Source organism: Streptomyces sp. HSS9-12 (assembly GCF_054963655.1).
Genome location: NZ_JBUEGC010000013.1, coordinates 1 through 57671, shown reverse-complemented (window position 1 = coordinate 57671; position 57671 = coordinate 1). Strand labels below are relative to the sequence as shown.

Genomic DNA, 57671 nt, shown 5'->3' with positions numbered 1-57671 from the left:
GTGCTGCTCGCGCTGTGCGGCCTGTTCGTGTGCGGTGCGGTGGTGGCCAGGGTCACGGCCCGCTCCTGGTGGTACAGCGGGCTCCGGCAGCTGATACTGGGGGGAGCTGCTGCCGCGGTCACCTTCGGACTCGGAGCGCTCTTCGGCACCGCGGTGGGATAAGTCGCTGTTACTCAGCCGTTTCATAGCGGTAATGAGCGGGCATGAGCCCGGAGCGCTGCAGGCAATGTCGCCTGCCGCGTTTCTGGGTACGGCGGTCGATCCGTCCGGTTGACACCCCACTCCAGTAACCAGCAGCTGTCCGCATGTTGGAATGCGGTATCCGCTTCTCGAGAAGCGGGCCATCATGTAACCTGCACGAAAATTCAGACGCAGAGGGCCAACGTCGTCCCTCGGTATAGACCATGCCTCGACGACGACGGGAGAGCTGATGCGTTCCGCGTCCACGCAGCCCGTGACCGGCGGTAGCACCGCTTGGTCGCCCATGGACGGGCGCCCCGCCCAGCAGGGGATGTACGACCCGCGCAACGAGCACGACGCCTGCGGTGTCGGCTTCGTTGCCACCCTCAGTGGCGAGGCGAGCCACGAGCTCGTGGAACAGGCCCTCACCGTCCTGCGGAACCTCGAACACCGCGGCGCCACCGGCTCCGAGCCCGACTCCGGTGACGGTGCGGGCATCCTCGCCCAGGTTCCGGACGCGTTCCTTCGCGAGAACGTCTCCTTCGAACTCCCCGAGGCCGGCCACTACGCCGTCGGCATCGCCTTCCTCCCCGCCGAGGACGCGGCGGCCGGTGCGGCCGCCGGGCACATCGAGCGGATCGCCGTCGAGGAAGGCCTGACCGTTCTCGGCTGGCGCCAGGTCCCGGTCGCCCCCGAGCTGTTGGGCAATGGCGCCCGCGCCACCATGCCGTCCTTCTCCCAGCTCTTCGTGACCGACAGCAACGGCGGCAAGAGCGGCCTGGAGCTGGACCGGCTGGCCTTCGTGCTGCGCAAGCGCGCCGAGCGCGAGGCCGGGGTGTACTTCCCGTCGCTGTCCGCGCGGACGATTGTCTACAAGGGCATGCTGACGACGGGTCAGCTGGAGCCGTTCTTCCCGGACCTGTCCGACCGCCGGTTCGCCACCGCCATCGCGCTGGTCCACTCGCGCTTCTCGACGAACACCTTCCCCAGCTGGCCGCTGGCACACCCGTACCGCTTCGTCGCCCACAACGGCGAGATCAACACCGTCCAGGGCAACCGCAACTGGATGCGGGCCCGTGAGTCTCAGCTGATCAGCGACAAGTTCGGGGACAAGGGCCTGGAGCGGATCTTCCCGATCTGCACCCCCGACGCCTCGGACTCCGCCTCCTTCGACGAGGTGCTGGAGCTGCTGCACCTCGGTGGGCGCTCGCTGCCGCACGCGGTGCTGATGATGGTCCCCGAGGCGTGGGAGAACCACCCCTCCATGGACCCGGCCCGCCGCGCCTTCTACCAGTACCACTCCACGATGATGGAGCCCTGGGACGGCCCCGCCTGCGTCACCTTCACCGACGGCACCCAGGTCGGCGCCGTGCTCGACCGCAACGGCCTGCGCCCCGGCCGCTACTGGGTCACCGAGGACGGCCTTGTCGTGCTCTCCTCCGAGGTCGGCGTCCTGGACATCGACCCGGCGAAGGTCGTCCGCAAGGGCCGCCTGCAGCCGGGCCGGATGTTCCTCGTCGACACCGCCGAGCACCGCATCATCGAGGACGACGAGATCAAGGCCCAGCTCGCCGCCGAGCAGCCGTACCAGGAGTGGCTCGAGACCGGCCTGATCGACCTTCCCGACCTGCCCGAGCGCGAGCACATCGTGCACACCCACGCCTCGGTCACCCGCCGTCAGCAGACCTTCGGCTACACCGAGGAAGAGCTGCGCGTCATCCTCGCGCCCATGGCCAGGACCGGCGCCGAGCCGATCGGCTCCATGGGTACGGACTCGCCGATCGCCGCCCTCTCCGCTCGGCCGCGGCTGCTGTTCGACTACTTCACCCAGCTGTTCGCGCAGGTCACCAACCCGCCGCTGGACGCCATCCGCGAGGAGCTCGTCACCTCGCTGATCTCCTCGCTCGGCCCGCAGGGCAACCTGCTGGAGCCGACGGCCGCGTCCTGCCGCAGCGTCACCCTGCCGTTCCCGGTGATCGACAACGATGAGCTGGCCAAGCTCATCCACATCAACGCCGACGGCGACCTGCCCGGCTTCAAGGCGGTCACCCTCTCCGGCCTCTACCGCGTCAGCGGCGGCGGCGAGGCGCTGGCCGCGCGGCTGGCCGAGATCTGCGCCGAGGCCGACTCGGCCATCGCCGACGGCGCCCGGCTGATCGTGCTCTCCGACCGGCACTCGGACGCCGAGCACGCGCCGATCCCGTCGCTGCTGCTCACCTCCGCCGTCCACCACCACCTCATCCGTACCAAGCAGCGCACCCAGGTGGGCCTGCTGGTCGAGGCCGGTGACGTGCGCGAGGTGCACCATGTCGCGCTGCTCATCGGATACGGCGCCGCGGCGGTCAACCCGTACCTGGCCATGGAGTCGGTCGAGGACCTGCTGCGCGCAGGAACGTTCATCGAAGGTCTGGAGCCCGAGGTCGCGATCAAGAACCTGATCAAGGCGCTCGGCAAGGGCGTGCTGAAGGTGATGTCCAAGATGGGCATCTCCACCGTCGCCTCCTACCGCGGCGCGCAGGTCTTCGAAGCGGTGGGTCTGGACCAGGAGTTCGTCGACACCTACTTCCACGGCACCGCCACCAAGATCGGCGGCGCGGGCCTGGACGTCATCGCCAAGGAGGTCGCGGCCCGGCACGCCAAGGCCTACCCCGCCTCCGGCATCGCCCCGGCCCACCGTGCCCTGGAGATCGGCGGCGAGTACCAGTGGCGCCGTGAGGGCGAGCCGCACCTGTTCGACCCGGAGACGGTCTTCCGGCTGCAGCACTCCACCCGGGCGCGCCGTTACGACATCTTCAAGCAGTACACCCAGCGCGTGGACGAGCAGTCCGAGCGGCTGATGACGCTGCGCGGCCTGTTCTCCTTCAAGAGCGGCCGGGGGCCGATCCCGATCGAGGAGGTCGAGCCGGTCAGCGAGATCGTCAAGCGGTTCTCCACCGGCGCCATGTCGTACGGCTCCATCTCCCGGGAGGCGCACGAGACCCTCGCCATCGCCATGAACCAGCTGGGCGGCAAGTCCAACACCGGTGAGGGCGGCGAGGACCCGGAGCGGCTGTACGACCCGGCCCGCCGGTCGGCGATCAAGCAGGTCGCCTCCGGCCGCTTCGGCGTGACCAGTGAGTACCTGGTCAACTCCGATGACATCCAGATCAAGATGGCGCAGGGTGCCAAGCCCGGCGAGGGCGGCCAGCTGCCCGGCCACAAGGTGTACCCGTGGGTGGCCAGGACCCGGCACTCCACCCCGGGCGTGGGCCTGATCTCCCCGCCGCCGCACCACGACATCTACTCCATCGAGGACCTGGCTCAGCTGATCCACGACCTCAAGAACGCCAACCCGGCGGCCCGTATCCACGTGAAGCTGGTCTCCGAGGTCGGCGTCGGTACGGTCGCGGCCGGTGTGTCCAAGGCGCACGCGGACGTGGTGCTGATCTCCGGCCACGACGGCGGTACGGGTGCCTCCCCGCTGACCTCGCTGAAGCACGCGGGCGGACCCTGGGAGCTCGGTCTCGCCGAGACCCAGCAGACCCTGCTGCTCAACGGCCTGCGCGACCGCATCGTCGTGCAGACCGACGGTCAGCTGAAGACCGGCCGCGACGTCGTCATCGCCGCGCTGCTGGGCGCCGAGGAGTTCGGTTTCGCGACCGCTCCGCTGGTTGTCTCCGGCTGCGTGATGATGCGCGTGTGCCACCTGGACACCTGCCCCGTCGGCATCGCGACCCAGAACCCGGTGCTGCGCGAGCGGTACAACGGCAAGGCCGAATTCGTCGTGAACTTCTTCGAGTTCATCGCCGAGGAGGTCCGCGAGCTGCTGGCCGAACTGGGCTTCCGTACGCTGCAGGAGGCCGTCGGCCACGCCGAGCTGCTGGACACCTCCCGCGCGGTGGACCACTGGAAGGCACAGGGCCTGGACCTGGAGCCGCTGCTGCACGTGCCGGACCTGCCGGCCGGCGCCGTACGGCACCAGGTCGTCCCGCAGGACCACGGCCTGGAGAAGGCGCTCGACAACGAGCTCATCGAGCTCGCCGCCGACGCGCTGGCGGCGCCCTCCGCGGAAGAGGCCCAGCCCGTACGGGCCCAGGTCGCGATCCGCAACATCAACCGGACCGTCGGCACCATGCTGGGCCACGAGGTGACCAAGAAGTTCGGCGGCGCCGGCCTGCCGGACGACACCATCGACATCACCTTCACCGGCTCCGCGGGCCAGTCCTTCGGTGCCTTCGTGCCGCGCGGTATCACCCTGCGGCTCGAGGGCGACGCCAACGACTATGTCGGCAAGGGCCTGTCGGGCGGCCGCATCATCGTCCGCCCGGACCGCGCGGCCTCCCACCTGGCCGAGTACTCCACCATCGCGGGCAACACCCTCGCCTACGGCGCGACCAGCGGCGAGATGTTCCTGCGCGGCAGGGTCGGCGAGCGCTTCTGCGTCCGCAACTCGGGCGCGACGGTGGTGTCCGAGGGCGTGGGCGACCACGGCTGCGAGTACATGACCGGTGGCCGGGCGGTCGTCCTCGGCGAGACCGGCCGCAACTTCGCGGCGGGCATGTCGGGCGGCATCGCGTACGTCATCGACCTGGACATCGACAACGTCAACCGCGACCTGGTCTCCGCCGTCGAGACGCTGGACGCGGACGACCGGCAGTGGCTGCACGATGTGGTGCGCCGCCACCACGAGGAGACCGGCTCCACCGTCGCGGAGCGGCTCCTGGCCGACTGGGACGCGGCCGTGACGCGCTTCAGCAAGGTCCTGCCGCCCACGTACAAGGCCGTGCTCGCCGCCAAGGACGCCGCCGAGCGAGCCGGACTCTCCGAGTCCGAGACCCACGAGAAGATGATGGAGGCGGCGACCAATGGCTGACCCCAAGGGCTTCCTGACCACCGGGCGCGAGGTCGCCAAGACCCGCCCCGTCGAAGAGCGCGTCAAGGACTGGAACGAGGTCTACGTCCCCGGCTCCCTGCTGCCGATCATCAGCAAGCAGGCCGGCCGCTGCATGGACTGCGGCATTCCGTTCTGTCACAACGGCTGCCCGCTGGGGAACCTCATCCCCGAGTGGAACGACTACGCCTACCGCGAGGACTGGCAGGCGGCCAGCGAGCGGCTGCACGCCACGAACAACTTCCCGGAGTTCACCGGGCGGCTGTGCCCGGCTCCGTGTGAGTCGGCGTGCGTGCTGGGCATCAACCAGCCCGCGGTGACCATCAAGAACGTCGAGGTCACCATCATCGACAAGGCGTGGGACAGCGGTAATGTCACGCCGCAGCCCCCGGAGCGGCTGTCCGGCAAGACGGTCGCCGTCATCGGCTCGGGCCCGGCGGGCCTGGCCGCCGCCCAGCAGCTGACGCGGGCCGGTCACACGGTCGCGGTGTACGAGCGCGCCGACCGCATCGGCGGCCTGCTGCGCTACGGCATCCCCGAGTTCAAGATGGAAAAGCGCCACATCAACCGCCGCATCGAGCAGATGCGCGCGGAGGGCACCAAGTTCCGTACGGGCGTGGAGGTCGGCCGGGACATCGACGCGAAGCAGCTGCGCAAGCGCTACGACGCCGTCGTGCTCGCGGTCGGCGCCACGACCGCCCGCGACCTGCCGGTGCCGGGGCGCGAACTGAACGGCATCCACCAGGCGATGGAGTACCTGCCGCTCTCCAACAAGGTGCAGGAGGGCGACTACGTCACCGCGCCGATCTCGGCAGAGGGCAAGCACGTCGTCGTCATCGGCGGCGGTGACACGGGCGCCGACTGCGTGGGCACCGCCCACCGCCAGGGCGCGGCGTCGGTGACCCAGCTGGAGATCATGCCGAAGCCGGGCGAGACGCGGGCCCCGCACCAGCCCTGGCCGACCTTCCCGATGCTCTACAAGGTCACCTCGGCGCACGAGGAGGGCGGCGAGCGGGTCTACTCCGTCTCCACCACCCACTTCGAGGGCGACGAGGACGGGAACGTCCAGTTCCTGCACCTGGTCGAGGTCGAGTTCAAGGACGGCAAGCTGGAGCGGAAGCCGGGCACCGAGCGGAAGATCCCGGCCCAGCTGGTCACGCTGGCGATGGGCTTCACCGGCACCGACCAGGAGAACGGCCTGGTCCAGCAGTTCGGGCTGGAGCTGGACGACCGCGGCAACATCGCGCGCGACGCGGACTTCGCCACCAACGTGGACGGCGTCTTCGTGGCGGGCGACGCGGGCCGTGGCCAGTCGCTGATCGTGTGGGCGATCGCCGAGGGCCGCTCGGCCGCCCGCGCGGTGGACCGCTACCTGACGGGCGCGAGCGCCCTCCCGGCTCCGATCCGCCCGACGGACCGCGCCCTGACCGTCTGATCCGTTCCGTACGGTCCTTGAGCTCCGCCGTACAACGGCGTACGGACCGGAAACCGCGGCGCCTGCCCCTCCCCGACCGCACACCGTGAGGGCAGGCGCCGCGGCATGTCCTGGCGCCCTGTGCTGTCGCATCACTCGATGCTCCCTTGTCCTCCCGGCGTGACCCGGTCAGGTGGTCGCATCGTCCAGGCAGGCGTGTTGGCGGAGATGAGACCCATTGGTGATCAGCATCCCTGGCGGGGAACCCGGCTCGGCTCCTACGATTTCCCTAGTCGGGGGAGGAGTTGGGCTCAGTGGCGCGCAGCAACGCACCGTCAGGACAGGTGCCGGGACAGTCCTCGGGGAATCGGATCGAGGCCGCCGTCGCCTGGACGTTCAGGCATCTCGACGGGGTCGTCGCCATCGTCGCGGCCTTGGTCATCGGTCTGCTGGACATTCTCGGCAACACAATCTCGGACCATGTCACTTCCGGTGCGACCCTGCTGGTGCTGGCCGCGCTGGTCTTCGGGTCGCTGACCGAGCGTCGGCGCCGGGTCGCCGACATCCGGGAGGCGACGACGGGGACGCAGCGGGCGCTGGAGGACCTCGCCATGGTCCGGTCGCTGTCCGGGACCGAGGTCAGACGGGCGCTGGACGATGCGCGGCAGAACACCGACCGGTGGGTGTTCAAAGGCGGCACCGGGACGTATCTGCGCGCCGTCACGCTCCCCGAGTGCGTACGCAAGGCGCAGGAGCAGCGCCGCTCCCTCACGATGAAGATCGACATCGTCAACCCGGCGAACCCCCAGGCCTGCGAGGCGTACGCACGCTTCCGGCGGACCTTCGACGGCGGGCAGGGGGACGAGGCGGAGCGGCGCGGCTGGAGCGCCGAGCGTACGCGCAAGGAGTCGTACGCCACCGTGCTCGCCGCCTGCTGGCACAAGCAGCGGCTGGACATCCTGGAGATCGACGTCCACCTCTCGTCGGTGGTTCCCACCCTCCGCTTCGACCTGACCGACTCGTGCCTGATCATCACCCAGGACGATCTGCGCCGGGTCAACCTCCTGGTGGAGCGGGGGCGTCCGCTCTACGACTACTACCTGACCGAGCTGCACCAGGCCCGCGAACAGGCGCTCGCCCTCAATCTGCACGGCGCCGCGCCGCTCAGCGACGAGCCCACGGTGGACGAGGCGCGCCGCCTGTTCGAGAGCCTGGACCTGGCGCTTCCCGCCGCCATCACCGACAGAGACGTCGGCGAGATCATCGACAAGGCGCTGCACGCGGAGAACCCGTACCGGAGATGAGCCGCCGCTGGGGGACCCGGCGCCGAAGGAGACATCCCATGGACTATCGAGTACTCGAACGGACCATTGGGCTGGGCGGGGGGACCGACTCGCTCTTCGACGCGGCATCGACCGCACTGGAGGACGTCGCCTCCGGGCGGCGTGAGCTGCGCGCCGTACGTCACCCGCTCGGTTTTCTCTGCCTGCCGGTGTTACGTGACGGCGACCGGGGCGTCTGCGTGCACGTCTTCGAGCCCGGCGCGAGCGACTCCGTCGAACTCACCACATCGCCCATGCACTGTCACAGCTGGGAGCTGACCAGCTTGGTGCTCTACGGCCGGGTCGGCAATCTGCGGATCTGCGTGGACCGGGATACCGTGCGGCCCACCCACCGCGTCTTCCAGGTGCACAGCAGTCCCTCCGGGGTGGACGAGATCCGGCCGACTTCACGCCTGGTCCGCTGCGAGCCCGGCCCCGAGCAGACCAGCACCCGAGGCCAGATTTACCGGCTGCCGGCAGGGGCGTTCCACACCACCGTCGTACCGAGTGGGAGCGCCGCCGCCACCCTGGTGCTCGGCCGCTCCCTGCCACGGCACAGCGACCTCTCCCTCGGGCCGGTGCATGGCAACGCCCACCAGGTGGTACGACAGACATGCGACGCCGTGCTGACCGCCCGGACGGCGCTGACCGCCCTCAGGAGGATCCATGGGCATCACGAAGACTGACCCAGCCGGCACCGTGGACGCGGGAGAGCCGTTCGCGGCAGCGGAGTTCGCGGCCGAGCGGGAGCTGGCCGTCGCCGCCGTCCGCGAGGCGGGCGCTCTGGTGCTCTCCGGATTCCAGGGCCAGTACGGCATCCGCCCGAAGGGCGACCGCGGCGATGTGGTCACCGATCTGGACCTGATGGCGGAGCGGCTCGTCGTACAGCGGATCCGGGAGCGCTACCCGCACGACCGCATCCTCGCCGAGGAGGCGGGGAGCTTAGAGGGCGACGCGGCCGACGCGCCGGGGCCGCGCAGAACGTGGCTGGTCGACCCGCTCGACGGGAGCAACAACGTCGTCATCGGGCTGCCGGCGTACGTCGTCGGTGTCGCTCTGTGCGTCGACGACGAACCGGTGGTCGGCGTCGTCCACGACCCCGTCACCGACCAGACCTGGTCGGCGCTGAACGGCTGCGGGGCATACGGGCCGCACGGCCGGATGACCGGCCCCGCCGGACCGCTCTCGCCCTCCGGGCCGCTGCTGGCCTGGACCCAGGGGCATTCCGTCGCCCGCGAGGACCCGGCCGCGTGCACGCTCAAGTCGGCCCTGGAAGCCCGCTCCAGGCGCCTGCTCCAGCTGTGGGCGCCGCTGCTGACCTGGTCGATGCTCGCCCGCGGCGACATCGACGGCTTCGTCGGCTACCGGGCCGGGGTCATCGACTTCCCCGCCGGTGCGCTGCTCGCCGCGGAGGCCGGCCTGGAGATCCGCGCCCTGGACGGCGGCGCGTTCCAGAGCTCCATCGCACGGCCGGACTCCGACCGGAGTTTTGTCGCCGGGCGGCCGGAGGACATTCCGTACCTGCTCGAACTCGTCAGCCAGAGCGCGGTGCTCGACCTCGTCCGCTAGGGCCTTGGCCGCTGCGGCAGGTGGCGGGACCACCGGCAGGTGATCGACGGGATCCTGCACCGGGTGTCCGGCGTTCCGCTTGGTATCCGGCCGCGGGCCGCCTGCTCGGCCATCCGCCGGACGGAGGAGCACCGGGCTTCCGCTCAACGCCGGCGGGTGTCAGCGCGGGGGATCTATCCCGTACTCGCGGATCTTGCGGTAAATGGTGGCGCGGGAGACTCCCAGTGCTCGGGCGGCTTCGTTCTTGTTGCCCTTGGCGTCGATCAGGCTGCGTACGATCGCATCGCGTTCGAGGGACTCCAGGGGGCTGAGCACCCGGCGGCCCACCGTCTGGCATTCCGGAGGCAGGTCGCCCGGCTCGATCACCCCGGATCTGCGGTGCTGCGCCACGGTGCTCAGGGCCTGCCGGAGTTGCGCGGTGTTCCCGGGCCAGGTGGCGCGCATCAGCAGCCGCATCGCGGCAGGGGAGCAGGTCAAGGTGGCGGTCGAGTTCAGGTTCGTGAGCAGGAAGGGCACGAGTTCGCCGACATCCTCGATGCGGTGGCGCAGCGGCGAGACCTCCACCGCTGCGGGGAAGGCGCGCAGCAGGCAGGCGAGGTCGTGGTCGTGGTCGAGTGGGTGGTGGGTCGCCGTCACCCACAGGCGCTCTCCGGCCCGGTCGGCGGCCCGGTGCTGCCGGTGGAGGAGAGCGGCAAGTGACTGAGTGGTCTCGCGGGGCAGCCGGTCGATGTGCCGGAGTACCAGCGTGCCGCTGCTCTGCTGCAATTCCTGCCGCACGTAGCTGAGGAATGCGGTGGAGTCGGTCGCCTCGGCGGCGTCCAGTACGTGGAAGCGGCCGGCGGGATCGTGGTGGCGGTGCACGGCGCGCAGCAGGGCGAGCTTGCCGGTGCCCGCCTCGCCGTGCACGGTGATCCATTCGCCGGTCTGGTAGCGCGCGCGCACTTGGTCGCAGGCGCGCTGCCACACGGCAGACGAGCCGGCGAGGCCGGGCAGCACGGGGCGGCAGGCCGGTGTGCCGGGCGGCAGCCCCGGGGCCGTCCCGGTGAGCCGGACTCGGACCACGCCACCGGCGGGACCTGATTCGGCGTGCACCGGAGCGCAGGACATCCTGGCCGTTGCGCCACTGGGCAGATCCACATCGATCGTGACGCGTTTGCTGCCCATCATCGCCTCGGCCGCGCTGGCCAGCAGCGCGGCCTGGTCGGTGGCCGTGAGCACCTGACGGGCATGGTCGTTCATCATGACGACGTCGTTGTTGAGCGCGAATACGATGCCGCGGCTATGGCGGCAGGCCCGCAGGTACTCCTGGAACAGCGCGAATTCCCGCAGTCCGGTCAGCGTCGTCAGTTCCCGCTCGATGTGCTCGGCCGTGGTCTTGGCCAGCGCCAGCAGCAGGGGTGAGACGTCGTGGCTCCAGCAGGTCAGGTCCAGCACACCGAGCACGCGTCCGGAGACGGGGTGGCGTACCGGCACCCCGACACAGCCGAGGTCCTCGAGGTCCTCGGCGTAGTGCTCGTGTCCGACCACCCCGGTGGCCTGGCGGCCCTCCAGGGCCGTGCCGATGCCGTTGGTCCCCACGAACTTTTCGGCATAGCTGAAGCCGGGGGCGAGCTGGACCCGGTCCAGGTGGCGTTCGAGCTGAGGGTCCCCGGTGCGCCGGTCGAGGACGACGCCCGCCGCATCGGTGAGGATGATGCTCACCGCCTCATCGCTCACCTGCTCCCGTAGCCGCTTGAGGACCGGTGCGGCGCTGTGCACCAGCGGGGTCTCGAGATTCGGGTCCTTGGCGTACGGCTGCTGGACATGGTCGGCGGCGACCTTCCAGCTCTTCGACCTCCACCACGAGGCGGCGATCGTCTCGCGTACCTGGTCGCAGTCGACGGCCCCGGCCGTGATGAACCGCTCCCGCGCCGCCGCGAGCACCCGTCCGCGAGGCGGGCGCGGAGCGTCGGAGTGTGTCGAGCGCATCACGTCTCCCTTTCCGGCTCGTGAGATTTCAGAGGCGCTTCGGGGATGTGTTACGGCCATGCAACCAGGCCCCGCACATCGCAGGAAGACCGCGGGACCGTCTCATATTGAGACCGCGCCCGGCCGCCGGGTGCCGTGTGATTGCTCATGCCAGGACGTCATCGACGGGGCCCCTGCGACCGCCAGGGGCGCCCCGGGTGACACGCGGGTGACCAGCGTGGCGACGGTGCGGTCGCGGGCGCCGAAGCCGTGCACCACCCATTCCCAGGAGGCATGGAGTGAGCCGACAAAGTCTGAGCAAGGCGCACAAGAAGATCACCGAGCTGTCATGGGAGCCGACCTTCGCCACCCCGGCGAAGCGGTTCGGCACCGACTACAAGTTCGACAAGGCGCCGAAGAAGGACCCCCTCAAGCAGATCCTGCGTTCCTACTTCCCGATGGAGGAGGAGAAGGACAACCGCGTCTACGGCGCGATGGACGGTGCCATCCGCGGGAACATGTTCCGGCAGGTGCAAGAGCGCTGGATGGAGTGGCAGAAGCTGTTCCTGTCCATCATCCCGTTCCCGGAGATCTCGGCCGCCCGGGCCATGCCGATGGCCATCGACGCGGTCCCCAACCCCGAGATCCACAACGGCCTGGCCGTGCAGATGATCGACGAGGTCAGGCACTCGACGATCCAGATGAACCTCAAGCGCCTGTACATGAACCACTACATCGACCCGGCCGGGTTCGACATCACCGAGAAGGCCTTCTCCAACAGCTACTGCGGCACCATTGGCCGGCAGTTCGGCGAGGGCTTCATCACCGGCGACGCGATCACCGCCGCCAACATCTACCTGACCGTGGTCGCCGAGACCGCCTTCACCAACACCCTGTTCGTGGCCATGCCGTCGGAGGCGTCCGCCAACGGCGACTACCTGCTGCCAACGGTGTTCCACTCGGTGCAGTCGGACGAGTCCCGGCACATCTCCAACGGCTACTCCATCCTGCTGATGGCGCTGGCCGACGAGGACAACCGCAAGCTGCTTGAGCGCGACCTGCGCTACGCGTGGTGGAACAACCACTGCGTGGTGGACGCCGCGATCGGCACCTTCATCGAGTACGGCACCAAGGACCGCCGCAAGGACCGGGACAGCTACGCGGAGATGTGGCGTCGGTGGATCTACGACGACTACTACCGCAGCTACCTCATCCCGCTGGAGAAGTACGGCCTGGTCATCCCGCACGACCTGGTCGAGGAGTCGTGGAACCGGATCTACAACCAGCACTACGTGCACCGCGTCGCCCAGTTCTTCGCCACCGGATGGCCGGTCAACTACTGGCGCATCGATCCGATGACCGACGAGGACTTCGAGTGGTTCGAGTCGAAGTACCCCGGCTGGTACAACCAGTTCGGCCGCTGGTGGGAGGAGTACAACCGGCTGCGCTACCCGGGCCGCAACAAGCCGATCGCGTTCGAGGACGTCGGCTACGAGTACCCGCACCGCTGCTGGACCTGCATGGTGCCGTGCCTCGTCCGCGAGGACATGGTGGTCGACAAGGTCGACGACCAGTGGCGGACCTACTGCTCCGAGCCCTGCCACTGGACCGACAAGGTGGCCTTCCGCCCGGAGTACGAGGGCACCCCGACCCCGAACATGGGCCGACTGACCGGCAAGCGCGAGTGGGAGACGCTCTACCACGGGCAGGACCTGGCCGACATCATCACCGACCTCGGCTACGTCCGCGACGACGGCAAGACGCTGGTCCCGCAGCCGCACCTGGACCTGGACGACCCGAAGAAGCTGTGGACCCTCGACGACGTGCGCGGCACCCCGTTCTACAGCCCCAACGTGCTGCTCAACGAGATGTCCGACAGCGAGCGTGAAGCGCACATCGCGGCCTACAAGGCGAACCCGAACGTCACCCCCGCGGCGGCCTGACGCCGACCCGACCGGCTCTCGCCGCGGCGCGCAGCCGCGACGCGCCGCGGCGAGAGCCCCCACCCGAGGAGCGGCATCATGGCCGACACGCACAAGGTCCGATTCGAACCGGTAGGCATGGAGATCGAGGCCGACGAGGACGAAACGGTGCTCGATGCCGCTTTCCGGCAGGGCGTCATGCTGATCCACGGCTGCAAGGAAGGCCAGTGCTCGGCATGCAAGTCCTTCCTGCTCGACGGCGATGTCCAGATGGGCCAGTACTCCACGTTCGCCCTGCCCGACTTCGAAAGGGACGAGGGGTACGTCCTGTTGTGCCGGTCGCACGCCTACAGCGACGTGGAGATCGAACTCGACAACTACGACGAGGACATGATCAGGTCCGGTCTGCCGGTGGTCACCGAACAGACCGAGGTGGCCTCGCTGAGGGAGCTCACGCACGACATCTCCCTGCTGCGGCTGAAGCTGCCCGAGGAGTCCACCTTCCGCTTCCACCCCGGCCAGTACGTCGACATCACCGTCCCCGGAACCGGTGAACACCGCTCGTTCTCCATGGCCAACCTCGCCGCGGCCGAAGGCCAGTTGGAGTTCATCATCAAGCGCTACCCCGGAGGCAAGTTCTCCGGCCTGCTCGAAGACGGCCTCGCGACCGGCGACCCGCTGCAGGTGACCGGCCCGTACGGCACCTTCACCCTGCGAGTCGGCTCCGACCGCCGGCTGGTCTTCGTCGGAGGCGGCGCCGGGATGGCCCCCATCCTGTCGCTGCTGCGGCAGATGGCCGAGAGCGGGAACGAGCGCGAGGCGGTCTACTACTACGGTGCCCGCACCGAAGGCGACCTGATCCAACTCGACGAGCTGACACACCTCGCCGAGCAGCTGCCCGCCTTCCGCTTTGTGCCCTGCCTGTCCGACAGCTGGCCGCACGACTGGCCCGGGGAGACCGGTCTGGTCACCGATGTCCTGGAACGTCGGGAGGACAACCTCGCCGACTGCGACATCTACCTCTGTGGGCCGCCGCCGATGATCGACGCGGCCCTGCCGCTGCTGGAGGGCATGGGCGTGCCCGAAGAGCAGATCTTCTTCGACAAGTTCACCATCACCGCTGCCGCCGAGGACTGACGGATCCCCGACGGATGCCACTTTCACCCATCAGCCAGACACAGAAAGGTGCGCGCCCATGGCCCCAGCGGAAAAGACCGCGCCAAGGAGCTTTCCCCGCATCGAATTCACCGGCGCGGAAGCGGGTCTGAAAGAATTCCCCAGCTCGAAGAGCCGCTCGTACAACTACTTCACGCCCCAGAAGAAGCGGGCCACGATGTACGAGGACGTCACGCTCGATGTGCAGCCGGACCCGGAACGTCACCTGAGCCAGGGCTGGATCTACGGGTTCGCGGACGGCAAGGGCGGCTACCCCAAGGACTGGACCGTGCTTCGGTCCGGCGACTGGCACCGCTTCCTCGACCCGAATGAGGAGTGGGAACAGACGATCTACCGGAACAACTCCAACGTCGTCCGGCAGATCCAGCTCAACCTGGAGAACGCGAAGAAGGCCGACGCCTACCGAGGCTGGTCCTCGGCCTGGGTGACGTTCCTGGAGCGGCACCTGGGCGCGTGGATGCACGCCGAGCACGGACTGGGCATGCACGTGTTCACCTCCGAGCAGCGTTCCGCACCCACCAACATGATCAACACGGCGATCGCAGTGAACAGCGCCCACAAGCTGCGCTTCGCCCAGGACCTGGCCCTGTTCAACCTGGATCTCTCCGAGGCGGAGATCGGTTTCGACGGGGCGGCCCACAGGAAGACCTGGCACACCGACCCGGCCTGGCAGGGGGTGCGGGAGAACGTCGAGAAGCTCACCGCCATCGGGGACTGGGCCGAGTCTCTGTTCGCCACCAACGTGGTGTTCGAGTCGCTGGTCGGTGTTCTGTTCCGCAGCCACCTGGTGATGCAGGTCGCCGCGCGCAATGGCGACTACGTGACCCCGACGCTGGTCGGCACCGGGGAGAACGACTACGACCGCGATCTGCGCTACACCCGGGCGCTGTTCCGCATGCTCACCACGGACGAGACCCACGGCCGGCACAACCGGGACGTACTGCAGGGCTGGCTGGAGGCGTGGGTACCGCTGAGCGTCAGGGCGGCGCACGAACTGCAGCCGATCTGGTCGCAGCCGCAGGAGAAGGTGGTCACCTTCGCCGACTCCTTCGACGCCGCGGCGGCGGGTTTCCGCAGCCTGCTGTCCGACCTGCACCTCTCCGAACCGAAGGGACTGTCGCAGTGACTGCCGGCAAGAATCAGAACTTCGACACCAACCGCACGTTCTCGAACATGTGCGGTGTGACCCTGATGAACAACCAGAACGGCCATGTCGTGGCCGAGGTGATGCGCGGCAAGGCCGGCGTGTCCGTCGAGGAGTACCCGTCGATGATCCGGGTCGACGGCGAAGGGAAGCTGCTGTTCGACTTCGACGAGATCACCGAGGCGATCGGCTTCGAGTTCGACCAGTCCGACTTCGAAGAGATCATGTCGACGCACTACGGGCGCATGGTCCACTTCGACGACAAGACGATGCTCTTCGCCAGCCCGGAGGAAGCCGCGGAGTACATCGACTTCGACCTCAAGCCGGTCCAGTAGCACCGGCTGCCCAGGAGGGAGAACGGTCGGGGGAGTGCGTTTCCACGGGCCGCATCCGCCCCCGCACTCCCCCACCGCACACCCCCTCCGCCCCCCAACCCACGCGAATCGAGGCAGGCACATGTACACCAAGGACGGCGAGTCGTACTACATCGTCGACGCCCACGTGGCCCTGTGGGACGGCAGCCCGGAAAACCAGGCCAACCGGCACGGCAAGGGCTTCATCGAGTGCTTCTACGACTACCACCGCAACCTCAGCCCCGCTGAGTGGCTGTGGCCGCTGGACAAGTTCTGCAAGTACTCCGAGGCCGACTTCGTCCACGACCTGTTCGACATCGGCCATGTGGACACCGCGATCTTCCAGCCCGCGTACCTGAGTGACTTCTACACCCGCGGCTTCCACCAACGGGACAGGGCACTCGCGCTGTGCGCGGAGCACCCCGACAAGCTCGTGCTCAACGACGCCTGGGACCCGCGGGACGGTGAGGCCGGGCTGGACAGGCTCGAAGCGCTGGCCGAGGGCGGAGGCCTCAAGGGCGTCAAGCTGTACACCGCCGAGTGGCGGGGCGACTCCAGGGGGTGGAAGCTCACCGACGACTGGTCCTACCGGTACCTGGCCAAGTGCGAACAGCTGGGCATCACCAACATCCACATCCACAAGGGCCCGACGGTCTACCCGCTGGACCGCGACGCCTTCGACGTGTCCGATGTCGACGCCGCAGCGACCGACTTCCCCGGCCTGAACTTCGTCATCGAGCACGTCGGCCTTCCCCGGCTGGAGGACTTCTGCTGGATCGGCACGCAGGAGCCCAACGTCTACGGCGGACTCGCCGTAGCGATGCCCTTCATCCACAGCCGGCCGCGCTACTTCGCCCAGATCATCGGCGAGCTGCTGTACTGGCTGGACGAGGACCGGATCCTGTTCGGCAGCGACTACGCCATCTGGCACCCCAAGTGGCTGGTCGAGAGGTTCGTCGACTTCCAGATCCCCCAGGACATGCAGTCCGAGTACGGCGTGCTGACCCCGGACGTCAAGCGCAAGATCCTTGGCCTGAACGCCGCCAGGCTCTACGACCTCAAGGTTCCCGCCGAGGTGCCGGCACCGCAGTCGCACGCGGGGGCGACGGCATGACCACCACCCGGACCCCGCTCGAGGCACAGGTGTGGGACGCGCTGGGCACAGTGCACGACCCGGAACTGGATCGGGCGATCACCGATCTGGGCTTCGTGACCGAGGCGAGCGTGCGCGAGGACGCCTCATCGGCGTGCACCGCCTTGGTACGGCTCCGGCTGCCGACGTACTTCTGCGCACCGAACTTCGCCTACCTGATGGTGGCCGACGCGTACGAGGCGGTGCGCGCGGTTCCCGGAGTCCAGGGGGCCGAGGTCAGGCTGGAAGACCATTTCGCCGCCGACGAGATCAACTCCGGGGTCGCGGCGAAGGCCGGGTTCTCGGGATCGTTTCCGCAGCACGCCGAGAAGGAGCCGGCCGAGCTGCGAATGATCTTCCGGCGCAAGGGCTATCTGGCCGCGCAGGGACGGCTGGGCAAGCGGCTGACCGAACTGGGCTGGACCACCCGGCAGATGGCCGAGGCCCGGCTGCGCGACCTGTCCGACCAGCTGACGGCCCCCCTGGTCCGCCGGCGCAGGGCCCTGGGCCTGCCGACCGGCGGCGACGAGCCGGTCTTCACCGACGAGCACGGACGGCGGGTCCTCCCCACCGGCATGGAAACCCACCTGAGGCGGGGCCGCACCACCGCCGTGGGCATCGACGCGAACACCCAGATGTGCACAGGGCTGCTCGCCACCCGCTACGGCACCCCCGAGCCCACGACCGACACCCCGGCGGGCGGCCGAACCGGCGGCCTCGGGGACCGCATCACGACAAGCATGGCAGGAGGCGCCGCATGAAAGCTGTGCGACTGCACGAGTACCACCGCACACCTGCGATCGAGGAGGTACCCGAACCGACGATTACCGGGCCGCTGGATGTGATCGTCCGCGTTGGCGGAGCCGGGTTGTGCCGGACCGATCTGCACATCGTCGAGGGCCAGTGGGCGGAGAAGTCCGGTGTTGCGCTGCCCTACATCCAAGGCCACGAGAACGCCGGGTGGGTGCACGAGATCGGCAGCGCGGTGACCGGACTGGCCGTCGGCGACCCGGTGATCCTGCACCCCCTGGTCACCTGCGGACTGTGTCCCGCCTGCCGCCGCGGCGACGATGTGCACTGCGAGAACTCCGCCTTCCCGGGCATCGACGCCGACGGCGGATTCGCCGAACTGATCAAGACCAACGCACGCGCCGTGGTCAAGCTCGAGGGCGGGCTCGCCCCGGCGGATGTCGCGGCGCTCGCCGACGCCGGCCTGACGGCGTATCACGCAGTGAAGAAGGCGGTGCGGCGGCTGGCGCCGGGCGAGAAGGCGGTGATCATCGGCGCCGGCGGACTCGGTCACATCGGCATCCAGGCCCTGCGCGCGCTGAGTCCCGCCGAGCTGATCGTCGTCGACCGCTCGCCGGAGGCGCTCAAGCTCGCCGAGGCCATCGGCAGCCACCACACCGTCGTCGCCGACGGCACCCAGGTGGAGCACGTACGGGAGCTCACCGGCGGACACGGTGCCGAAGCGGTCATCGACTTCGTCGGCGAGGGCGGCGCCCTCGAGGACGGTGTGGCCATGCTGCGCCGGGCGGGCGACTACCACGTGGTCGGCTACGGCGGGGTCCTGACGGTGCCCACCATCGACATCATCTCCACCGAGATCAATTTCGTCGGCAACCTGGTCGGCTCCTACACCGATCTGGCCGAACTGATGGTCCTGGCCGCCCAGGGCAAGGTCGCCCTGCACACTGCCCGCTACCCCCTGACCGACTTCGCCAAGGCCCTGCAGGACCTGGACGAGGGCAAGGTCCGCGGCCGGGCCATCCTCGTCCCCTGACCCCGTAATCCTGCCTCCCCGCGCAGGACACGGCCGTTCGTTCGCGGCAACCGCTGCACCCCCTGACCACCGGCTCGAAAGGCGGTTACGAAAGATGGCAAAGGATCTGCGCTTCAACCTCGAGGCGCGACGGCTCCTCGAGGGGGGCGTGAACGCCCTGGCCGACGCGGTCAAGGTGACGCTGGGCCCCAAGGGACGCAATGCCGTCATCGAGAAGCTGACCGGCCCGCCCACGATCACCAACGACGGCGTCACCATCGCTCGGGAGATCCAGCTGCGCGACCCGTTCGCCAACATGGGCGCCCAACTGGTCAAGGAAGTCGCCAACAAGACCAACGGCGTCGCCGGAGACGGCACCACCACCGCAACGGTGCTGGCCCAGGCACTCGTACGCGAAGGGCTGCGCGCGGTGGACGCCGGCGCGAACCCGATGCTGCTCAAGGCGGGCATCAACCAGGCGGTCGCCGCGGTGGTCGACGCCCTGCAGGAGAACACCCGGCAGGTCGCCGGCCAGGCGGACCTCGCCCACGTGGCCACGCTCTCGGCCAACAACGACACCGAGATCGGCGAGACGATCGCGACCGCGATGGTCCGCGTCGGCCGCAGCGGGGTCGTGACGGTGGAGGAATCCCCGTCCTTCGGGCTCGATGTGAGTTTCGCCGACGGCGTGGAGTTCGACCACGGTTACGTCTCGCCCTACATGGTGACCGACAAGGACCGGATGGAAACCGTCTTCGAGAACCCCTACATCCTGCTCACCAACGAGAAGATCTCCACGGTCCAGACACTGATGCCGCTGCTGGAACAGGTCACCCGCAGCGGCAGTCCGCTGGTGATCCTGGCCGAGACCGTGGAGGGCCCGGCCCTGGGCATGCTCGTGACCAACAACGTGCACGACACCTTCAAGTCAGTGGTGGTGCGGGCGCCGGGCTTCGGCCACCGGCGCATCGCCGAGCTCGAGGACCTCGCCGCTTTCACTGGGGGACGAGTCGTCACCGGGGACGCGGGCCTGAGCCTGGACTCGGTGCGGCTGGACCAGCTTGGCCGCTGCCGCAAGATCACCGTTACCGAGTCCAGCACCACACTGGTCGGCGGCGCGGGTTCGCAGGAGGTCGTCTCGGGCCGCATCGAACAGATCAAGCGCGAGCTCGAGCGGGCCGAGAACGAGCACGACCAGGACAACCTCCAGCTGCGTATCGCCCGCCTGTCCGGCAGCGTCGCCGTCATCCACGTCGGCGCAGCCACCGGCGTGGAGCTCAAGGAGACGCAGCACCGCGTCGAAGACTCGCTGTCCGCCACCCGGGCGGCCATCGAGGAGGGGATCGTCGCCGGCGGTGGAACGGCACTGGCACAGTGCGAGCCCGCGCTGAACCGGCTGGAGCTGACCGGTGACACCTCCGCCGGGCGGGACATCGTCCGCAGCGCGCTCGGCGAGCCGCTGCGCTGGATCGCGATCAACGCAGGCTACGACGGCCAGGAGGTCTTCGACCGTGTCGCTGCGCTGCCCGCGGGACACGGGTTCAACGCGCTCACCGGGGAGTACGGCGACATGTTCTCCCTCGGCGTGATCGATCCGCTGAAGGTGACCCGCTCGGCGCTGCAGAGTGCGGCCTCCATCGCGGCGCTGCTGCTCACCACTGAGACGCTGGTGGTCGAGGAGATCGTCCAGAACCCGGGCGCGATCGTGGCACCCGGCTTCGGCGACCTGGCCGAGGGCATGGTCCGGCCTTCGAACATCTACTGACCGCCGGAGAAGCGGAAGCCAGGGAGGCAGCCGCCGTGTTCATGACCCACCCGAGACCAACCCGGCCGTGGGCCAGTCACCGGGGCGGCTGCCTCCCGGCACACCGGATGGTGCAGTTCGTCGGGCCCGCGTGCGTGACCGCCGTCGCCTACGCCGGCCCGGGCAACTTCGCCACCAACGTCACGGCCGCAGCCAGTGAGGCATCGCGCCGCTGTCCCCGGCGGCGTCGCGGTCCAACCCCATCCGCGTGATGTCCTCCACCGCATTGAGGGAGGCCGGTCCATGAACTCCAGCGTCGAGGGACGCATCGTGCGGGTGATGCCGAGGACGACGTTCACGACATCGGACCCATTGTCCCGGTTACCTCGGACGCGATCACCACGTGCATGGGCTTCGCCGTTCGCACGATCGAGGGGGCAGACCATGCCTGAGGGATACGCCGCTTGGGGGCCGGCCGCCGGCGAGCAGGCGTGCGGCAAACCGCGGGCCGAAAGGGCACAAAGGAAAGGGCCATAAAGCCTATGTACACCACCGGATCCACATTGGCCGCAGGGGCAGACCTCCAAGGCTCCGCTCCGTCTCGTCTGCAGCGGCTCCGCCTGGTTGGGCCGGCGTTCGTCGCCGCGATCGCCTATGTCGATCCCGGTAACGTGGCAACCAACGTCACTGCCGGCGCCACGTACGGCTACATGCTCGTGTGGGTCGTCGTGGCAGCAAATCTGATGGCCTGCCTGGTGCAATACCTGTCGGCCAAGCTGGGACTGGTCACTGGACAGTCACTGCCAGAAGCCCTGCGCGACCGGATGCCCCGAGCCGGCAGGCTGGCCTACTGGGCGCAAGCCGAGTTGGTGGCGGTGGCCACTGACCTGGCCGAGGTACTCGGCGGGGCGATCGCTCTGTATCTCCTGTTCGATCTGCCATTGCTCGCCGGAGGGCTGGTCACGGGCCTGGTGTCGACCGGGCTCCTGGCCCTGCAGAGCCGACGCGGACAGCAGCCCTTCGAGCGGGTGGTCATCGGCCTGCTCGCAGTGATCGCCCTGGGGTTCTTCGCCGGACTCTTCGTGGCCCCTCCATCGGCATCGGGTGCCGTGGACGGCCTGATTCCCCGGTTCGCCGGCGCAGACAGCGTCCTCCTGGCAGCGGGCATGCTCGGCGCCACCGTTATGCCTCACGCTGTGTATCTGCACTCGGCGCTGGCCCGGGACCGGCACGGAAGACAAGAGGGCGAGCAGCGACGGAAGCTGTTGTCCGCGACCAAGTACGACGTGGGCATGGCCATGCTGGTAGCCGGCGCCGTCAACCTGGCCATGCTGCTGCTGGCAGCGACAGCACTACAGGACAGCGAGACCGACGGCTCCCTCGAGGGCGCGTACGCCGCGGTCAGCACCAACCTCGGCGGCGTGATCGCGCTGCTCTTCGCCGTCGGCCTCCTGGCGTCAGGATTCGCCTCCACCGCAGTCGGATGCTACGCCGGTGCAGTCATCATGGGGGGCCTGCTGCGCCGACGGATCCCACTGGTGATCCGTCGGGTCGTCACGCTGATCCCGGCCGTCGTGATGCTTGCTGTTGGGGCCGATCCGACGCAGGCACTGGTCATCTCCCAGGTCGTGCTCTCCTTCGGGATCCCGTTCGCCCTCGTACCGCTGGTCGTACTGACTTCCCGCCGCAGCGTCATGGGTGCCTACGCAAACCGGCGTCTGGTAACGGTGGCTGCCGCGGTCGTGACCGTCACCATCATCACGCTCAACCTCGTGTTGATCTACCTGACCGCGACCGGCGCCACCTGATCAGGCCGCGCGGCGCCACCTGATCAGGCCGCGCGCTGCACACGCCAATGGCCACCCGCCGCGTTGAATCTCCGAAGAAGACACGATCCATCAAGGCAGCTCTCCGGGTTCGCCGCCACGCCCACTACATGTCGAGTGCGGGGAGTCCGCGAGGCGTTCGAGGTCAGGGTGGGTCTTCTGGCGCGGAGACCGACCCCGGGGCCGCGGCGGCCCCGTCCATCGCCGGCCGACCGGGGGCGGGGTCCCGAGCGCCGCGCTGTCCGCGTCCACGACCCCGAAACTCAGCCCCCGACAAGGAGACCGCAGTGGACGTCACCACACTCCGGGCGATCGCGGGCCCCCTGGCCATGGCCGGCGTATGGGGCACCGTGGCCATGGTCCTCTACAAAGCCGCCTTGCGCCGCGTGGACTGGAACCTGATTCCGCCCTCGGCCATGCCCCGCGTGCGCTGGTGGAGCAGCCACGCGTCCTGCCTGCTCCGGTGGAGCCTGACCCTGGCGCTCCTTGGCCTGGCGGTCCTCGGCCTGACCGATCTCGCGGCCACCTGAACGTGTGTCAAAGTACCGCAGCGCGAACCACGGTACGGATGCCGACGGCGATGCGAGCCGGAACGGATATTGCCTGGTGCGCGCCAGGCGAAGCTCTGAGCCGCTCAACTCGTGGCCGCCAGCGCCGCGGTGGAGGCCAGCAGGGCACCGACCGCGAGCACCGCGCCGGTGGCCATGAAGCTCTTCAGCGGCACCCGTACGCCCTGTGCGTGGCAGCGCTCGAACCACAGCAGGGTGGCCAGCGATGCCCACGGCGTCACCACCGGGCCCACGTTGGTGCCGATGAGCAGCGCCAGCAGCTGCTCATGGTTCGCGACGGGCACGGCCGACTCGCCCGCCAGATAGACCGGCAGGTTGTTGAGAAGGTTGGACAGGCCCCCGCCGGCAGCCGAGGCCCGGAACATGCCGAGCACGCCCCCGTCCGGTCCCACCGCCGAAGTCAGCACGTCATGCAGCCCGTTGACATTGACCGTCTCCACCACCAGGAACAGCCCGGGCACCAGGATCAGCAGCCGCCACGGCACCAGCGACAGCCGCAGGGCCGAGCGGCGGCGGATGGCGAACGCGACGACCGCGACGGCCGCCGCGGTCGTGGACGCCACCCACAGCGGCACCTCGGCCACGAGCATGACCAGCAGAAAACCCGCACAGGCCAGGGCACACACCCGGAACAGCACCGGGTCCGCCGGCCGGTGCAGGTCCGGGGGAGCGTAGTCGTCGGCACCCCGCCGTCCGCGGCGCCAGAAGAAGAGCCACAGGCAGCCCATGGTCACCGCGATGGCGGCCAGTTGGGCAGCCCACATGGTGGCCGCCATCTCCGTGGGGGACAGGGCGACCCGGTCCGCGGCCAGCAGGTTCGTCAGGTTGGACACCGGCAGCAGCAGGCTCGCGGTGTTGGCCAGCCACACCGTCGTCATCGCCAGCGGCACCGCGGCGATCCCCACCCGGGAGGCGAGTGCCAGCATCACCGGGGTCAGCAGCACCGCCGTGGTGTCCAGATTGAGAGTGATCGTCGTGATCGAGGCGAACCCCACGCACAGGACGAACAGTCGCCCGTAATCTCCCCGCCCCGCGCGCGCCACGCCCGAGGCGACCACGTCGAACACCTCGGCCTCGCTGGTGAGTTCGGCCAGCACGATCACCGTGCCCAAAAACGCCAGCAGCGGGCCGATGCGGACCATCGCATCACCGGCCGACTCCCGCGGCAGCAAGCCTGTCGCCAGGAACAGCAGGCCGAGTACGAGGATCCCCCCGGCCAGCCAGTCCAGCGGATGTAAGCCTCGTAGGACACGCACAACCAAGAGCATGGCACACAAGCGGTGCGACGGAAGGGCCCATGACGATGGTGCGTTCGAATCCGGCGCGCCCGGGCAGGAACCACGCGATCCACTGTCAGGAGGTCACGCCGGTTCCTAGGATGGCAGACATGGTGCAGCACCATGAACGCGCAGGGGAATCACGGCCGTTGGACTTCTTCATCAGCTACTCACCGGCCGACGAGCGATGGGCTTCCTGGATCGCCTGGATCTTGGAAGAGGCCGGCTACCGTACGGTCCTGCAAGCCTGGGACTTCGTTCCCGGCACCAACTTCGTGGACTTCATGGACCGCGGCGTCAGCGAGTCCGCCGCCGTCATCGCCGTGCTCTCCCGCAACTACGAGCGCTCCCGCTACGGGCGGATGGAATGGCAGGCCGCACTGCGCGCCGACCCCGACGTACCCGAGCGCAGACTGCTCACCGTCCGCGTGGAGGACATCCCCGTCGAGGGCCTGCTCGCCACGATCACCTACGTCGATCTTGTCGGGGTCACCGACACCGACACCGCCCGCGACCTGCTGCTCACCCGCGTCGCCCAGGCACTCGAAGGCCGGGCCCGGCCCACCGCCCGGCCCGGCTTCCCCGGGGGACCGGCGGTGAACGCCGCTGCCGGGCCCGGCGCCATGTGGCACCCGTCGTCCGCCGACCGGTCGCCCGCCCGACCGGGCTGGGGCGGCCGCCGCCGCCCGGCGACCGCGCCCCGCTACCCGCAGGCCACCGAGGTGAACCACTCCCGGGAAGCCGTGTCCGTACTGCACCTGGCCGGGCCGTCCTTCGGCCGCGGCACGGACCCCGCGGAACTCCAGGCCGCCATCTGGGGCGACCTCGTCGAACTCACGGGCGCCGGCGCCCCCGCCCCCGACCTCCTCGTCGTCACCGGGGACCTCACCGCGTCCGGCAGCCCACGCGAGTGCGACCAGGCCCTCACCTTTCTCACCGGCCTCCGCTCCCGCCTCGGCCTCGAAGCCCACCGGGTCGCCGTCGTCCCCGGCGGACAGGACGTCAGCCGGGCGGCCTGCCAGGCGTACTTCAACAACTGCGAAGCCGACGAGATGCAGCCCAAGCCGCCCTACTGGCCCAAGTGGCGGCACTACGCCCGGCTGTTCCAGGAGCTCTACCAGGGCCTCGACGCCGTCTTCGACAGCGACCAGCCGTGGAGCCTGTTCCCGGTCCCGGAACTGCGCACCGTCATCGCCGGTCTCAACTCCTCGATGGCCTACAGCCACCGGTCCGAGGATCAGTACGGCTGGCTCGGCCCCGAGCAGGCCGCCTGGTTCGCGCAGGCGCTGCGCCCGTACGAGGACGACGGCTGGCTGCGGATCGGCGCCCTCCGGCACCCGCTCGACACCCACGGCCGGACCGCCGCCGGTCCGGGCAGAAGCAGCGCCGGCAGTCTGGGCCCCGGACCGCTGCGCGACATCGACGTACTCGCCCGGCTGACCGCTCCCCGGCTGCACCTGCTGCTGCACGGGCCCGCCGCGGGCGCGCGAGCCGGAGCGGCCGCACCCGCCGCAGGGCTCTTCCCCTACGCATCGGGCGAACTCCCCGTGTTCGGCGCCGCAGGCCCCGCCCGCCACCAGCTGCTGCGCCTCACCCGGGAGGGGCTCACCCGCTGGCCCGGGCCGCCGGAGGCGGAGCCCGAGCGGATCAAGAACACCTGGCACCACGCCCACCACGTCTTCGGGCCGCCCCCGCAGGCGCCGGGCGCCGAAGGCGACGTACCGGCCGAGGCGGACCCCGGTGCCTCCGACGCCCTCCCGGCCGGGCCGGGGGCGGAGCCGGCCGCGGAAAACCGGCCGGGCCCCGAAGCCCGCGCCGTCGAGGGCCCGGTGGACACCCTGGTCGCACGGGTCGCCGAAGTATGCCGCACCCGGCACGAGGGCGCACAGATCCGGAACGTGCCCAGCAGCATGCCGCAACTCCTGGTGACCTGGGCCGAGTCCGGCTTCGTCAGACAGCAGCGCGTGGCCATCTGCTCCGGCACCCCGCGAGCGGAGGACATCGACCGCTTCCTCGACCACGTCCACGCCTCCGACACCGAACCCGACGCCGAACTCGTCCACGACGGACCACCGCCGCCGCGCGAACTGCGGGACAGGGCCCGGCGCCGCGGGGTCCGGGTCCGCAGCTTCACCGAATTCCAGGGCCTGCTGGACCTGCGCGGCTACGTCGCCGCCCAGACCGATCGGCTGCGCACCGACACCCGGTACCAGCCGACGCTCTACCTGCCGCAGCGCTACCGCGAGATAGAGCGCCCCGGCGGCGAGGAGCGCGACGGACTCGTGGAGGACGTGCTGCGGCTGCTCGACGCCGACCACGGCCGTTTCGTGCTGCTCCTCGGCGACTTCGGACACGGCAAGACCTTCGCCCTGCACGAGCTCGCCCGCCGTACACCTACGGAACTGCCCCACCTCGTACCGCTGCTGATCGAGCTGAGCGCCCTCGACAAGGCCCACACCCTCGACGGCCTGGTCGCCGCCCACCTGGCCAGCCACGGGGTGGACACCATCGATCTGCGGGCCTTCCGGTACATGCTGCGGCAGGGCCGTATCGTGCTGCTCTTCGACGGCTTCGACGAGCTGGTCAACCAGGTCTCCTACGACCGGGCGGCCGAGCATCTGCAGGTGCTGCTCGACGCCGCGGTGGACAACGCCAAGATCGTGGTCAGCAGCCGCACCCAGCACTTCAAGTCCCAGGCGCAAGTGCTGACCGCGCTCGGCGACCGCGTCGGGCTGCTGCCACAGCGCCGTGTGCTGGCCCTCCAGTCGTTCACCCCGCAGCAGATCCGCCGCTATCTGGTCAACCGCTACGGGGACGAGCAGGCCGCCGACCGCCGGGTCCGGCTGCTCGAAGGCATCCCCGACCTCCTCGCCCTGTGCAGCAACCCCAGGCTGCTGAGCTTCGTCGCCGATCTCGCACAGGACCGGCTGCGGGCGGTCGCCGGCGCCGGGCGCGCACTCAGCCCCGCCGGGCTGTACGAGGAGGTGTTCAGCTCCTGGCTGCAGCACGAGGAACAGCGGGGGCAGGGCGGCCCCGGCAGCACCCCTGGGCTGAACCTGGACCAGCTCTGGCGCGCTGTCACCACCCTGGCGCTGCGGCTGTGGGAGAGCGGGCAGAGCGCGCTGCGCCTGGACGAACTCACCGATGTGGCCGAGGTGTTGTCGGACCTGGTGGAGAGCAGGCTGTCCGTCTCCCAGGCGGCACACGCCGTCGGATCCGGCAGTCTGCTGGTGCGGACCGACGACGGCCTGTTCCAGTTCATCCACGGCTCCGTCGTCGAGTGGCTGGTGGCCCGCGAGGCCGCCGCCCGCCTCGGGCGCGGCGAGCAGGCGCTGCTCGCCCGCCGCCCGCTCAGCCAGCTCTCCGTCGAGTTCCTCTGTGACCTCGCCGACCACCGCACCTGCCAGGAGTGGGCCGAACGCACCCTCGACGGCTCGTCCGGCGACGAAGGGCTCGGGCAGCGGCGCGGGGAGGGTGACGAGATCGCACGGGCCAACGCGGTCAAGGTCCTCACCCGGCTCCGGGTGCCCGCCCACACCGACTTGCGCGGCGCCGCCCTGGCCGGCGAGGACCTCTCCCATCGCGACTTCTCCGGTGTCGACCTCACCCGCGCCGACCTCACCGACGCCCGGCTGGTCGGCGCCAACCTCGCCGACGCCGTCCTGCGTGACGCCCGCCTGGTCGGAGCCCGGCTGGACGACGCCGATCTGACCCGCGCCGATCTGCGCGGCGCCGATCTGCGCCGGGCCCGGCTGGTCCGGACCGATCTGCACGGCGCCCGCGTCGGCCGAAGCCGCTGGAACCGGGCCGCGCTGATCAACGCGACCGCGGACCAGGACACCCTGGCCGGCCCGGAACTGACATGGGCCACCCTCGCTCCGGGCATGCCCGTCGAAGCCGGGTTCCGGCCCTCCGCGGTCGGGGTCCCGTACGGCTTCGACATGCGCACCAGCCGGCTGCCCGAGCCCGTCTCGTACAGCGCGGACGGCGAACTGCTCGCGGTGGGCAGCGAGGACGGCGGGGTGCTGGTGTGCGATGCCGCGACCGGTACGGCGCTGCGTACGCTCCAAGGCCACATCGGCCGGGTGTACGCCGTGAAGTTCCGCAAGGACGTGCTCGCCACCGGCGGCGCGGACGGAACGGTGCGGCTGTGGGACGCGGTCTCGGCAACGTGCCTGCACCGGCTGGACGTCCACCCCGGCGGTGTGTGGCCCGTCTCCCTCGACCCGGACGGCACCCGGCTGGCCACCGGTGACGTGGAAGGCACGATCACGGTGTGGGACGTGGCCTCCGGGGAGGCCAGGCGCCGGCTGCTCGGCCACGCGGCCCCGGTCTACACCGCGGTGTTCAGCCCGGACGGACGCACCCTCGCCACGGGCGACGCCGCGGCGGGCGTACGGCTGTGGGACGTGAGCAGCGGCCGGCTGCTGGCTGAGCTGGAGGGCCATCAGGGCGCTGTCTACCGGGTGCGGTTCAGCCCCGACGGACTGCTGCTGGCCACCGGTGACTTGGGCGGGGCGGACAGCGGCGGCGTGGTCCGGGTGTGGGATGTGGCCGGCCGGCGGCTGCGGCACGAGTTCACCGGCCACGCCGGGCGCGTCTACACCCTGGACTTCCACCCCGGCGGCAGGCTCCTGGCCAGCGGTGACACCACCGGACAGGTACGGCTGTGGGATCCGGTGGCCGGCACCCCCGCCACCGCCGACGGGCAGCTGAGCGGGTGCAGCGGGGCCGTGTACCAGGTGGTCTTCGACCCTGACGGAACACTGCTGGCGGCCGGGGACAGCGACGGTACGGTCCGTCTGTGGCGCGTCGCCCCGCAGATGGCTGAGTCCGCGGCCACGTCCTGGTCCGTCGCACCGCTGCGCCAGCAGCCCGCCGACCACCGGGGTTCGGTCTGGGCCGCCCGGTTCCGGCCGCGCGCCGGTGCCGGCGCCTCCGAGGCGGGCCCGCTGCTGGTGACCGTCGGCAACGATGCCGTGGTGCGGCTGTGGGACTCCGTCACCGGTCAGGGCCGGCGCATCCTGCGGGGCCACGGGCGCCGGATCGGGACCGTGACGTTCAGCGCCGACGGAGCGTACCTGGCGGCCAGCAGCAACGACGGCGTGGTACGGGTCTGGGAGCCGTCGACCGGGCGCCGCGTCCGGGAGCTCGCGGGTCACGGCGACCGCCTGGTCTCGGCGGCGTTCAGCCCGGTGGGCCACGTCCTGGGCACCGCCAGCAACGACGGGGACGTCTACCTGTGGAACGCCCGCACCGGTGAGTACCAGCGGGAGATCGACGTCGAGACCGATCACGTCTGGGCCGAGACGTTCAGCGGCGACGGTGAACTGCTGGCCACCGCGAACGACGATGACACCGTGCGCCTGTGGTACCGCAGCACAGGAGCGCATGTCACGACGATGGCCCAGCACCGGGGGCGGGTGCGCTCGATCGCGTTCACCGCCGACGGCAAGCGGCTGGCGACCGGCTGCGACGACCGGTTCGTACGGCTGTGGGACATCGCGGAGAGCAGGCTGACGGCCGAACTCGGCGGCCACACCGACCGGGTGTACGCCGTGGCCTTCGGCCCCGGTGACGCCTGGCTGGCCAGCGCCTCCTGGGACGGGCAAGCGATCATCTGGCGGGACGGCCGCCCGGTGCACCGGCTGCGCGGCCACTCCGGGCGGCTGTGGACCGCCGCCGTCCACCCGGCCGGCCGACTGCTGGCCACAGCCGGCGACGACCGGGTCATCCAGCTGTGGGACCCCGTTGCCGGGCGGGAGGCCGGCCAACTCGCCGGCCACACCGGGCGCATTCTCTCCGTCGCCTTCAGCCCCGACGGCTCACTGCTCGCCAGTGGCGGCGAGGACGGCACCATCCGGCTGTGGGAGATGCCCGCTGAGGGCGAGCCGGCGCTGCGCGCCACGCTCATCGGCGTACCAGGGGGCTGGGCGGCGCTCGCACCCTCGGGGGGCTACAAGTACGAGGGGGACATCGCGGGTGAGTTCTGGCATGTGGTGGGCATGTGCCGGTTCGAACCCGGCGAACTCGACGGCCTGCTTCCGGGTGTCAGCAGGCTGCCCATGGAGGCCCGCATCTGAGGGAGTCAGGTGGGTGCCGTGGGTGGGGTGCCCTCAGGCAGCCCACCCATCGGCAGTGGCGGGCTCATCCGCTCAGGCCGGGGCGTAGACCTTCTCCACGAACTCGGCCAGCTTCTCGTCGCTGAGGTTACGGGCCAGATCGTGCTCGGAGATCATGCCCACCAGGCGGTGGTTGTTCTTGACGTCGATGACCGGCACGCGCTTGATGTGGTGCTGCTCCATGATGTTCAGGGCTTCGCTGACATCGCCGTCCGCATCGACCCAGTAGATCGGTCCGGCGAGCTCCCCGGCCCGGACCTTGCTCAGGTCCTTGCCCTCTGCACAACACTTGATCACGATGTCGCGGTCCGTGATCATGCCCTTCAGCCGGTCGTCCTCCCCGCAGATGGGGAGGGCCCCGACGTTCAGGTCGCGCATCATCCTCGCGGCGTCCTGGACCGTCTGGTTCTCGCCGACGCATGTCGCGCCGGAGTGCATGATGTCGCGTGCCTTCGCGCCTTGCATTTTCTCCTTGGTGGCCATGGCCGAACATTCCTTTCCACGACAACAGGGGTGACAGGGACGAGGCCCTCTCCCTCCTCCCCACCCCGAGTGGCCGCTACCCGCCGCTCGAAACCCCGGCGGAACGAACCGCCGCCCCCTCGCGCCCGGGCCTGAAAGCCCCTGGTCAGGTGTCGCACTCCAGGACCGTACGGCACAGCCCGCAGCGCGCCCGCAGCCTGCCCCGGACCGGCAACCGTACCCGCTGGTGGCAGGTCGGGCAGGGGAAGGTCACCCGCAGCTGGGCGCCGCTCTCGAAGGCGTAGCTGTCGAGCGGGTGGGACGGCTCAGGGACAGCCATGTGGCTCTGGACCGCCCGCCGGGCCTTGGCGTAGCGGCGGCGCCCGACCCAGCCGGCCGTGGTCAGCGGTGGCCGCTGCTCGTCCAGGCGGGCCAGCTCCAGACCCTTGGCGTACGCGGTGTACGCCTGCGGGCTGGTGAACCAGATCTCCGGGGCCTCGTCGAAGACCAGCGCGCGCTTGGCGAGGACGTAGCCGAACTCCTCCGGGGTGAGATAGCCCAGCTTCTGGGAGGACAGCTGATCCGCGCGGTAGGCGTCGAGCAGCAGCCAGCCCGCGCCGAGGTACGTGGCGGCCGTGTCGGTGAGGATCTCGTTGTCGCGGACGCTGGGGAGGCCGAGACCGAGACGGTGCAGATAGATGTGCGTCACCTCGTGGGCGAGCGCGGCGCCGATGTCCCGGCGGTGGGTGCGGAAGCGGCTGTTCAGCTCGATGAAGTACTCGGGCCCGGCGGCGAGTTCGACATTGGCCGCGTGCTCCATGTCCCGGAAGGTGACGATCATCCGGGCGTCCGGCAGCCGTAGGTGCCGCACCATGGTGCGGGCCACCCGGTGCACGCCGAGATACAAATCGTCGTAGTCGGCGAAGGCCACATCGGCCGGGAGCACGCTGGTGTCGAAGGCGCGAACGGTGTCATAGGACAGCCGCCGATAGAGCGCGGTGATGGACTGCCGCACCATCTCCAGATGCGGAAAGCCGTGTACGACCTCGCCGCTCGACGCCACGCCACCACTGTACGGGCGTGCCGGGCGCTCGAGTGCGCCCTGAGCGCGGGGGAGTTCCGGTAGCCGGCGGCGCCCGGGTGGTCGGAAAGCAACCCTTGTCACCCTCGTCACTCCCTCCACATAGTCCGAAGGCGCGTTTGCGGGCTCACCCCACGGGGTCCGGATGTTTTGCGCTGCGCTGCCGCTTTCGTACGTGATTTTTGCGGGGCGACTTCCGGGGGCTTCTTGTTGGCATGGGCTTGTCAAAGGCCCGGCAACCCCCCACGAAAGGAAGTCCGTTGAAGAAGCTCTTGAAGCCTCTCGAGAGAACTGCGGCCGCCGGAGCGGTCGCGCTCGCCGCCATAAGCCTGCAGCCCGGCGCCGCCCAGGCACAGGACTCGGACCCCACGCGCGCAGGCCGCCCGCCCGCCGGGGCGGGCGGCCCTGCCCCTGTTACCGTGACGCCGTTTGCCACCAGTGAACCGCGAACCAGCGAAGCGCGACGGGGAGCCAGCGATGCCCGAACAGCCCGTGAACACCACCGACAGCGCGGACGACGCCGTCCGCGCCGAGCTGGCCCGGCTTCGCGACAGCATCGACAACATCGACGCGGCGGTCGTCCACATGCTCGCCGAGCGCTTCAAGTGCACCCAGCAGGTGGGCCGCCTCAAGGCCGAGCACAAGCTGCCGCCCGCCGACCCGGCCCGCGAGGCCCGGCAGATCGCGCGTCTGCGGCAGCTCGCGGAGAGCGCGAAGCTGGACCCGGCGTTCGCGGAGAAGCTGCTGAACTTCATCATCGCCGAGGTCATCCGCCACCACGAGACGCTGGCCAACAGCGCCATCACCAGCGAGAACGGCCGCCGACCTGATCCCCAGTGATCAACAACTGATCCGCCCCCGTCACGAGCAGCAGGCTTGCGGCCGGCTGCGCGCACAGCACTCCACTTCGGCCTGAACTTCGGGGCGTTCGACTTCGCTGTCACCCCCGACGTGACTCCGCCCCGCTCCCGGTCACCTGGCTCCCGGCCGGTCCGCCTGCCGTGGTGTCAGCATGCCCTGCCGGGGGCGGCGCGAAGTGCCCGCCTGGCACGGCCGGACCTGTGCCCGGGCCCCACCGCCAACGGCCCGGCCGGCTCTGCAGGACAAGCCCAGCTCGTCCTGCAGAGCCGCCCGGCCGTCTACCTGCGCCGCCCACAGGGCATACGGCAGCATGGCAGGCATGTCCGTACTGACGCGCGACGAAGCGCAGACGCGAGCCCGGCTCCTCGACGTGCACCGCTACACGATCGACCTCGACCTGACGCGCGGCGAGGAGCTGTTCGGCTCCACGACCGTCATCGACTTCACCGCGCGCGAGGCCGGGGACACCTTCGTCGAGCTGCGGCCGGCCAGGCTGCACCGCGCCGTGCTCGACGGACGGGAACTCGACCCCGCCGCCCTCGCCGACGGCCGCCTCCCGCTCACCGGCCTTGGCCCCGGCGAGCACAGGCTGCGCCTCGAAGCCGACATGCACTACTCCCGCACCGGCGAGGGCATGCACCGCTTCACCGACCCCGTCGACGGCGAAACGTATCTCTACACGATGTGCTGCATGGCCGACGCACCCTACGTCTTCGCCGCCTTCGACCAGCCCGACCTCAAGGCCGTCTTCGAGGTCACCGTCACCGCACCCCCCGCCTGGACCGTCCTCGGCAACGGCATCGCCCGGCGCGTCGGCGACCCGGCCGACGGCCGCCGGCAGCTCGCGCCCACCCCGCCCATCAGCACCTATCTCATGGCGCTGGCCGCCGGCCCCTGGCACTCCGTACGCGCCGAGCACGCCGGGCTGCCGCTGGGTCTGCACGTCCGCCGGTCCCTGGCCCGCCACCTCGACGCCGACGCCGGCGAGCTCCTGGACATCACCCGCCGCTGCTTCGACCGGTACCACGAGATCTTCCACGAGCCGTACCCCTTCGACTCCTACGACCAGGCGTTCGTGCCCGAGTTCAACTCCGGTGCCATGGAGAACCCCGGACTCGTCACCTTCCGCGACGAGTTCATCTTCCGCTCCGCCGTCACCGACACCGAGCGGCAGACCCGCGCCATGGTGATCGCCCACGAGATGGCCCACATGTGGTTCGGCGACCTGGTCACCATGAAGTGGTGGGACGACATCTGGCTGAACGAGTCCTTCGCCGAGTACATGGGCTACCAGATCCTCACCGAGGCCACCCGCTTCGACGGCACCTGGACCGACTTCGCCATCGCCCGCAAGAGCTGGGGCTACGACGCCGACCAGCGCCCCTCGACCCACCCCGTCGCCCCCGAGCCGGACGGCGTCCCCGACACCGCCGCCGCCCGCCTCAACTTCGACGGCATCTCCTACGCCAAGGGCGCCTCCGCGCTGCGCCAGCTCGTCGCCTGGCTCGGCGAGAAGGACTTCCTGGCCGGCATCAACGACCACTTCGCCCGGCACCGCTTCGGCAACGCCACCCTCGCCGACTTCCTCGACTCCCTCGCCCGCGCCTCCGGCCGCGATGTCCACGCCTGGGCCGACTCCTGGCTGCGTACCACCGGTGTCGACGCCCTCGCCCCCGAGATCGCCGCCGCCGACGGCCCCGGCGGCTGGTCCCTCGCCGTCCGCCACACCGGCAGCCGGCCGCACCGCATCGCCGTCGCCGCGTACGACCAGGCGCACGCCGACCACGGCACACTCGTACTGCGCGAACGCTTCGAGGCCGATATTCCGGGCGACGGCGACTCCAGCCCCCTCGCCCTCCCCGGCCGGCGCCCGGACCTGGTGCTCCTCAACGACGGCGACCTGACCTACGCGAAGATCCGCCTCGACGCGGGCTCCTGGGACACCGTCGTACGCTCCCTGTCCGGGCTGCCCGACCCGCTCGCCCGCGCCGTCATCTGGAACGCCGCCCGCGACATGGTCCGCGACGGCGAACTCCCCTCCACCGCCTACCTCGACGCCGCCCGCGCCCACCTGCCGTACGAGAACGACATCGCGATCGTCCAAGGCGTGCTGGCCTTCGCCCGGGTGCACATCGCCGACCGCTACCTCCCGCTCGACGCCCGGCCCGGCGCACTCGCGACCCTCACCGCCCTGTGCCGCGACCTGCTCGACCGTAGGGAAGAAGAGGCCGCACCCGGGCTGCGGCTCACCGCCGTACGCGGCTTCATCGACAGCGCCGCCGACCCCAACGAACTGCGCGCCTGGCTCACCGACGGCACCGTCCACGGCGGCCCCGCACTCGACCCCGAACTGCGCTGGCGCACCCTGGCCCGGCTCTGCGTCCTCGGCGCGGCCACCCCCGCCGACATCGACGCCGAGCTGGCCGGCGACCCCAGCGCCACCGGCCGGGAGGGCGCCGCCCGCTGCCGGGCCGCGCTCCCCGACCCGCGGGCCAAGGAGGCCGCCTGGGCCGACCTGTTCGACAACGACGAGCTGTCCAACTACCTCGTCACCGCCACCGCCGAGGGCTTCTGGCACCCCGAGCAGCTGGACCTCGTACGGGACTACGTGCCGCGCTTCTACCCGGCGGCCGTGGCAGCCTCCGCCCGGCGGGGCGCCGCCATCGCCGAGGCCCTGGGGCGCTACGCGTTCCCCGCCCATGTGGTGGACGCCGAGGCGCTGCGGCTGGGGGAACAGTGCCTGCGGGAGGCCGACCCGGTCCCGGCCCTGCGCCGCAGGCTCGCCGACCAGCTCGACGACCTCCGCCGCGCCCTCCACGTCCGCGGCACCTGACCTGGCGCCTCGGGCGGCCTTCCGTATCCGCCCGACGCTTGCGGCGGCTGACCGCCCCCGGCGGGCGCGCCCACCCGCCGGTGTCAAGCGGTGGGTGGGCAGGAAGGAAACCCGGCACCAAGCGCCGGGCGAAGCCAGCCACCTAGCCCGCGCCCCCATACACGGAGTGACCAGCGGTACGCGCCCCGTACCCCTTTTGGGTGCCGATCCCCCCGCTGGCCGGGCGTGCCGGGAAACCGCCGGACAGACTGAGCACTCCCCGACTGCCATCGCCGAAGGACACGCCCCATGCCCACGTGGCCCGACGGAACCCACGCCCCCACCCTCGCCGGAGGGCCGGAAGGGCCGCGACACCTGCGGCCGCTCCTCGACACCGTCCTCGACGCGCTCGCCGCCGGGGCGGCCGACCGCGGCGGCCCCCTCCCCGCCGGCGGCCCCAAAGCCGTCGCCGACCGCGTACGGTCCGCCGCCGAGCCGCTGATCCCCGAGACCGGCGTCGGCGCCCACGAAGCGCTGCGCGACCTCGTACACGCCTTCACCGCCGGCACCGCCGAGCCCGCCGACCCGCGCTGCGCCGCGCACCTCCACGGCCCGCCGCTGGCCGTCGCCGCCGCCGCCGACCTCGCCGCCAGCGCCCTCAACCCGTCCATGGACTCCTGGGACCAGGCACCGGCCGCCTCCACCCTCGAGGCGCGCGTCACCCGCGGCCTCGCCGCCGAGGTCTACCCCCACGAGCCGACAGCCGACGGCCTCATCACCACCGGCGGCACCGAGTCCAACCAACTCGCCCTGCTGCTCGTACGCGAGGCGAGCAAACAGAGCGGCCCCCTCCAGGTGGTGTGCGGCGCCAACGCCCACCACAGCATCCGCCGCGCCGCCTGGCTCCTCGGCCTCCCCGAGCCCGTCGTCCTGCCCACGCCCGCCGACATCCTCAACCCCGCAGCCCTCGACGCCGCCCTCAAGGAGCAGCCCGGCCCCTGCCTCGCCGTGGCGACCGCCGGCACCATCGACACCGGCGCCATCGATCCCCTCCCGCAGATCGCCGACATCTGCGCCGCCCACGGCGCCCGGCTCCACGTCGACGCCGCCTACGGCGGCCCGCTGCTGTTCAGCGACACCCTGGGGGTCCGCCTCGACGGCCTCGAACGAGCCGACTCCGTCGGCTTCGACCTGCACAAGTTCGGCTGGCAGCCCATCGCCGCCGGTGTCTTCACCGTCCGCGACAGCGCCATCCTGCGCCCCCTCGGCCACCACGAGGACTACCTCAACCCCGAGGACGACGCCGCAGCCGGAATCCCCGACGTCCTCGGCCGCTCACTGCGCAGCACCCGCCGCGCCGACGTCCTCAAGATCGCCGTCACGCTGCGGGCGATCGGCCGCAGAGGCCTCGCCGAGCTGGTGAACCGTACCTGCACCGCCGCCCACCGCTTCGCCGACGTCGTCGCCGCCCACCCCGCCTTCGAGCTGTACGAGCCGCCGACCCTCAGCACCGTGCTGTTCCGCCCCGTGGGCGCCGACGACGCCCTGGTCGCCGACATCCGCCGCAGGCTGCTCGCCGCGGGCAGCGCCGTCCTCGGCCGCGCCCACGCCGCCGACCCCCACACCGGCACCGTACGGCTCTGGCTCAAAGCCACCGTCCTCAACCCGCACACCCGCCCCGCCGACCTCGAAACGCTGCTGAAAATCGTGGAAGGAAGCACCCCTCGATGACCAGCGAGTCAGATCACGTCCTGGACCTGGTGGGCATCGGCATCGGCCCGTTCAACCTCTCCCTCGCCGCCCTGGCCCACGGCATCCCGGGCCTGCGCACCGCCTTCTACGACAAGCAGCCGGCCTTCCGATGGCACCCGGGCCTGCTCATCGAGGGCGCCACCCTCCAAGTGCCCTTCCTCGCCGACCTGGTCACCCTCGCCGACCCCGAAAGCCCCTGGTCCTTCCTCAGCTATCTACGGGCCCACGACCGGCTGTTCCCCTTCTACCTCGCCGAGCGCTTCCACATCGAGCGCGCCGAGTACGACGCGTACTGCCGCTGGGTCAGCGAACGCCTCCCCGGCCTGCACTTCGGCCACCAGGTCGACCTCGTCCGCTGGAACCCACAACGCGACCTGTTCGAGGTCGACTTCACCAAGGTCGACCCGATCGGCGAGGCCGAAGCCCTGGGCCGCGCCCACGCCCGCAACATCGTTGTGGGAGTGGGCACCGCCCCGTACGTCCCCAAGCCGCTGCGCCCGCTCGCCGACGCCCCCACGGTCCCCGTCATCCACTCCGCCGAATACCTGCAGCACCGGGAGCGGCTGCTGGGCGGTGAGCACCTCACCGTCATCGGCTCCGGGCAGTCCGGCGCCGAGGTCTTCCTCGATCTGCTGCGGGCCCGCCCGCCCGGCCGGGAGCGGCTGGCATGGCTGGCCCGTACGCCCGCCTTCGCGCCCATGGAGTACAGCAAGCTGGGCCTGGAGCAGTTCACGCCCGACTACACCCGCTACTTCCACGGCCTGGCCGAGACCGTACGCGACCGGCTCCTCCCACAGCAGTGGCAGCTCTACAAGGGCATCGACCACGAGACCATCGCCGCCATCCACGACGAGCTGTACCGGCGCAGCCTGCACGGCGGCTGGCCGGACGTGGTCCTCACCCCGGGTGTCACGGTACGCACCGCGGGGCGGGTCGGCACCACCCGGGTCGAACTCCACCTCGAGCACGTAGAGCAGGGCACGCGCAGCCGCCTCACCACCGACGGAGTGGTGCTCGCGACCGGATACCGCGAGCGGCGCCTCGACACCCTCCTCGCCTCCCTGGAATCGCACATCCACCGGGACGCATCGGAGCGCCCACGCGTCGACGAGCACTGCCGGCTGGTGATGGACCGTACGGTCACGGGGTCGGTGTATGTCCAGAACGCCGAGCGCCACACCCACGGCGTCGGCGTCCCGGACCTTGGCCTGGCGGCCTGGCGCAGCGCCACCATCCTCAACTCCATGACGGGCGGCACCCCGTACCCGCTGCCGACGCGCACCGCCTACACCACCTTCGGGCTGGCCCCCGCGCAGGCGCCCCGGCAACGGCGCGCACCGGTCAGAACACGGGAACTCCGTCACGTGTGAGCCGCCAGCCGACGCCTGCGAACTGAGCGCCGTCGATGGTGCGCGTTTCTTTTCGGTGACCTGTCATGGCAGGCGTGCCACAGTTTGCTGACATGACGACACCCAGCCCCACTCCGTACGGCACACCCGAAACCCCGCGCATCTCCGTCCGCGGCGAAGCCCATCTCGAAGTCGATCCCGAGATCGCCAGGATCGCGATCACCGTCAACGCCCGGGGCACCGACCGGCGCGGAACACTGGAGGACCTGACGCGGCGCAACGCCGCCGTAGTCGAACTCGTCAAGTCCTATGGCCCGGCAGTGGAAAAGCTGGAGACCGGAGCGTTCGTCATCACCCCGCAACTACGTGGGAAGGGACGCGGGGAGCGGGTCCGTGCCTATCACGGACAAGTGCTGGTGTCTGCGGCGCTCTCCGACTTCACGGCGCTCGGCGAACTGGTCACCCGGATCGGTGATCTTGAACTCACCCGCGTGGACGGCCCCTGGTGGGCGCTCCGCCCGGATTCAACGGCCTACCGGGACGCGCGCCGACAGGCCGTACAGGACGCGGTCCAGCGGGCACGCGAATACGCCGATGCGCTGGGGACAGGGCTCGTAGCGCTTCTCGAGCTCGCCGACGAGGGAGCGGAACGCGCGGTACCCGTCGCGGTGGCAGCCCCCGGCCAGATGCGCGCCTACGCCGGGCCCACGGAGGCCGAGGAGCCGCCCCCGCTGGACCTCCAGCCGCAGCGCCAGACCGTCCACGCGTACGTCAACGCCCGGTTCACCATGTCACCACCACAGCTGTGACCCGATCCCGCGGACAGTCGGTTGAGTGTGGCCCCACCGCTTCTCCCCTCCCGGAGGCCGCCCCATGACCACCCACATCGCCGCCTCCCTCGAGGATGAACAGCCGCCCGCGCTCGGGCCGGAGACCGCGCTCGGGCCGGAGTCCGCGCTCGCCGGCGGAGTCCGCGGTCGCCACGCGCTCGAACCACTCCTGCGCACCGTGCTGCACGCCCTCGCCGAAGGCGCCGCCCGGCGCAGTGGGCCCATCCCCGCGGCGCACCCGGTCAGCTCGCCGTACCGAACTCCCGGGCAAGGGGCCGGGCAAGGTCCGCCTCAAGCTCATGCTCCTCAATCCGCACACCACCCCCACCGAGGTGGAGCGGCTGCTACAGGCGGTCGCCGCGGCGGGCCGGGCCGAGGAGGAGCGGACGCCGCCATTCCAGGCACCGTAATCCGCTCATCGGAGCGGGTCCCTGCACGAATTCAACTCTTGTCAATAACCTTTCATCTAAAGGCCGTTGCATCGTCATGCACGACCAATTCTCTACTGGTGAGTACGGCATAGGCTCGACGCCATGCGCCGAGCAAAGATCGTTTGTACTCTGGGCCCCGCCACCGATTCATATGACCAGATCAAGGACCTGGTCGAAGCCGGAATGGACGTCGCCCGCTTTAACCTCAGCCACGGCACGTACGCCGATCACGAGGACCGATACCACAGCGTGCGCAAGGCTTCCGACGAAGTTGGCCGCAGCGTCGGCGTTCTCGCGGACCTTCAAGGCCCGAAGATTCGGCTCGGCCGATTCACGGAGGGTCCCGTACTCCTTGAACGCGGTGACGAATTCACGATCACGGTCGAGGACATCGAAGGCGACCGCCACATCTGCGGCACCACCTACAAGGGCCTGGCCGCCGATGTGACCCGCGGCGAGCGCATCCTCGTCGACGACGGCCGCGTGACCCTGGAGGTCACAGGCGTCGACGGGCCCCGCGTGCACACGATGGTCATCGAAGGCGGCATGGTCTCCGACCACAAGGGCCTCAACCTCCCCGGCGTCGCCGTCTCCGTTCCCGCCCTCTCCGAGAAGGACGTCGAAGACCTCCGCTGGGCCCTGCGCGTGGGCGCCGACATCATCGCCCTGTCCTTCGTCCGCACCGCCCGTGACATCGAGGACGTCCACCGCATCATGGACGAGGAGGGCCGCCGGCTCCCCGTCCTTGCGAAGATCGAGAAGCCGCAGGCGGTCGAGAACCTCGAAGCGATCGTCGACGCCTTCGAGGGCATCATGGTCGCCCGGGGCGACCTCGGCGTCGAAATGCCGCTGGAGAGCGTGCCGATGGTCCAAAAGCGCGCCATCAAGCTGGCCAAGCGCAACGCCAAGCCCGTCATCGTGGCGACCCAGATGCTCGACTCGATGATCGACGCGTCCCGGCCCACGCGCGCCGAGGCCTCCGACGTCGCCAACGCCGTCATGGACGGCACCGACGCGGTGATGCTCTCCGGCGAGACGAGCGTCGGCAAGTACCCCGTCGAGACGGTCAGGACGATGGGGCGCATCGTCGCCGCGGCGGAGGAGGACATGCTGGCCAAGGGCCTCCCACCGCTGACCGACCGCAGCAAGCCCCGCACCCAGGGCGGCGCGGTCGCCCGCGCGGCGGCGGAGATGGGCGACTTCCTGGGCGCCAAGTTCCTGGTCGCCTTCACGCAGTCCGGCGACACGGTCCGCCGCCTCTCCCGCTACCGCTCGCCGATCCCGGTCCTGGCCTTCACCCCGGAGCCGGCGACCCGCTCGCAGCTCAGCCTCACGTGGGGCGTGGAGACCTTCCTGGGCCCGACGGTGAATTCGACGGACGAGATGGTCCGGCAGGTGGACGAACAGCTGCTCAAGATCGGCCGCTGCCGGCACGGCGACACGGTCGTCATCACGGCGGGCTCCCCGCCCGGCGTCCCGGGGTCGACCAACCTGGTCCGCGTCCACCACATCGGCGAGGACCCGCGCTAACCCTTTGCCTGCGCGCGCACGCCGGGCCCAGGCGTCCACGGAGGAGCGGGGCACCAGCCCTTCGGAGACCCCGGCGATGTCACCGCCGCCATGCTCGACCAGGTCCCGCAGGCCGTGCCGGCACTGTTTCGTCCCTCCGCCGGCCAGCTGGCAGCTGCGGGACCTGACCCGCTACCGCACCGAGGTCATCCGCGAACGCACCCGCGAGGTTCAGCGGCTGGAGAAGCTCCTGGAAGACGCCGGGATCAAGCTGTCCGCGGTCGTCTCCGACCTGCTGGGCAGGTCCGCTCGCGCCATGCTCGAGGCCCTGATCGCCGGGGAGCGCGACCCGCTGGTGCTGGCGGATTAGTGCAGGAGGGGTGCGCGACCGCGCGTAGGACGGCGGACGGAGGGGCGCGATGACCGACAGTGGAGCCGTGCTGCCCTGGCTGGTCATTCGTCAGGACGACAACGGCAACCGCTACCGCGTCGGCCGCTATGCCAGCCGGGCGGAAGCGGAGCAGGTGGCCGACCGGCTCGACGCCCGCGGACACCGGCAGCTCTATGTGATCGAAAAGATCGGCCGCGCCACGACCTGAGCGCCGCGCAGCGGGGGCGAGGCGCACAACGGGAGCTGGCGCGTGTGACGAGTGCGAGGGCGCAACGGCAACGGGGGCGGCTCCGGCGGCCTGTCCGCGGGCGTACCTCCCCCCCGGACGGGCCTGGGCGGCGGGGGACGGACCTACGCAGCCGACGCGGCCGCACGCGCGAGCGCGGCCACTGTGATCAACGCCACCAGCAGGGCCAGCAGCGCCGCCGGGGACAGCCCGGCGATGAAGTTCAGCGTGCGTGCAACGCCGCGTGATCAGAGTCGTACCCAGACGTCATCTGCGGGCGCTTCAAGTGTGAACTGGATCACATTCATGTCAACTCCCCCTACCGCCGCGGGATTTACTTGATCAAAATGTGGGCCGCCGTTGCACCTGGCATGAACCACAGCTCAGCAGCCTTTGACCACCTCTGCCCTCTCGGGCGAGTTGAGCACGCACCACTTGACTTTCCAACACCCCCTGGAGAGGCAGAAGACACGGATGCGCCCTATAGACCTGCCGCGCGCTGGATCGGGACATGCGGCACCCATCACTCACGTCGGCCTCCGGAACGACGCCCAGCGCCTGGCGAGTTGTTCCTACGACGGTACCGTCATCGTCTGGGACATCTCGGATCCCGGCAGCCCTGTCCCCTCGGCCCTGCTGCGGCACCGTCGCCTCGTCAACGCTTCGGCATGGAACCCCGCCGTGCCGCAGCTGCTCGCCACGGCTTCCGCGGACAAGACCGTGTCGGTCTGGAACGTTCCGGAGGACGGTCCCGCTGCTCTCGTCAACGTACTGGCCCGACACACCGACGACATCAACTCCGTTGCCTGGATGCCTGATGGCGAGCGGCTGATCTGCGTGTCCGAGGATGGCCGGGCGACGATGTGGGAGGCCCGAGCGGGCCGGTTCGTGGGGGAAGTGGGTTCCCACGAGGCGCACTGCATGATGGTCTCCATCAGCAAGGACGGGCTCGTCGCCACCGTCGGCGAGGACGGCCTGGTGGCGGTGAGTGACCCGGACTCCTCCGGCGAGCCGGCATTTCGGAAATACGATTCTTCCGTTGAGGGCTGCGCCTGGTCGGGCAGTGGTGACACTCTCGCCATCGCCCGCGACGACGGTGCGGTGGACCTGCTCACCGCGAAGCTCGACCACCTGCGGACGGTCGAGGTCTCGACGTCGGCCGCCCGGTGCGTGAGCTGGTCCGACGACGATTCGCGGTTCGTGGTGGGCGCCTATGACGGCTCGCTGCACTTCTTCGACACCGACGGTGAACGTATCCACCGAGTGGATGACGCCCGAATCTGGCCACGTTCCGTGGCCGCCACGGGCGGACTGGTCGCCGCGGGCAGTTTCTGGAGCAGCCCCCACCTCCTCGACTTCGCCACGGCCGCCGAGGTCGCGGGGCCAGCCGAGCCCACGTATGGCCCCAACGCGATGTCGGCCTCCGGCAGCGAGCTGTTCATCGGCTGCGACTCCGGCACCGTGGTCGCGCTGTCGTTCGCCGACGGCTCCGAAGAGCCTCAGGTCCGCCTCCTCGACCTCACGGACGGGCCGATCCTCTCCCTGGCCGTACGCGACGACGTGGTCTACGCGGGTACCTACTCGGGCCATGTGGTGCGGCACGACGGAAATCGCCTGGTCAGCGATCAGCTCGGGGCACCGTTGCCCTCGCTCTGCTTCGACGGCGACCTTTTGGTCGCGGGCACGTACAACGGAGAGCTCATCGCTCTGGCTCCGGACGATCTCGCCGTGCGGGAGCGGGCGCAGGCGCACGACGGTTCGGTCAAGTCCCTGGCGCCCCTGGCCGGGGAGGGCTTTCTCTCGGCAGCGACCGATCGCACCGTCGCAGCCGGCGGATTCCATGAGCGCACCGTCCTGTGGGAACACGGCAACCTGGTCAACGCGGCGGCAGCACTGGGGAATTCGGTGGCGGCGAGCGCCTCCCGCGACCACACCGTCAAGGTGGGTCGGCTCTCCCGTACGGATACCGGTGGCCTGCGGACCGACACCGTACAGACGCTGCTGGGCCCCGACGAATCGGTGAAGTGCGTTGCCCTGCTCGGCGCCGCCGAAGCGCCGTTTGTCCTGGCCGGCTCCTATGACTTCGGGCTGTACATATGGCCGGTGGACTGGAACAGCACTACGGGAGTGCTGACCGCCGGACACCTCCTGGACGAGTTCGGACAGGGCCTGTCCTGCATGCTCCAGTTGGACGACTCCAGGGTTGCCGTGGCCGGCTGGGACGGTCGCATCGTCATCGTGGAGCACAGCACGGGCGATGACCTCCCCCGCGTCCAGTGCTCCTGGTGGATCCAGGAGCTGGTGGCCGGGGCCCGCAGCGGTGCAGCAGGGGTGGCGAAGTGACTCTCACTCCACTGCCCCGGTCCCCCCGTACGGGGAAGCCGGAGAAGGCTGAGGCGACCGTCCGTGCCCGTGTGGGCGCCACCATGGCCCGCTTCGGCGGCCGGCGCGCGGAGCTCATCACTTTCCACGGCCTCCCGGGCACGGGCGAGCATGTGGCATGTGTGCTGCCTCCCATGCCGGACCGCGCGCCCCTCGTACGTCTCCACAGCGAGTGCCTGACCGGCGACCTCTTCGGCTCGGAGCGCTGCGACTGCGGCCCCCAACTCGACGAGGCCCTGCGGCAGATCGGGAAGGAGGGCGGGACGGTCCTGTACCTCCGGCAGGAGGGCCGCGGGATAGGTCTCTACAACAAGCTCGACGCATATCTGCTGCAGGATCAGGGCGCGGACACCTTCGAGGCCAATCGCATGCTGGGCCGCGGCAACGACGAACGGGACTACGGCGTCGCGGCCGCCATGCTGCGCGCTCTCGGACAGACGCGGATCCGGCTCCTGACCAACAATCCCGACAAGGTCAGCCAACTGCGCGAGCACGGCATCGAGGTGGTGGAAGTGATTCCCACGCATGTCCATCTGACCGCGGAGAACTCCCGTTACCTGTCAGCGAAAGCCGAGTTCGGCGGTCACACGCTCAGTGTCTGGGAGGCCGAGCCCACATGCGACTGAGTGACGTTGCCGATTCGCCGCATTTCAAGGAATACGCTGACCTCGCCGTACCGGCACGCGTGCACCTGTCCGAAAAGGACCGCGGACGGTTCCTTGCCGGAGCCGCAGCCGACGCCGACCCGGCCCGGCTGGCGGAACGGATCGAGGACCCGACCGTACCGCTGCCCGAGCGACTGGCCGCAGGCGTCATCCTCGCCCTTACGGGAGACCCGCGCCTGGGCCCGGTGCCCGCCACCAGCTTCGTCCCCGGGGGACAGGTCAGGATCGGCCTTCCCCCCGAAGCCGTCGCCACGGTGGTCGCACAGTGGGAGCACGTCGGTGTCATAGAGTCCTGGATCGAGAAGGAGACACCGGAACACACCGTGTCCCTCGACGACTTCTGGATCGCCACCTATCCGGTCACCAATGGCGAGTACCGGGACTTCCTCGAGGACACCGGTCATCCCTCCCGCCCGACCACCTGGTACCTCGGTGCCTATCCGTGGGAGCGGGCCAACCACCCGGTCGCGGGTGTCCAGCCCGCCGAGGCGGACCTGTACGCGCAGTGGCTGACGCAGCGAACGGGGCATCCGTGGCGGCTGCCCACCGAGGCCGAGTGGGAGCGCGCGGCCAAGGGGGACGACGGACGGGAGTTCCCCTGGGGCGATACCTTCGACCCCGATGCCTGCAACACCCGTGAATCGGGCGTGCACACCACCTCGACGGTAGGGGCCTTTCCCGCGGGCCGCTCACCGTACGGGGCTCACGACATGGGCGGAAATGTGGAGGAGTTCGTCGCGGACGATTACACCCCCTACCCGTCGGGGCCGTTTGTCGCGGACCACCTCGTCGAGTCCATGGGCGGATACCGTGTGGCCCGCGGAGGGAGTTTCTCGCGCTTCGGTGACCTGGCCCGGACCCGTCGCCGCCACGGTGCGTTCCCCGGCCCGCTCTATCCGGTCGGATTTCGGCTCGCGACCAGCGAGCGTCCCTCATGACGGCGCCGACCGCACCGACCCCGCCGCCGGACATCGCCGCGGCGCTCTCGCAGCGGGCTCCGCGGGGAGATGAACTCGTATCCCTGTCCTTCGCCGAGCTGGAGGAGAAGGCGTACGCGGTGCTCCCGGAGATCGCCGCGCTGCGTCCCGGCATCGGGGACACGCCCTTGGTACCGGTCTCCAGCAGGCAGGGCCGAGGCACCGTGTGGCTCAAGCTGGAGTCCGCCAATGTCACCGGAACCGTCAAGGCGCGTACCGCGTATGCGCTGCTGTGCGCTGCCGTCGCCGGATCCGGCTCGCGGGACCTGCGACTCGTGGAGTACTCCGGCGGCAGCCTCGCGTTCGCGCTGGCCGAGTTCTGCGCAGCGCTCGGTTTTGACCTGCACATTGTGGTCCCGTACCACTCTCCCGAAGGCGTGTGCCGAAGCCTCCGCCGCGCCGGAGCCACCGTTTCCAAGGGGGATGAGGGAACGGGCTTTCTGGGCGCCATGGACAAGGCCGTCCGGGTGGCCGAGGCGGAGGGGCGCCGCCTTCTGCTGCAGCACTGCGCCGCGGAGGCCGTGGCCATGCACCAGCGGCTGACCGGCAGTGAGATCGTGCGCCAGCTGCGTGCCGCGGGTGCCGAACCGGCTGCCCTCGCCGCTTCCGTGGGCACCGGCGGGACCGTGCTCGGAGTGACTCTCGCCCTGCGCGAAGTGTGGCCGGAATGCGACGCGTTGGCGGTATTCCCCCAGGAGGGGCCGTACGGTGACCCGCTGCCGCCGTCCGGCTCACCCCGTATGCAAGGCACGGGCGGACTGGGGTACGGCCTGCGGCAGCCGTTGCTCGCGCCCCAGGAAGCGGGACTCGCCTTCCGCGAGGTCTCCTACCAGGACGCGAAGGAGGCGATGAGGACGTTGCGATCGGCACACGGTCTGGCCGTGTCCAGCAGTGGTGCGGGCGCCTGGCTCGCGGCTTCGGAGGCGGTGGACCGCGGGCCGGCCGGCCGGTGCGCGGTGGCCGTCGTCCCGTCGCGCGGAACCGTGGAGGAGTGGGCCGATGCCAACGCAGGAGAGTGACTACCCGGCGTACCGGGAGACGGTCCGGGACTCCTTCCAACAGTGGTACGTCGAAGGCCGGGACTCCTGGAGCGTCGGCCCGATAAAGTCCCGTATCACCGAGTTCATCCTGAGGTCGGCGCCACCCGCCGACCCGCACCGCAGACGTCGCGTACTGGACATCGGCTGCGGGAGGGGGCACCAGACGGCGCAACTGGCCGAGCGGCTCGACGCGGACACCGTGGGGCTGGACCTGCTGGATGTCTGGGAGGCTCCGCCCGTCAGCCGCGGATCACTGAGGTTCCATCAGGGCGACTTCCTGAGCTTCGGTGAGGGGCCCATGGACTTGCTCGTGGACAGCGGCTGCCTGCACCACCAGCGCCGGGACGACTGGGAGCCATGGGTGAAGCACGGCGGCACCTTGCTGCGCGAGGGAGGGGTATGGGTGGTCAATTTCTTCCTCAGCCCGCACGGCGACGTGGTCAGCAAGCAGCTTCCCGACGGCCGCCACAACTGGTGGCTGACCGAGGAGTCGGCGACCGCGCTGTTCACGGGGTGCGGCTTCACCTGCGTGGGAAGCGAGGAGATCGACCGCAACTTCCAGTACGAGGGGCATTGGCTCAAGTACCTGACGCTTGCCTTCTCCCGGACATCCTCCCGGAGTTGATCCGTGCACATCGTCATGGTGGAGACCACCCACCCGCGGGGCTTTGACTACATCGAAGAACTTGCGGGCGCCGGCATCGAGGTCTCCTTTCTCACTGAAGATCTCCAGAGCTATTCGGGTACACAGGGCTTCGAGCGGCACAAGCTGGCCGCCCGCATCCTGGAGGTTCCGGGTCTGCGGGACAACGAGAACGTCGCGGCGCTCGTCCGTGACCGCTTCGGCTCCGGCACGCCCGATGGTGTGCTGTGTGTCCACGACGAGTACCTCGTCGCCGCGTCCTGTCTCGCCCGGGACCTGGGCCTGCCGCACGAGCCCGTGTCCACCGTGCGCATGCTCAGGGACAAGGCGGCGGTACGTGAACGCCTGTCGGTGGCGGGAGTCGGAACGCTGCGCTGGCGGTGTGTCCGGACGCCCGCTGAAGGACTCCGAGCCGCCGCCGACATCGGCTATCCCGTCGTTGTCAAGCCTGTAGCGGGACATGGCTCGGTGGACGTTTCGGTCGTCTGGAGCGAGGGGCAGGCCGTCCGCGTCCTGGAGGAAACCTTGGGGCGGGCGCATGGCGAGCGCCTGCTCATCGAGGAATATCTGGTGGGTCGTGAAGTAGCTGCCCAGGTGCTGGTGCAGGACGGGCGTCCCATGCTGCTCGGCTTCGGCGAGTGCCTTCCGTCCCGGCCGGACAACACCGTCGAACTGGGCGGCTACTTCCCCGCCCGTTTCGAGCAGCGCGGTGCCTGCCGGCGCTTCGTCTCCGATGTGGTACGCGCCCTGGGCATACGTGACAGCGCACTGCACATCGAGATGATGGTGACGCCAGCGGGGCCCGAGCTGATCGAGGTCAACGGCCGCATGGCCGGATATGTAATTCCCCGTCAGATGGGAATTGCTCTGGATCGTTCGATCCCACTCGACCTGGCGGCCCTCTGTACCGGCCGGCCGGTCGCCGAACCGGGGGAGCCGGTGTCGTACGTCGCGCTGCGCAGTCTGTGCAGCAACCAGAGCGGAATCGTCCGGGGGGTGGAGATCCCGTCCGACCTGTCCGGGGAGGTGGCCGACTACTGTGTCACCGTCCGGCCGGGCGATCGGGTCGTGCCGACACGCCGCAACTCCGAACGGTTCGGATATGTCCTCGCCGAGGGTTCTACGGCGGAGGAGGCGGCCCGAACGGCGGATCAGGCATTCGAACGCATCCGTGGCGGACTCGCCGTTGAAGCCGAATCCGATGCAGCCGGATCCGCCGGCGCGGATGTCATGGCACCCGGTCAACAGGACGATCGGCTAGGGAGCGACGACGGCGAGGCGTACGGGCCGCATGTGGTGGTGCTCCTCGGCCCCGACGGTCCCCGGCCCGACCGGGTCCTCGATGCGATGGGAGCGGCTACCGGCCGCGTCAGCGTGTTCTGGTGCGGTGCCGGCGACGCGACGTCTGGCCTGCGGGACCACTGGGCCCGGCGCTATGTCGGTCATTGGTACGACACCCCCGGTCAGGACGGCGCCCACGAAGCCCTTCGCAGCGTGCAGGCAGGACATCCGGTCGATGCCGTCGTCACCTTCGCGCCCGGTCTGACGGCACTCCGGGACCGCCTCGCCGCTGCCGTACGGGGCGACCACGAAGAGCCGGCCACACCGGTCGGCCCGCAGCAGGCCGGACCACAGCAGTCCAGACCACAGCCTGTCCCCGGCCACATCGTGGTGTCCGTCGTGGCCGGCGGCGCCGTCCGGCACCTGGATGTCCTCGACGATCTCGGAACCGACACGGACGGACACCGTACGCTGCGCAGCCCCTCGGCTCTCCCGGCCGCCACGGCAGCGGCACTGCGCGCCGCCGCAGAGGAAGCCGTGGCCTCCTCCGGTATCGCCGCCGGAGTGGTCCGCTGCCTCTTCCCGGCCGATGCGATCCCCCGGTCCACGCAGCCGGCTCCCGCCGCAGTGCGTCCTGCCGCCGTGCTTCCCGGACTGGACGAAGCCACGCGAGCCGTCCACGACGCCGCGCATGCACGGGATGTGGTGGCCCTGGCGACATCCGCCGCGCTTGGGAACCTGGATCAGGTCCCCGGACAGCGCGTGGGCACCGCGGCACTCCGTACCCTCGCCGCCCCGCTGGGCGCCTTCCGCGTCGTAGAGGCCACAGCGGCAGCAGAGCTCTGCGATCACCCGGAAGTGGCCTATGTGCACGCCCCGCTGGCCGCCGGGGACGTATGCGTCGGGCCCGAACGCGCCTCACGGCTCTCCTACGCCGTAGTGGACCGGGACATGGATGCCTGCCGAGCGGCCATGTCCCGGGTGGAATCGGGCCTGGTGTTCCGTCATACCCCCCTGGACCGCACCCACGTTCTGATCATCGACCGGATCGGTGCGGCCACCTGGACCCGGGAAGACGGCACTCCACTCCTCCCACCGGAGCGTTTCCGGGTGAGTGTCCTCAGCGGCGGCCCTTCGGTCACCGGGCCGGGAATCGCCCCTGCGGATTTCGCGCTGCGCACCGATGTCTTCGATCACGAAGCGATCGCACGGACCGTACGAGCACTGCACCGCACCCATCCGGTCCACCGGATCGCCTCGGCGTCGGAGCGGCTGCTGGCACCGGCCGCCGCCCTGCGCGGACGCCTGGGACTGCCCGGTGACTCCGGCCGGTTCACCCGGAGCGTGGTGGACAAGGCCGAAATGAAGCGGCTCGCCCGGAGTGCCGGCATCCCCCATGCCGAGGGCAGGGTGGTGTACGAGGCGGCGGATGCGTACGAGCTGCTGGACGAGCACGGTGCCGTCGTGATCAAGCCGCGCGAGCTGTCCGGCTCACAGGGAGTCGTGGTCTGCACCGACCGGCAGACGCTCCACCAGTGGCTGCACGAACGCTTCGTACCCGGGCGGTATCTCGTGGAGCGCCGGGTGGCCGGTCCGATGTGCCACATCGACGCGGTGGTCCACGAGGGCATTGTGGCCTGGGATGTGTCCCTCTACCGACGGGACACCCTGGCCTATACCCGAGGGCAACCGCTGTCGTCGCAGACCGTCGACGACCCGGTGCTCCGGAAGCGGGCCGGCGCACTCCTTGAACGCGTGGTCTCGGCCTGGCAGATGCGCTCGGCCGTGCTCCACCTGGAGGCATTCATCGAGGACCAGGACCTGATCTTCTGCGAGGTGGCGGCCCGTCCGGGCGGAGCCGGGGTCATCCCCGCCTTCCGGGCAACCCGGGGCATCGACCTGAGGCATGCCAAGGTCCTCATCGACGCGGGTGAAGACCCCAGGGTGCTGGCGCGTGAACCGGTTGCCGCGCACGCCGGATGGACTGTGCGCTATTCCTCCGGTGGCGTACTGCTGCGGTACGACGACTCCGCGGTGGCGGACCGTACGTACCATCGCTCGCTCAGCACCGAGGTCGGCGGTGAGGTCGCTCCTTCCGCCTTCTCCGGAACGGGACTGAGCACCCATGTGTTCGCGGACGACTCCAGCGCCGAGATCGGCCGGCTGATCACTGCTGCCGAGCAGGACATACACATTCACATGGAGCCGTCTTCCTCGACGGCCCAGAAGGGACACCATTGATGATTCTGGGAATTCTGGGCAGCGCGTCCAAGGAGTCGCACACGCGGACCGGCCTCGAGGCCGTGGCGGACCGGGTGCGTCGAGCCGGTATGGAGTTCCAGACGATCGATCTGGCAGTCGAGTTCCGTGAGCCGCACAACATCAACGATTACAACGAACCGGACCCGCACGGGCAGACCGCGGCAGTACGCCGGCGGATCGCGGAATCCACCGGGATAATTCTGGCAACTCCCGTCTACCACGGGTCCTACAGCGGATTGCTGAAGAATTTCCTGGACCATCTGGAGGGGGATGCCTTTGCCGACAAGCCGGTGGGCATTCTCGCCAACGGCGGTGGCCCCCGCAGCGCGGGCACTGCCTGCGACCAACTGCGTACCGTCGTCCGCGCCATCAGCGGCTGGGCCATCCCCAGCCATATCGCCACGACGGGTTCGGACTTCACGGACGGCGAGCCCAGCGCCTTCATCGGCGGTCGCATGGATGCCTTGGTCGCGGACCTGCTGATGTTCACGGAGGGCCGGCGGAATTCGGCCGGCGCCGGCCTCGGGTGACGGAGCACCGTATGCTGCACGAGATCGACATCGACGGGAAAGCCGACGGTACAACAGTCCGAGCGGCACTGCGGGACGGCTTCTTTCTCGTCCGTAACACCGTTTCCGAGAGCCTTCTCGACGAGGCCTACCGGCTGCTGGAGGAATTCTTCGGTCTCCCGGTCGAGGACAAGGTCCGCTGCCGGGTACCCGGGAGCAACGGTCAGTCCGGCTATACACCGCCGCTGATCGAGACGGCCGAGAAGTCGAAAGCCCCGGACTGGAAGGAACTATTCCATTGGGGGGCTCCGCTGCCCTCCGCACACCCGCTCCGCGCCCGTTACCCCGCACGGTATCCGGATCCCTGCATGCCGGACGACCTGGTCCCGGGCATCGGCAAGGTGCTGTCCGAGCTGCACTCGCGCATGAAGGCCTTCCAGGTCCAAGTGGTCGGTGTCATCGGACAGGCGCTGAATGTGCACCCGGAGTACTTTGCGGAAATGCTCGAGGACGGTCCCGTGGTCAATCGCGCGGCCTGGTACCCGCCCATGGATCTGGCGCCCTCCGGACAGCACACCTGGGCCGTGGAGCACCAGGACTTCGACTTGATCACGGCGCTGCCCCGGGCCACGGCCCCCGGCCTTCAGGTACTGCATCACGACGGCGAGTGGCTCAGCGTGGATGCCCCCGAGGGGTACGCGGTCGTCAATGTCGGGATGGTGCTCGAACGCCTCACCGACGGTCTGGCGCGTGCGGCGGTGCACCGTGTGGTGGCCAACCGGGAACAGTCCGGAGGCCGCCTGTCGATCGTCCAGTTCTGCCACCCGACCCCGTGGTCGGTGCTCACGCCGCTGCGGCTGCCCGGTTCGGAGGAGGCCCCGCAACGCTTTCCGACACTGACGGCGGACGCTCTCTTCCAGCGGACGATGTACCGGATCAATCGGCTCGACACGCAGCACGATGAGGTGAGGTGACATGCCAGGTGCATCGCTGGACGCAGGTGAACTCGGCGACCCGCCAGCGCACTTGGTCCTGATCGTCGGCATCGGAGGCCTGCCGGCTCCCGATGCGCTGCATACCGCCAGGAGCGTCACACCGCGCGTCAGCGTCCTCTTTGTGACGGCGTGGGCCGATCCGGCGCCGCTGCGCGAGCTGTGGGGGAAGGAGGCCGCCGCGGGGGGCGAGTTCCTGGAGGTGCCCGATCTGGACGGTGCCGTGGAAGCCTGCGTCTCCCTCCACGAGCGGCTGCCGGTGTGCGGCGTGGTCACCTACTCGGAGCTTCTGCTGCGGCCCCAGGCGCAGATCGCCCACCGACTCGGACTGCCGGGAAACAGCCCCGAGTCGGTGACCGTCGCCCAGTCGAAAGCTCTGCAGCGTGCGGCATTCGCGGCACACGCGGTCCCGGCACCGCGCTTCGCCACGCTGCTGAGCGAGGCCGACATCGCCGCCGCAGTCGACGAGGTCGGCCTGCCCGCTGTCTTCAAGCCCTCGCTCGGGGCCGGCAGCGAGGGGGTTCATCAGGTCCGTACTGTGCCGGAGCTGACCGATGCATACCGCCGCGCCCTCGGCGCGACAACCCCCTTCATCCAGAGCGATGACGCCTTCCTGCTGGAAGAGCCCATGCCGGTCGAGGGGAGCGACGGCTCGCCCTACGCCGACTACGTCAGCGTCGAATCGCTGCTCTTCGAGGGCAAGGCCGACCACCTGGCCATCTCCGACCGGCTGAGGCTGCGCCACGGGTACGTAGAGGAAGGGCTCGTCGTACCCAGCCGTCTTGACGAGACCACCGCCGCGGCCGTAACGGACTGCGCGGAGCGAGCCATCCGCGCCGTTGGACTCACCCACGGAGCGGCCCACACGGAGATCGCCCTTACCCCGGCGGGCCCCAGGGTCATCGAGGTAAACGCCCGCGCCGGCGGCCCGACCCCCAAGATGCTGCGAGTCGCGGCCGATTACGACTTCGCTGCCGAGATCGCCCGCGTGGCTCTCGGGCTGCGCCCCGGGCCACCGCCCCGCTTCACCGGGGTCGCGTGGTTCCGTTTCGTTCCGATTCCGGCGGGCTCCTGGCAGGTCGTCTCGCAGCGGACGGCGGAGGAGACCATGCAGCGTTTTCCGGAGCTGCACCAGCTCTCCCTGCGCTTCAGGCCAGGGCAGCAGGCCAATCGGAACAACACTCAGCACCTGGCGTCGTTCACCGTACGCGGAACGACCGTGGAAGAGGCCCGCGCCAGTGCCGCTGCCGTGGAGAGCTTCCTCGCCATCACGCTGGAACCCGCCGACGCCCTCGAGCTCCCGGGGCCCGGACATTGACCGGCGAGGAGGAGCCGAACCACGGCAGTCCTGCGGCCGTGGCAGCCTGCCGATGCGGACCACAGGTGCCACGGCGGCCGAGTGCCGACCGGGCACCTGGGCTGCTGCGCCTGATGAAGGAGGACCTGGACGCCGTCCTGGAGCGCGATCCTTCCCGTACGCGCCGTGCGGAGGCGATGCTGCATGCCCCCTGGCACGGGCTGGCGTTGTACCGGATGGCCCATCGCCTGTACGAGGGCGGGCACCGCATCGGGCCGGGGGTGCTGACCTGGATCGGCCGGATCGTTTCGGGAATGGAGATCCATGCCGGGGCGCGCGTCGGACGGCGCGCATTCATCGACCACGGGTTCGGCGTGGTGATCGGGGAGTCCTGTGTGATCGGGGACGATGTGACGATCTACCACCAGGTGACCCTGGGCTCACGGGGGTGGTGGCAGGACGGCGGACCGCGGGCCCAGCGCCACCCGAAGATCGGCAACCGGGTCACGATAGGAACAGGGGCATCGGTGCTGGGACCGGTCACCATCGGGGACGACGTACGGATCAGGGCTCATGCCCTGATCCTCCGTGATGTGCTGGGGGGCGGCCGGTGAGCGAGCAGCGGGCCCGTCCTGGCCCAGAGCCGGCGTCACCCCCCTCCGCAGCGGCGAAGCCCCTCCGGCGTATCTACGTGGTGGGCTTCCTCGACGCCACCGGCCTCGGCATGTACCTGGCTTTCTCGGCCATCTACCTGAGCCAGGGCGTGGGCATGTCCAACTACGATGTCGGCCTGGTCCTGGGGATCGCCGGCGTGGCCTCGCTGGTCGGGGCGATCCCGATCGCCAGGTTCGCCGACAACCGTGGTCTGAGGCGCTCGCTGGGCATCCTGTTCATCGCCCGGTCGCTGTCCTACGTCGGGCTCTCCCTCGCCTCGAACATCTGGACCGCGGTGCTGGCCGCCGCCTTCGGTGGCCTGCTCAACCGTGGTATCGGCCCGCTCGTCCAGTCAGCACTGATCGCCGGCCGCGACCAGGAGGCGGCGGTGGCGCCACTCGCCCGGCTGCGCGCGCTGCGCAACGCCGGGATGGCCATCGGAGCGCTGCCCACCGGTGCGGCGGTCGCCATCGGCGAGGAGTGGGCGTATCGCTCGATCATGGCCTCCGCCGCCACGTTGTTCGTGTTCTGTGCCGTGACCTCCCTGAGCCTGCCGAGGGACGCGGACTCCGCCCGCGCCAAGCGGAGCGGAAAGCCGGGGCTGGTCGGAAACGCTCCGTTCCTGCGGGTCACCGCGCTCTTCGGCGCACTGACGCTCTCCGCGATCCTGCTCGGTGTGGGCATGTCACTGTGGATCACGCAGAAGACGCACGCCCCACCGTGGACCGTGAGCGTCAGCTACATCCTCAACACCGTGCTGGTGGTGGTGCTCCAGACGCGGCTGAGCCGGGGGTCGGAGTCGCCCCGTCGTGCCCGGACCATGATGACGGCCGGCGGGGCCCTGGCGGCGGCCGGTGCCGCCGTGGCACCGCTGTCGGCACTCGGGAGCGGCTGGGCGCCCGTCGCTGTCATCGTCCTGGTGGTGGTGCTGCTGACCGGCGCGGAGATCTACGTGGTCGCCGGCGCCACGAGCCTGGCACTGGTCCATACCCCGCAGGAGCACCGGTCCACGTACCTCGCCACGTTCAACCTGGGCTTCGGCGCCGCGACGATCATCGGACCCACACTGATCAGCGTCAGCCTGGGCTTCGGCGCCGCCGGCTGGCTGGCGTGGGCGGCGTTTTTCGCCATCGCCGGTGGTGTCTCCCGCACTCTTCCCCTGACTTCCCGCGGTCATGCCGCGTCGGACACACAACAAGATCGGCACGGAGCACAATGCGGCGGGGCCGTACGCCGTGAACCAGAAGGAGAGACAGCATGATTGAAGCGGGCCATACCATCCGGATCGCCCGGCCCTCGTTGAACCTCGCGGCCGCCGAACGTTTCTACGTCGAGGGCCTGGGGCTGAGCGTTCTCTTCAGGGCCGCCGGCCAGCCCGAAGCGGGAACGCATGATCTGCTGATGGTGGGCCCGAGCGGCGGACATTGGCATCTGGAACTGACGACCGGTACGCGCAACGTCGTAAAGCCGTCGCCCACCCCCGAGGACCTCCTGGTGATCTATTTGGGAGTTTCGGTGAGCGAGGAGATCGTGTCGCGGGCGGTGGCGCACGGCGGCACAGTCATTCCCTCGCACAACCCGTACTGGGACCGCGGCGGAGTCACCATCGCCGACCCGGACGGCTATCGCATCGTGCTCACCGAACGGCTCTGGGGCCTCAACACGCCCCTGTCCGCCGAGACCGGGAGCTCGGAAGCGTCCTGACAATGAGCCCAGGCCACGCGTCCGCACAGGCGATGCGCAGTGCGTAACCGCTGCGCTGCGGCTGTGCGCTGATGCAGCCGTCGCCCAGGTAGAGACCGAGGAGGTATGCGTATGCGTCGGTGGGCTCGGGAGGCTGCGGATCGCGCGCGCATCTCGGGCAGCACTCCTCCGTATGCCGGATGGGCTCGATTCTGACCTGCCACTGGCGGATCGCGGCCCTTGATATCCCGATCTGCCTGCTCACGGAGTTGAGGCTGCGCCCCTGGTTGGCGAGAGCGAGGGCGTGCTTGCGTGTCTCAAGGTCGTACATACCGCGAGCTTGGACTGGACTTCGCCGCCGGGGGCCGATCCGAAGGGATGTTCACCAGGGCGACTGATGATCGCCAAGCGGGACCGAACCTTGAAAATGAAGGTAAGTGCCCCGGGTGGGATTCGAACCCACACTGAATACCTTTTGAGGGTATCGTCTCTGCCGATTGGACTACCGGAGCCCCTGTAATCCGAAGGTCAGTCTAGCCCCTTCGTGACTCAAACATACAGGAGCCAGATAGGCTCGTGCTGCACCACCTGCCCTGGAACGAGGAGTCCCGTGAGCGCCGCCGAGAACGAGCAGCCGTTCGATGACGAGCAGTCGCACGTCCCGCCGCAGACCACCCGCGTCGTCATCGCCGAGGACGAAGCCCTCATCCGGCTCGATCTCAAGGAGATGCTCGAGGAGGAGGGCTACACCGTCGTGGGCGAGGCCGGGGACGGCCAGGCGGCGGTCGAGCTCGCCCGCGACAGGCGGCCCGACCTTGTCATCCTCGATGTGAAGATGCCGGTCCTCGACGGCATCTCCGCCGCCGAGAAGATCGCCGAGGAGAGCATCGCCCCCGTCCTGATGCTCACGGCCTTCTCGCAGCGCGAGCTGGTCGAGCGGGCGCGCGACGCCGGCGCGATGGCGTACCTGGTCAAGCCGTTCAGCAAGAGCGACGTCGTGCCGGCCATCGAGATGGCCGTCTCCCGCTTCACCGAGCTCAAGGCCCTGGAGAAGGAGGTCGCGGACCTCAGCGAGCGCCTGGAGACCCGCAAGCTGGTCGACCGGGCGAAGAGCATCCTGCAGACCCAGTACGGGCTGACGGAGCCGGCGGCGTTCCGCTGGATCCAGAAGACCTCGATGGACCGCAGGCTGTCCATGCGGCAGGTGGCCGAGGCCGTCATCCAGGACGCCGAGGAGAAGAAGCAGCAGAAGC

General features: G+C 69.9%; 42 protein-coding genes, 1 tRNA gene and 2 pseudogenes (1 of these 45 running past the window's edge). 39 read left to right on the top strand and 6 right to left on the bottom strand.

What is annotated here, in order from left to right; all coding sequences use genetic code 11:
• The 6 genes from ACY34J_RS09485 to ACY34J_RS09460 all read left to right on the top strand — a co-directional run.
• Positions 1-162 carry the 3' portion of a VIT1/CCC1 transporter family protein gene (locus tag ACY34J_RS09485; protein ID WP_462724826.1) on the top strand. It extends 570 nt beyond the left edge of the window, so only the last 162 of its 732 coding nucleotides appear in the window; its start codon lies off the left edge, out of view; it ends in the stop codon at positions 160-162.
• Positions 163-430: 268 nt separating this feature from the next.
• Positions 431-5032, top strand: a complete 4602-nt coding sequence (gene gltB / locus ACY34J_RS09480) for a glutamate synthase large subunit (RefSeq protein WP_462724825.1) — start codon at positions 431-433, stop codon at positions 5030-5032.
• Entirely contained in the window at positions 5025-6485 is a 1461-nt protein-coding gene (locus ACY34J_RS09475) for a glutamate synthase subunit beta (RefSeq protein WP_462724824.1), read from the top strand. The genes gltB and ACY34J_RS09475 overlap by 8 nt, the downstream gene beginning before the upstream one ends.
• A 293-nt stretch (positions 6486-6778) precedes the next feature.
• A complete protein-coding gene (locus ACY34J_RS09470) occupies positions 6779-7768 on the top strand; it encodes a hypothetical protein (RefSeq protein WP_462724823.1) in 990 nt (329 codons plus the stop codon).
• Positions 7769-7806: 38 nt separating this feature from the next.
• Positions 7807-8472 (top strand): hypothetical protein, encoded by a 666-nt coding sequence (locus ACY34J_RS09465; RefSeq protein WP_462724822.1) that lies wholly within the window; start codon positions 7807-7809, stop codon positions 8470-8472.
• A complete protein-coding gene (locus ACY34J_RS09460; RefSeq protein ID WP_462724821.1) occupies positions 8453-9355 on the top strand; it encodes an inositol monophosphatase family protein in 903 nt (300 codons plus the stop codon). The genes ACY34J_RS09465 and ACY34J_RS09460 overlap by 20 nt, the downstream gene beginning before the upstream one ends.
• A gap of 159 nt (positions 9356-9514) precedes the next feature.
• On the opposite strand, the gene ACY34J_RS09455 is transcribed toward ACY34J_RS09460, so the two are convergent.
• Positions 9515-11323, bottom strand: coding sequence for a sigma-54-dependent Fis family transcriptional regulator (locus tag ACY34J_RS09455; protein WP_462724820.1), 1809 nt, complete (start codon positions 11321-11323; stop codon positions 9515-9517).
• A 278-nt stretch (positions 11324-11601) separates the two neighbouring features.
• On the opposite strand from ACY34J_RS09455, the gene ACY34J_RS09450 reads away from it, so the two are divergent.
• The 10 genes from ACY34J_RS09450 to ACY34J_RS09405 all read left to right on the top strand — a co-directional run bounded on the left by ACY34J_RS09450 (position 11602) and on the right by ACY34J_RS09405 (position 22891).
• A complete protein-coding gene (locus tag ACY34J_RS09450; protein ID WP_462724819.1) occupies positions 11602-13245 on the top strand; it encodes a ferritin family protein in 1644 nt (547 codons plus the stop codon).
• 78 nt (positions 13246-13323) lie between these two features.
• Positions 13324-14361, top strand: coding sequence for an FAD-binding oxidoreductase (locus ACY34J_RS09445; RefSeq protein ID WP_462724818.1), 1038 nt, complete (start codon positions 13324-13326; stop codon positions 14359-14361).
• Between the two features lie 58 nt (positions 14362-14419).
• Entirely contained in the window at positions 14420-15526 is a 1107-nt protein-coding gene (locus tag ACY34J_RS09440; RefSeq protein WP_462724817.1) for an aromatic/alkene monooxygenase hydroxylase subunit beta, read from the top strand.
• Positions 15523-15879 carry a propane 2-monooxygenase effector subunit MimD gene (mimD, locus tag ACY34J_RS09435; protein WP_462724816.1) on the top strand — a complete coding sequence of 119 codons (357 nt, stop codon included), beginning with the start codon at positions 15523-15525 and terminating at the stop codon, positions 15877-15879. Before ACY34J_RS09440 ends, mimD begins: the two co-directional genes overlap by 4 nt.
• Before the next feature lie 121 nt (positions 15880-16000).
• Positions 16001-17011, top strand: a complete 1011-nt coding sequence (locus ACY34J_RS09430; protein ID WP_462724815.1) for an amidohydrolase family protein — start codon at positions 16001-16003, stop codon at positions 17009-17011.
• Positions 17008-17790: a metal-sulfur cluster assembly factor gene (locus ACY34J_RS09425; protein WP_462724814.1), complete on the top strand. Its 783-nt coding sequence runs from the start codon at positions 17008-17010 to the stop codon at positions 17788-17790. Before ACY34J_RS09430 ends, ACY34J_RS09425 begins: the two co-directional genes overlap by 4 nt.
• Positions 17787-18812, top strand: a complete 1026-nt coding sequence (locus ACY34J_RS09420; protein WP_462724813.1) for an NAD(P)-dependent alcohol dehydrogenase — start codon at positions 17787-17789, stop codon at positions 18810-18812. The genes ACY34J_RS09425 and ACY34J_RS09420 overlap by 4 nt, the downstream gene beginning before the upstream one ends.
• Positions 18813-18906: 94 nt before the next feature.
• On the top strand, positions 18907-20556 hold the full coding sequence (groL, locus tag ACY34J_RS09415) for a chaperonin GroEL (protein WP_462724812.1): 1650 nt from the start codon (positions 18907-18909) through the stop codon (positions 20554-20556).
• A gap of 443 nt (positions 20557-20999) precedes the next feature.
• Positions 21000-22343 (top strand): Nramp family divalent metal transporter, encoded by a 1344-nt coding sequence (locus ACY34J_RS09410; protein WP_462724811.1) that lies wholly within the window; start codon positions 21000-21002, stop codon positions 22341-22343.
• Between the two features lie 305 nt (positions 22344-22648).
• Positions 22649-22891 (top strand): hypothetical protein, encoded by a 243-nt coding sequence (locus ACY34J_RS09405; protein ID WP_462724810.1) that lies wholly within the window; start codon positions 22649-22651, stop codon positions 22889-22891.
• Between the two features lie 104 nt (positions 22892-22995).
• On the opposite strand, the gene ACY34J_RS09400 is transcribed toward ACY34J_RS09405, so the two are convergent.
• A complete protein-coding gene (locus ACY34J_RS09400; RefSeq protein WP_462724809.1) occupies positions 22996-24198 on the bottom strand; it encodes an SLC13 family permease in 1203 nt (400 codons plus the stop codon).
• A 119-nt stretch (positions 24199-24317) separates the two neighbouring features.
• On the opposite strand from ACY34J_RS09400, the gene ACY34J_RS09395 reads away from it, so the two are divergent.
• Positions 24318-30290: a WD40 domain-containing protein gene (locus ACY34J_RS09395; protein WP_462724808.1), complete on the top strand. Its 5973-nt coding sequence runs from the start codon at positions 24318-24320 to the stop codon at positions 30288-30290.
• A 72-nt stretch (positions 30291-30362) separates the two neighbouring features.
• Here the strand turns inward: ACY34J_RS09395 and ACY34J_RS09390 are convergent, their stop codons facing one another.
• Complete coding sequence (locus ACY34J_RS09390) at positions 30363-30812, bottom strand: CBS domain-containing protein (protein WP_462724807.1); 450 nt, start codon at positions 30810-30812, stop codon at positions 30363-30365.
• Positions 30813-30957: 145 nt separating this feature from the next.
• Positions 30958-31854, bottom strand: a complete 897-nt coding sequence (locus ACY34J_RS09385; RefSeq protein WP_462724806.1) for a hypothetical protein — start codon at positions 31852-31854, stop codon at positions 30958-30960.
• Positions 31855-32349: 495 nt separating this feature from the next.
• On the opposite strand from ACY34J_RS09385, the gene ACY34J_RS09380 reads away from it, so the two are divergent.
• From ACY34J_RS09380 to ACY34J_RS09280, 21 genes and pseudogenes are all read left to right on the top strand, one after another.
• Complete coding sequence (locus ACY34J_RS09380; protein WP_462724805.1) at positions 32350-32712, top strand: chorismate mutase; 363 nt, start codon at positions 32350-32352, stop codon at positions 32710-32712.
• A gap of 340 nt (positions 32713-33052) precedes the next feature.
• On the top strand, positions 33053-35566 hold the full coding sequence (gene pepN / locus ACY34J_RS09375; RefSeq protein WP_462724804.1) for an aminopeptidase N: 2514 nt from the start codon (positions 33053-33055) through the stop codon (positions 35564-35566).
• A 288-nt stretch (positions 35567-35854) separates the two neighbouring features.
• Positions 35855-37276, top strand: a complete 1422-nt coding sequence (locus ACY34J_RS09370; RefSeq protein WP_462724803.1) for a pyridoxal phosphate-dependent decarboxylase family protein — start codon at positions 35855-35857, stop codon at positions 37274-37276.
• Positions 37273-38667 (top strand): lysine N(6)-hydroxylase/L-ornithine N(5)-oxygenase family protein, encoded by a 1395-nt coding sequence (locus ACY34J_RS09365; RefSeq protein WP_462724802.1) that lies wholly within the window; start codon positions 37273-37275, stop codon positions 38665-38667. Before ACY34J_RS09370 ends, ACY34J_RS09365 begins: the two co-directional genes overlap by 4 nt.
• A gap of 92 nt (positions 38668-38759) precedes the next feature.
• Positions 38760-39455 carry an SIMPL domain-containing protein gene (locus tag ACY34J_RS09360; protein ID WP_462724801.1) on the top strand — a complete coding sequence of 232 codons (696 nt, stop codon included), beginning with the start codon at positions 38760-38762 and terminating at the stop codon, positions 39453-39455.
• Positions 39456-39691: 236 nt separating this feature from the next.
• Positions 39692-39886, top strand: a complete 195-nt coding sequence (locus ACY34J_RS09355; RefSeq protein WP_462724800.1) for a hypothetical protein — start codon at positions 39692-39694, stop codon at positions 39884-39886.
• 123 nt (positions 39887-40009) lie between these two features.
• A complete protein-coding gene (gene pyk / locus ACY34J_RS09350) occupies positions 40010-41437 on the top strand; it encodes a pyruvate kinase (RefSeq protein ID WP_462724799.1) in 1428 nt (475 codons plus the stop codon).
• 118 nt (positions 41438-41555) lie between these two features.
• Positions 41556-41783: pseudogene (locus ACY34J_RS09345) on the top strand (IS110 family transposase); the annotation flags it as partial.
• A gap of 52 nt (positions 41784-41835) precedes the next feature.
• Positions 41836-42015 (top strand): SPOR domain-containing protein, encoded by a 180-nt coding sequence (locus ACY34J_RS09340; protein ID WP_462724798.1) that lies wholly within the window; start codon positions 41836-41838, stop codon positions 42013-42015.
• Positions 42016-42507: 492 nt separating this feature from the next.
• A complete protein-coding gene (locus ACY34J_RS09335; RefSeq protein ID WP_462724797.1) occupies positions 42508-44376 on the top strand; it encodes a WD40 repeat domain-containing protein in 1869 nt (622 codons plus the stop codon).
• Positions 44377-44459: 83 nt separating this feature from the next.
• Positions 44460-45041: a GTP cyclohydrolase II gene (locus ACY34J_RS09330; RefSeq protein WP_462724896.1), complete on the top strand. Its 582-nt coding sequence runs from the start codon at positions 44460-44462 to the stop codon at positions 45039-45041.
• The gene (locus ACY34J_RS09325; protein WP_462724796.1) at positions 45032-46018 is read left to right on the top strand and encodes a formylglycine-generating enzyme family protein; all 987 of its coding nucleotides are present in this window, start codon (positions 45032-45034) and stop codon (positions 46016-46018) included. Before ACY34J_RS09330 ends, ACY34J_RS09325 begins: the two co-directional genes overlap by 10 nt.
• Positions 46015-47076: a pyridoxal-phosphate dependent enzyme gene (locus tag ACY34J_RS09320; protein WP_462724795.1), complete on the top strand. Its 1062-nt coding sequence runs from the start codon at positions 46015-46017 to the stop codon at positions 47074-47076. Before ACY34J_RS09325 ends, ACY34J_RS09320 begins: the two co-directional genes overlap by 4 nt.
• Positions 47057-47722, top strand: a complete 666-nt coding sequence (locus tag ACY34J_RS09315; protein WP_462724794.1) for a class I SAM-dependent methyltransferase — start codon at positions 47057-47059, stop codon at positions 47720-47722. Before ACY34J_RS09320 ends, ACY34J_RS09315 begins: the two co-directional genes overlap by 20 nt.
• A gap of 3 nt (positions 47723-47725) precedes the next feature.
• Positions 47726-51262, top strand: a complete 3537-nt coding sequence (locus ACY34J_RS09310) for an ATP-grasp domain-containing protein (RefSeq protein WP_462724793.1) — start codon at positions 47726-47728, stop codon at positions 51260-51262.
• Positions 51262-51813: an NADPH-dependent FMN reductase gene (locus ACY34J_RS09305; RefSeq protein ID WP_462724792.1), complete on the top strand. Its 552-nt coding sequence runs from the start codon at positions 51262-51264 to the stop codon at positions 51811-51813. Before ACY34J_RS09310 ends, ACY34J_RS09305 begins: the two co-directional genes overlap by 1 nt.
• A gap of 11 nt (positions 51814-51824) precedes the next feature.
• Positions 51825-52766 (top strand): isopenicillin N synthase family dioxygenase, encoded by a 942-nt coding sequence (locus ACY34J_RS09300; protein ID WP_462724791.1) that lies wholly within the window; start codon positions 51825-51827, stop codon positions 52764-52766.
• Between the two features lies 1 nt (position 52767).
• On the top strand, positions 52768-54102 hold the full coding sequence (locus tag ACY34J_RS09295) for an ATP-grasp domain-containing protein (protein WP_462724790.1): 1335 nt from the start codon (positions 52768-52770) through the stop codon (positions 54100-54102).
• 113 nt (positions 54103-54215) lie between these two features.
• Positions 54216-54695 (top strand): serine O-acetyltransferase, encoded by a 480-nt coding sequence (locus tag ACY34J_RS09290; protein ID WP_462724789.1) that lies wholly within the window; start codon positions 54216-54218, stop codon positions 54693-54695.
• Positions 54692-55996 (top strand): MFS transporter, encoded by a 1305-nt coding sequence (locus ACY34J_RS09285; RefSeq protein ID WP_462724788.1) that lies wholly within the window; start codon positions 54692-54694, stop codon positions 55994-55996. The genes ACY34J_RS09290 and ACY34J_RS09285 overlap by 4 nt, the downstream gene beginning before the upstream one ends.
• The gene (locus ACY34J_RS09280) at positions 55993-56439 is read left to right on the top strand and encodes a VOC family protein (protein WP_462724787.1); all 447 of its coding nucleotides are present in this window, start codon (positions 55993-55995) and stop codon (positions 56437-56439) included. Before ACY34J_RS09285 ends, ACY34J_RS09280 begins: the two co-directional genes overlap by 4 nt.
• A 1-nt stretch (position 56440) precedes the next feature.
• Here the strand turns inward: ACY34J_RS09280 and ACY34J_RS09275 are convergent.
• Both ACY34J_RS09275 and ACY34J_RS09270 read right to left on the bottom strand, forming a co-directional pair.
• A pseudogene (locus ACY34J_RS09275) lies at positions 56441-56749 on the bottom strand (helix-turn-helix domain-containing protein); the annotation flags it as partial.
• Between the two features lie 107 nt (positions 56750-56856).
• Positions 56857-56930, bottom strand: a tRNA-Leu gene (locus tag ACY34J_RS09270).
• 98 nt (positions 56931-57028) lie between these two features.
• Between ACY34J_RS09270 and ACY34J_RS09265 the strand changes: the two genes are divergently transcribed.
• A partial coding sequence (locus ACY34J_RS09265) for an ANTAR domain-containing response regulator (RefSeq protein ID WP_462761946.1) occupies positions 57029-57671 on the top strand: 643 nt, incomplete at its 3' end.

Bases quoted from the DNA above. Each gene is read 5' to 3' on its own strand.
- gltB (WP_462724825.1), top strand. From the start codon at position 431: ATGCGTTCCGCGTCCACGCAGCCCGTGACCGGCGGTAGCACCGCTTGG.
- ACY34J_RS09475 (WP_462724824.1), top strand. From the start codon at position 5,025: ATGGCTGACCCCAAGGGCTTCCTGACCACCGGGCGCGAGGTCGCCAAG.
- ACY34J_RS09465 (WP_462724822.1), top strand. From the start codon at position 7,807: ATGGACTATCGAGTACTCGAACGGACCATTGGGCTGGGCGGGGGGACC.
- ACY34J_RS09460 (WP_462724821.1), top strand. From the start codon at position 8,453: ATGGGCATCACGAAGACTGACCCAGCCGGCACCGTGGACGCGGGAGAG.
- ACY34J_RS09455 (WP_462724820.1), bottom strand. From the start codon at position 11,323: ATGCGCTCGACACACTCCGACGCTCCGCGCCCGCCTCGCGGACGGGTG.
- ACY34J_RS09445 (WP_462724818.1), top strand. From the start codon at position 13,324: ATGGCCGACACGCACAAGGTCCGATTCGAACCGGTAGGCATGGAGATC.
- ACY34J_RS09440 (WP_462724817.1), top strand. From the start codon at position 14,420: ATGGCCCCAGCGGAAAAGACCGCGCCAAGGAGCTTTCCCCGCATCGAA.
- ACY34J_RS09430 (WP_462724815.1), top strand. From the start codon at position 16,001: ATGTACACCAAGGACGGCGAGTCGTACTACATCGTCGACGCCCACGTG.
- ACY34J_RS09425 (WP_462724814.1), top strand. From the start codon at position 17,008: ATGACCACCACCCGGACCCCGCTCGAGGCACAGGTGTGGGACGCGCTG.
- ACY34J_RS09420 (WP_462724813.1), top strand. From the start codon at position 17,787: ATGAAAGCTGTGCGACTGCACGAGTACCACCGCACACCTGCGATCGAG.
- groL (WP_462724812.1), top strand. From the start codon at position 18,907: ATGGCAAAGGATCTGCGCTTCAACCTCGAGGCGCGACGGCTCCTCGAG.
- ACY34J_RS09400 (WP_462724809.1), bottom strand. From the start codon at position 24,198: ATGCTCTTGGTTGTGCGTGTCCTACGAGGCTTACATCCGCTGGACTGG.
- ACY34J_RS09395 (WP_462724808.1), top strand. From the start codon at position 24,318: ATGGTGCAGCACCATGAACGCGCAGGGGAATCACGGCCGTTGGACTTC.
- ACY34J_RS09390 (WP_462724807.1), bottom strand. From the start codon at position 30,812: ATGGCCACCAAGGAGAAAATGCAAGGCGCGAAGGCACGCGACATCATG.
- ACY34J_RS09380 (WP_462724805.1), top strand. From the start codon at position 32,350: ATGCCCGAACAGCCCGTGAACACCACCGACAGCGCGGACGACGCCGTC.
- pepN (WP_462724804.1), top strand. From the start codon at position 33,053: ATGTCCGTACTGACGCGCGACGAAGCGCAGACGCGAGCCCGGCTCCTC.
- ACY34J_RS09370 (WP_462724803.1), top strand. From the start codon at position 35,855: ATGCCCACGTGGCCCGACGGAACCCACGCCCCCACCCTCGCCGGAGGG.
- ACY34J_RS09365 (WP_462724802.1), top strand. From the start codon at position 37,273: ATGACCAGCGAGTCAGATCACGTCCTGGACCTGGTGGGCATCGGCATC.
- ACY34J_RS09360 (WP_462724801.1), top strand. From the start codon at position 38,760: ATGACGACACCCAGCCCCACTCCGTACGGCACACCCGAAACCCCGCGC.
- pyk (WP_462724799.1), top strand. From the start codon at position 40,010: ATGCGCCGAGCAAAGATCGTTTGTACTCTGGGCCCCGCCACCGATTCA.
- ACY34J_RS09340 (WP_462724798.1), top strand. From the start codon at position 41,836: ATGACCGACAGTGGAGCCGTGCTGCCCTGGCTGGTCATTCGTCAGGAC.
- ACY34J_RS09335 (WP_462724797.1), top strand. From the start codon at position 42,508: ATGCGCCCTATAGACCTGCCGCGCGCTGGATCGGGACATGCGGCACCC.
- ACY34J_RS09330 (WP_462724896.1), top strand. From the start codon at position 44,460: ATGGCCCGCTTCGGCGGCCGGCGCGCGGAGCTCATCACTTTCCACGGC.
- ACY34J_RS09325 (WP_462724796.1), top strand. From the start codon at position 45,032: ATGCGACTGAGTGACGTTGCCGATTCGCCGCATTTCAAGGAATACGCT.
- ACY34J_RS09320 (WP_462724795.1), top strand. From the start codon at position 46,015: ATGACGGCGCCGACCGCACCGACCCCGCCGCCGGACATCGCCGCGGCG.
- ACY34J_RS09315 (WP_462724794.1), top strand. From the start codon at position 47,057: ATGCCAACGCAGGAGAGTGACTACCCGGCGTACCGGGAGACGGTCCGG.
- ACY34J_RS09305 (WP_462724792.1), top strand. From the start codon at position 51,262: ATGATTCTGGGAATTCTGGGCAGCGCGTCCAAGGAGTCGCACACGCGG.
- ACY34J_RS09300 (WP_462724791.1), top strand. From the start codon at position 51,825: ATGCTGCACGAGATCGACATCGACGGGAAAGCCGACGGTACAACAGTC.
- ACY34J_RS09295 (WP_462724790.1), top strand. From the start codon at position 52,768: ATGCCAGGTGCATCGCTGGACGCAGGTGAACTCGGCGACCCGCCAGCG.
- ACY34J_RS09290 (WP_462724789.1), top strand. From the start codon at position 54,216: ATGAAGGAGGACCTGGACGCCGTCCTGGAGCGCGATCCTTCCCGTACG.
- ACY34J_RS09280 (WP_462724787.1), top strand. From the start codon at position 55,993: ATGATTGAAGCGGGCCATACCATCCGGATCGCCCGGCCCTCGTTGAAC.